This is a genomic window from Vibrio sp. LB10LO1, from assembly GCF_010092875.1.
Taxonomy (GTDB): domain Bacteria; phylum Pseudomonadota; class Gammaproteobacteria; order Enterobacterales; family Vibrionaceae; genus Vibrio; species Vibrio campbellii.
The window spans coordinates 115343-173013 of record NZ_JAADJW010000006.1 but is presented as its reverse complement, the minus strand read 5'-3'; the positions used below and the strand labels follow the sequence as shown (position 1 = coordinate 173013).

The window sequence follows — 57671 nt, the reverse complement described above, 5'->3', positions numbered from 1 at the left end:
CTTTGAAGCCTTTATTCTGGCTCTGATTCAGGGTCTGACAGAGTTTTTGCCAATTTCCAGCTCTGCTCACTTGATCCTGCCTTCAGCCATTCTTGGTTGGGAAGACCAAGGCTTGGCATTTGATGTTGCCGTTCACGTTGGTACGCTAATGGCAGTGGTGATCTATTTCCGTCAAGAAGTGATCACGCTTTTCCAAGCACTGTTCGCCTCGATCTTTAAAGGTGATCGCAGCAAAGAAGCTAAACTGGCGTGGATGATCGTGATTGCAACGATCCCAGCGTGTGTATTTGGCCTACTGATGAAAGACATCATCGAAGTTTACCTGCGCAGTGCTTACGTGATCGCAACCACGACGATCATCTTTGGTCTGCTGCTTTGGTGGGTAGATAAGAATGCAGAGCTAGTGGCGGATGAGTACCAAACTGGCTGGAAGAAAGCCTTGTTCATTGGTATTGCTCAAGCGTTGGCGATGATTCCTGGTACGTCACGCTCAGGTGCAACCATTACTGCTGCACTTTACCTAGGCTTCACTCGTGAAGCGGCCGCGCGTTTCTCATTCCTAATGTCTATCCCAATCATTACTTTAGCGGGTGGCTACCTAGGTATGAAGTTGGTGACAAGTGGTGAACCAGTACACATTGGCTTCCTGCTAACGGGTATTGTGACGTCATTTGTCAGTGCCTACATCTGTATTCACTTCTTCTTGAAGATGATTTCACGTATGGGTATGACACCATTCGTAATTTACCGTTTGATTCTAGGTTTTGGCCTGTTTGCTTTCTTGCTAATGGCTTAAACCCAATCCGAATGAAAACGCCCGCTTGGTTAAGCGGGCGTTTTTGTTTGTCTCTCTTTTCTTTTGAGTCGCTTACTTACCTAATGCGACTTTAACCGCTTCTGCACGACGTTTCTCTTGTTCATCACGAATTGCAGAGCCTTTGAAACCGTCTTTGATAATGGCTTGCACATCAACCGATGCCGCGGCTTGATAAGCGCGCATAAACAGTTCTGCTTGCGGGTACGGTTGGTCTTCTAGCCCCTTGCGGCCAGCATGATCGGCTTGGCAGCAAATTAAGATATCTTGCAGACGCTCAGCCTTGCGCCACACATCAAACTTGTTGAGGATCTTGATGATGGTTTGTGGTTTAAGCTCGGCTGCTCGATGGATGTTAGAGTGTTGCTCGCACACCATTAATGCCAAGTCGCGGAACTCATTTGGCACTCGTACGCGATCGCACAGCTTCTTGATAAGCTTTAAACCTGTGTGGCAATGCATTTTATGACTTGGCCATTCGCTTTCTGGCGTTACACCTTTACCCAAATCATGCACTTGCGCTGCAAAGCGTACTGGCATTGAATCGCTGAGCTTCGCAGCTTGCTGCGCGACCATTAAGGTGTGGATGCCCGTATCGATCTCTGGATGCCATTTCTCTGGCTGAGGTACACCAAACAGCGCATCAATTTCTGGCAAGACAACGCTTAATGCACCGCAGTCTCTGAGAACAGATAAGAACACATCAGGGCGAGAGGTCGAAAGTGACTTGTGCCATTCTTGCCAAACACGCTCCGGTGTCAGCGTACTTAGCTCGCCGGATTCAGCCATATCGTGCATTAGCTGCATGGTTTCTTCTGCCACACTAAAACCTAAGTGGGCTAACTTTGCCGCGAAGCGCGCAACACGCAGAACGCGAAGTGGGTCTTCAACAAACGCATCGGATACATGTCGCAGCACTTTCTTTTGCAGATCGCTTTGGCCACCATAAGGGTCGTAGAGGTTGCCGTCGTCATCCATTGCCATCGCGTTAATGGTTAAATCACGGCGAATTAGGTCTTCTTCAAGTGTCACGCTTTGGTCAAAGAAACATTCAAAGCCGGTGTAACCCTCACCAGACTTTCTTTCGGTTCGTGCAAGGGCATGTTCTTCTTTGCTTTTCGGGTGCAGGAAGACTGGGAAGTCTTTTCCTACAGCCGTGTAGCCTTGGCTGAGCATGATTTCTGGAGTAGCACCAACCACCACCCAGTCTCTGTCATAAATATCAATACCGAGCAAATGATCTCGAACTGCACCGCCGACTAAATAAACTTGCACGAATAACCTCTTAATTTATTGATATGACGTTGGACATTGTAGCAAGCAATGGTAACTTGCCCATATCCCCAAGTCACCTCAATGTAAGGTGTCCAAAGTTTTCTCCTCAATCAGAGAAAATATAGTCGCTCGCCTAGAGAGAGGAAAAGCTCTCTGGAGCAGGTTTGTTTGGCTAGATGACTTTGTTGCGATGGTGAGTTCAGCTTCTGAAACGCAAAATTGCTGCTGCGTCTTTTAACCAAACCATTCCTGTTGAAACTCGAATTTTGCAGCCACTAAGGGATAAAAAAGAACTAAAATGAAGACTTAGGGTCTTTTTTAGGTCTATTAAGGAATGTCCCGACTTGATTGCGGGTGGGTTTTAGCTGGAGATCCTATGTATAAGGACTTTTTCGGGTTTGTTGAACTGCCATTTTCTATTGTTCCAAACTCGCGTTATCTGTATCTGAGCCAACGTCATAAGGAGGCGATCACACATCTCCAAGCAGGGTTAGGTGATGGTGGTGGTTTTGCCATGCTAACTGGCGAGGTGGGGACAGGTAAAACCACGGTCGCAAAAGCCATGCTGGCGAATTTGGATGAGAACACCAAAGCTGGGTTGATTCTAAACCCAACGTTTTCGAGTCGAGATCTGCTCGAAGCCATCTGTGACGAATTCAAAGTCACTTATCCTCAAGATGCGACACTCAAACAGCTTAACCAAGCGATTCATGATTACCTGCTGCGCAATCATAAATCGGGTTGGACAACCCTGTTGGTGATTGATGAAGCTCAGCACTTGGCAGCCGATGTGCTTGAGCAATTACGCCTGTTAACTAACTTAGAAACGGATACACGTAAGCTGCTCAAAGTATTGTTGGTTGGTCAGCCAGAATTACAGCGTTTGTTGCAAACCACACAACTGCGTCAGCTTGCTCAGCGTATTACCGGCCGTTACCACTTACTGCCACTGGATGACAAAGAAACCGCAGACTACATCACTTTCCGTTTGCATACTGCTGGTGGTGATAAACAGTTGTTTGACCGCAGTTCGACTAAGTTGATTGCCAAATACAGCCACGGTATTCCGCGCTTGATTAACCTGATTTGTGATAAATCACTGAACATGAGTTATCACAAAGGCAATGTGACGGTGGATAAACAAACCGTGCATCAAGCGTGTGAAGAGGTGATGCAGTTCCAAGCCGAGATTTACCAACAAGACAAACCTGTTCGTCGCAGTTTTGAATGGCCGACTTGGGGCTCGGCAGCAATCGGTGTTTGTGCCGCTGTTGGTATTGGTTGGGCTGTGATGCAACAAATGCCTTTAAAGCCGACCGCAAGCACTCAGCCAGTTCAGGTCGCTCAAGTAATGGCACCACAAGCCGTTGCGCCTGTGGTTAATGATCAATTGACGAATGAACAGCGCAATATGCTGCTAGAGCAGACTCAGTCGAATCTAGCGGTGAACGAGCTTTACAAGCTATGGGGGTATCGAGCTTCGGTACGTGACAACTTGTGTTTATCGGAGCCTCAATCGACCATGCGTTGTGAACGTAAAATGGCGACATGGCCATTGCTGGTTCAACAAAACCGTCCGGTGATTTTAGAGCTCAACTACCAAGGCCAAGTGGGCTATGTGATCCTTTACGCGATTGGTGACAACAAAGTCGAAGTACTCAACGGTAGCCAACGTCTTCGTTTGCCTGTGTCATGGATCAAGCCGCTGTGGCAAGGCAACATCATCGAACTTTGGCAAGCTCCGCTTAAAGATACTCTGCGCTTAGATATGGAAGGACCTGCGATTGACGTGCTTGACCAGTTATTAGCACAAGCCGTGAACGAGCAACCGCTTGGCAGTGACATTTACGATGGCGCACTGAAAGAGCGAGTCGAGTTGTTCCAGCGTTGGCAAGGAATCGGTGTTGATGGTATTGCAGGTAAACACACCTTAGAACGTTTGCAGCAGAGCGTTCAAATTGATGCTCCACAGCTAAAACAGATAAATGAGGAGGACGCATAATGTCAGTCATGAAGCATGTTGGACTCTTCCTGTTACCAATCAGTGTTACTGCAGTTGGGGCAGCTTGGTACTTGGATCTGTTTGCTCAAGAGGCACCTGAATCCGTGGTCGTAGAGAAAGCACAAGCGAAGCCAGTAATGCCAATGGTGAAAGCAAAATTTGAAAGTTTGAGTTATCCAGACGAACCACAATTGGCGCAGTTGGAACGAGATTGGCCTACCGCGGAGCTATCGCAAGATTACGGTACTTTTGTCGATCAAAACTATGCGGCTAACAACGCAATTCCTGGGGAGCAGGATCTTTTAGAACCTTCACAACAAACGGTGAAAACCAGCCCGAGCATGCAGAGTCATGATGACCTTGGTTTATCGCTCGATGATCTCGATTTGTCCTCGTTGTCGCCAGATTTGGCGCTGAAAGTTGAAAGTGCTTTATCAAACAATGATCAACCGTCACTGAATAGCTCTTCATCTGTTGGTGATCTGGAGCGTGAAGCTCGCCAGTGGCATGGTCGCTTGCCAGCACTGAACTTACAGACGCACATGTATTCAAGTGATGCAAACCGTCGTTGGGTGAAGATCAACAACGTCGAGTACCATCAAGGTGATGTGGTTGATGGACAAGTCACGCTAAAAGAGATCCAACCGCAAGCAGTGATCGTCGAATTCCAAGGGGAACAAATCCGCATACCTGCGCTGTATGAGTGGAAAGGGTAATAATCCCGCTTGATTCTATTCCAAATCCAATTAGCCAGTGAGCTTTTGCCGCTGGCTTTTTTGTAGCACCAACTTGGATTGGCTTATCGATTCTCATGATGCCAACGGGGTGTTCAAAGAAACAAAATATACCTTATGACTGTCGTTTAAATGACTCCAATATAGAGCGTTTATTGGTGGGCACGCCCCAGTCAGTGTTGTGTAAAAAAGCGTCGTATTGACGAACTTCGCAATAAGCATTGAGTCAACGTTAGACACCTTATAAATACAGGAGTCTAGACACAACACATGCGTATTCTTACTTTTTCTTTAAGCTTGATTGCCGCGGTGAGCCATGCCGCAAAGCCAGAACCTTTCCCGATTACACCAGATAAAACTGGTGAACACTTTATGGTGAGCGCAACCAACCCCTACGTCAGTAGCACGGGCTATTCAGTCTTGAAACAAGGCGGCAACGCGGTGGACGCTATGGTCGCGATGCAAATGGTGATGTCCGTTGTCGAACCCGACATGACCGGTATCGGTGGTGGTACGTTTGCTTTGTTCTACCAGCACGACAAACAGAAATTCCTGGCTCTTGATGGACGTGATGAAGCGCCTTCTAGTGCGAATCCAAACATGTTTATGGAAAACGGGGAAGTGCTCAGCCGAAATGAGATACTTGGCCCTCGCTCTGTAGCCGTTCCGGGAACGCTGCGTTTGCTTTACACCACGCACGAGCAATACGGCAAGCTACCATGGGCTGAGCTCATCAAACCAGCGATAGCATTGGCGAGTGACGGGTACGCGATGAACAGCTACACCTACGACATTGTGGTGAGAGAACAAAGTCGACTTGTTCAGGACCCGGAAGTTAAAGCCTTGTATTGGCAAGGGGATGAAATTAAGCCGACGGGCACCTTGATGAAGAACCCTAAGATGGCCGAAACACTGAGAAAGATAGCCCAACAAGGCGATAGTTACCTTTATGGTGGTGAGTTTGGTAAACACATCGTAGAGACGGTCAATAGCCGCATTGGTGATCAACATGAGAAGTTGTCTTTAGAAGACTTCAAAAACTACCAAGTGAAGCAACGTGACATCATTGAGAGCGACTACCGTGGGAATAAAATCGTTTCGTTTGGCTATCCGGCATCTGGCGGTGTGATGGTGGCGCAGAGCCTTGAGCTTCTAGAGTCTTACGATATTGCTCAGATGGCGGAAACGGACGTGGAACCTTGGCGTCTGATGACTGAAGCCATGCGCATCGCGAAAGCTGACCGTATTGCTTACGCTGGTGACCCTGACTATGTCGAAACGCCGATTAACGAGCTGCTATCTAAAGAGTACTTAGATGAACGCCGAATGCTTATCCCTGACTATGGCGTCGCGAAAGATAACCCGAAAGCAGGGCAGGTTACTCAAACTCAGTATGCGCAATATCAAGGCTTCGAAAGTAAAGATACAGGGCATATCTCTATCGTCGATAGGGAAGGTAATGCCATTGCCATGACCAGCACCGTCGGCACGGGAATGGGTTCTGGTGTGATGGTTGATGGTGTTATCTTGAACGCACAGATGGCAAACTTCTCTCCGCTACCTAGTGTAAATGGCAAACCGACTCAAAACTCGATTGAAGCAGGCAAGCGCCCACGTTCCGCGATTACTCCGCTGATGGTGATGGACGGTGACGATAACCTGCGCTTGGTGGTTGGTTCTCCGGGCAGTTCGCAAATCCCAGGTTATGTACTTAAAACCGTGGTTGGTGTGTTGGACTGGAACTTATCTGCGCAAGAGGCCATCGATCTGCCGAACATTCAGTACGGTACCAAAATAGACCGTACTAAGTCTTATGACCCAACAGGTTTGCTGGTGGAGAAGAAAACGTTCGCTGAAATTCTGGTACCAGAGTTTATGGAGCTTGGTTACCCAGTGCACGTGATTCCAGTAGTGAGTGGCTTGAATGCTATTGAGCTAAAAGATGGCAAAATTTATGGGGCAACGGACAGACGCCGTGCATCCAGCTCAATGGGAGAGTAACGAGAGCATCGTTGAACCAAACCAACAAAAAAGCCAGTCGAGTACGACTGGCTTTTCTTTATCGATTCAATTGGGAGCTATTATGCCCAACCTGCTGGCGATTTCTTTCTGCGAGGAATCAGGTGTGGCAGTACCAAACCAAATAGCAGACCAAGACCTGCAACACCACCACCGTAAGTGAAGTACTTCAGTAGCATGTCATCTTTTTGCGTGTCTAGCTTCGCGCGAAGTTCGCGGTTTTCTGTTTCAACAGAAGTAAGCTGGTCGCTGATTTCAGAGTATTTCTTCTCTAGGTCAGAAATCTGTTGGTTGCGCGTTTCTAGTGATGTCACTAGACCCGCTTTTTCGGTGTCTGAGTTCTGGCGTGCGTTTGCTAGTTGCTCTTTCACTTCTTTCAGCTCTTTCTCTACGCGAGGAAGGCGAATTGCCATGCTTTCTTGGTTCGTAACAAACTTGCTTTGCACCCAGCCTGTACGGCCACGAGCGTCACGGATTTGTGTGTAACCCGTGTCTTTGTTTGTTTGAAGAAGTTGTACTTTAGAGCCTGCGTTAACACTGCCCATAATGCGGTAAGTGTTGTTTGGACCAGAGTGCATAAAAGTGAATAGGTCATCAGAAATATAACGGTCTGCCGCTAGTGCCGCTGGCGCTGCTAGCAAAGTAAACAAAACCGTGATGATTAGTTTTTTCACAGTAAATCCCTTAACGATTTTCTTGGATACAGCTTTGGCACCGAATTATTGGAGCCGGAAATAGACGAATATTATGCAGTTTCAAACTTCGGTGCAACAAAGAAGGGAGGCAAAGCCTCCCTTTCTGTGCGTTTGAGTCAATAATGACAAAGCGCTTACATTGTATTGACGGTGTTTACTCTTACGAGAACATCGCTTGGATGCCGTAGAAGAATACTACTGCCAATAGTGCGCCTGCTGGTAGCGTAACGATCCAAGATGCAACGATGTTACGAACCACGCCTAGGTTAAGTGCTGCGATACCGCGAGCGAAACCTACACCTAGAACCGCACCTACTAGAGTTTGAGTAGTAGAGATAGGTAGACCAGTACCTGATGCGAGAACTACCGTACATGCTGTTGCTAGCTGAGCAGCAAAGCCACGGCTTGGTGTTAGTTCAGTAATACCAGTACCAACGGTAGCCATTACTTTATGACCTAGCGTTGCTAGACCAACTACGATACCAAAACCACCTAGAGGAAGAATCCACCATGCGATTGTGCTTTTCGCTGTAACTTCACCCATGTGTTCAACCGTTGAAACAACGGCAGACAGTGGACCGATCGCGTTAGCTACGTCGTTTGAACCGTGTGCGAATGCCATTGCACACGCTGTGATAACCATTAGTACGCTGAAGATGCCTTCTACGCCAGCAAAGCTGCGGTCTTCTTCGCGGTTCGCGAATTTCTTCTGAATGTAGAAGTAACCGCCTGCCATTACTGCAGCAGAGACGATTGCTGCCCACATCCACGCTTCACCATTACTTAGGTGAAGGCCAACGTGTTTCAGACCTTTCTTAATCGTTACAAGCGCAATCACCATAGTCGTGATGAACATGTACACTGGAACGAAACGTTTCGCGTTGAATAGTGGGTTCTCAGTATCAAAGATCAGACGCTGTGCGCTGACAAAGATAACGTAAGCAAAGAAGCCTGAGATAACCGGAGTAATAATCCAGCTACCGACAATACCTTGAACACTGCTCCAGTCAACTGCTTCTGTACCTACAGACACACACGCAAAACCGATGATTGCACCGATGATTGAGTGAGTCGTTGATACAGGCCAGCCCATGTAAGAAGCAAGTAGAAGCCAAGTACCAGCCGCAAGAAGCGCTGACATCATGCCGTAGACAAGAATGTCAGGTTGGCTAGCAAATAGAGATGTTTCGATAACACCTTTACGGATAGTGTCGGTTACTTCACCGCCTGCAAGATATGCACCCGCAAATTCAAAGATCATTGCAATAATGATCGCTTGTTTAACGGTAAGCGCTTTTGAGCCAACAGATGTACCCATAGCATTAGCAACGTCGTTCGCGCCAATACCAATCGCCATCATGAAACCAAAAATCGCTGCAACAATAATCAGGACAGTGCCGTAGTTCGCAAGGATATCCATCGTAATACCTAGTTGTTTTATAACAAGCGGAGCAAAATTTTGCGCGCGTCAGCCCATAAGACGGTGAAAATAGTCATCGTCCATCTGACACGCGTTAGTAATGCTCTTCGTTATGTCGTTAACTTATGTTTTAAGATCGAGATAGCATGACTTCCAAACGAGCACCTACGCGCTGCGCTTGGTCGGCAATACCACCTACCCATTCAAGAATCTTGTACAAGAACATGACATCGATAGGATTCATGTCAGCTTCAATCGCCATCAGTTGTTGGCGAAGTTCAATCTGCATTGCATCGGTGTCATCTTCAATTACGTCCAACTGATGAATCATTTCAGCAACGAGCGTTACTTCACGGCCTTTGAAGCCGGTCTCTAGGAGTTCATCAAGTTCGTTGATAACTTTTTGCGCCTGATCAGCCGCATCAAGACAACGTTGAACGTATGCGAGGAAGTTTGGTTGGAGAGCCTCAGGAATGACAAGTTGACGACCATATACACGGCCAGCAATGTCTTTTGCCAGGTTAGCAAGCTTGTCTTGTTGAGTCAGAAGCTCAAGCATGTCAGTACGATCGACTGGCATAAACAAACCGCGAGGCAGTTTTAGACGGATTTCACGTTTCAGCACGTCCGCTTCTTTCTCTAAGTGAGAAATTTGAGCACGGATTTCAGCTGCTTTTTCCCAGTCACCCTTTGAAGAAACTTCAAAGAACTTAACCAGGTGTGAACAACATTCGTTGACACACACAACGTGGCGCTGCAAAGGCTTAATTGGGGACTTTGCAAATAACCCCATAATTGTATTTACTGGCATGGTCATTCAACCTAATAACTATAACCTTAAAAAAACATACACCATTTCTTGGCGAAATGTTGAACGATGGCTATAAAGGCGCGCATGTTAACGCATTAAATCGCTCATTAAAACTGTTTTAGATCATCATTCGGGCGATATTTCTTTCTTGCCGTGTGAGAAATTAGGCAATATCCTGTTTCTATCTGCTTTGAAAGGTATAGCTATGGAAACCGAGATAGAACTGAAGTTTTTTGTTTCTCCTGAATTTTCAGAAACTTTAAGAGCTAAAATTTCCGAAACAAAAGTACTTCAGCACAGTAGTCGTGACTTAGGTAACACCTACTTTGATACCGCTGATAAATGGTTAAGAAAGCACGACATTGGTTTAAGAATTCGCCGTTTTGATGATGTTTTTGTCCAAACCGTAAAAACAGCAGGACGCGTTGTTGCGGGCCTTCATCAAAGACCAGAATACAACGCTGAGCACACCAGTAATGAGCCAGACCTCACGCTTCACCCTTCTGACATTTGGCCAACAGGTAAAGATGTCGAAACACTGCAAGCGGAGCTGACGCCTCTATTCTCTACTAACTTCACTCGCGAACAGTGGCTGATTGGTATGCCTGATGGCAGCCAAATTGAAGTCGCTTTCGACCAAGGCGCAGTGATTGCCCAAGGTGAAGATGGCGAAGAGAAACAAGATCCTATCTGTGAAGTTGAGCTAGAACTTAAATCTGGTCAAACAGAAGCGCTGTTCACGCTTGCTCGCAGCTTGTGTGACGCAGGCGGTATGCGTTTGGGTAACTTAAGCAAAGCGGCTAAAGGCTACCGTTTGGCAAGTGGCTACGTTGGTGATGAAGTCAAACCACTAGCATTGGTCGACAGCAGCAAAAACGACACCGTTGAATACTGCCTAATTAACTCACTAGAGCATGCGTTATCCCATTGGCACTACCACGAGCAAATCTACGCTGAGCGTGATTGTGTTGAATCACTGCGTGAAATCGTCAATGCGATTCGCTTTATCCGCCAAACTTTCACAATTTTTGGCAGTATGGTGCCGCGCCGAGCAAGTGCTATTCTGCGCCAAGAAATGAAGTGGCTCGAAGAAGAGCTAGAGTGGCTGGATGAACACGCGCACTTGGAAGAGCTGCTGGATGACAAAGGCAACGTGCTGCGTAAGCTTGATGCACGTAAGTTCTTAGTGTCTGAGCTGACTCAACAATTAGGTGAGCTCCCAAGTCGCGAAGCAGTGCTAGAACTACTGAGTTCGGCACGTTACACCAGTTTACTGCTGGATTTGAGCCGTTGGATCTTAACGCGCGGCTGGCAGCCATTCCTTGATGACAAGGCGCGCGAAAGGATGTCGAGCAACATCCAAGCCTTCTCTGTGAAGCAATTGGATCGCACTTGGGCTGAGCTGATGGAAGCCTTCCCTGCTGAGCGCGACTTATCAGCACAAGAATATGTGGATCAACGTTACCGCTTGCTGCGTAACCTTTACACAGGTATTGGGTTTGCGAGTTTGTACGATGCCGAGGAGCGTACCAGCTTCCGTCTGCCGTGGGCGGATCTAGTGCACGGCATTGATGACCTACTGATGCTTAACCATCTGTTGCCATTAGTCGGCATGTTAGAAGGGGAAGAGCAAGAGCAACTTGAGCGTTGGTTACATCGCCAAGAGCGTTCCATTCTGCATGCGATGGATCAGACTCGAGCCATCAGTGTTGAAGTCGAACCCTACTGGCAAGAATAAAAACGAAAATAGGACCGCAAGGTCCTATTTTTTTGTCTGTTGTTTTTGCTCATGCAGTTCATCTTCGATCGATTGTAATCGATTTAAGATCTGTTCCTGCCTATCTAGCACTTGTTCCAACAGTTTCTCTTTGTTCTTTGAACGATTGTCTTGCTGGCGAGTTGGTGCTGTGAGAATCGACGTAATCAAACCTGAAATCATACCGAAGATACCCACGCCACAAATGATGATAAGCACCGCTAACAATTTGCCAGCCGTCGTGACTGGATAATGATCGCCATAACCCACGGTTGATATGGTGACAAAAGCCCACCACAAAGCATCTGTACCCGTCTGAATGTTTGCCTCGGGGTTTTGCCCTTCGATAAATAGCATCGCGCTCGAACCAAGCGTAATGAGCACTACCATCAACAACAAGATTGAGGCTAATGTGGTTTCACGACGGTTTTGCTTGAGCTGGAAAAGAATGAATTTAGAAGAGCGTAAGACCAAGATGACGCGCAAGATGTGAAATAAGCGTGCGTAGCGCAATGGCTCGATCATTGGGATGCTCGCCACAAAATCGATCCAGTGATGTTTGAGAAATGACCAACGATCTGCGGCTCGGATCAAATCTACGATGAGCTGAAGTAGAAAAATACTACAGATTATAAAATCCAGACCGATAAGTACTTGTCGGGTTTCGTGATCAAGCGGGAAAAACAACAGGCCAGAGATCACAAATAGCGCCATGAAGGACAAGATTAGTGATAGCAACCCCATCGGTTTAGTGCTGTCTTTGATATCATAGTTTTTCATACGAAGCTCGAAATAAATCGCGCAATCAGAGCCAAGTGCGCGCATAACTATAAGTAATACAAAGACTATATAAGACTCGGTGGAGAACTGACAATGGAAAAGCTGGCATTTAAGCCGTGGGAAAGGGTGATATCCGACATCAAGCTCGTTCCGAAAATGGTCATGTTGATGGTATTCAGTACCATCCTGATTGTGGCAAAACAACTTTGGGACGCTAATACGTTCTACAACTCATTACTTGCGGCGACACAGAATGAACAAGTCGCCCAACAACATTATGAAGCTTATCTCACTCAAGTTGCATGGCAAACGGCATTATTGATCGTTGTTTTTGTCGTGCTGTTGCTGGCGGCGGCACGCGTAATGCTGCGTCAAACGCAGTACTTGAATGATGCGATCAAGCTAATGGCGAGTAAAAACCTATCTGTGCCTTTCGGTATGGATTGTAAAGACGAATACGGTGACGTAGCACGCGAGCTAGAGAAAACACGTCGTCAGTTGCACGATGTGATTCAAATGCAGATCAACGCCTCTGATGAACTGGCGACACTGACAGAAGTAATGACACTCAGCATGTCGGAAACCAAAGAGTCAGCGCAAGAAGAGTTCAATGAGATCGACCAACTTGCAACAGCTATGAGCGAGATGTCCTCGACGGTTCAAACGGTTGCAGACCATGCTCAAACTGCCTCGAGCTTAACTGAGCAAGCTTCAACACAAGCGGTGACAGGTCAGCAATTCCTACAGAAAACCGTGTCTAAGATGAGCGAACTGTCATCGGATATCGCTTCTTCGGCAAGTGCTGTTAACCAAGTAGAAGAACGTGTTGATGCCATCGGCAGCGTAGTTGGCACCATCCAAGGCATTTCTGAGCAAACTAACTTGCTCGCTCTAAATGCCGCAATTGAAGCAGCGCGGGCGGGTGAAGCAGGTCGTGGCTTTGCGGTGGTTGCAGATGAAGTTCGCAACCTTGCACAACGCACTCAGCAAGCGACAGTGGAAATTCAAGAGATGATCACCCAGCTTCAATCAAGCGCAACCTCAGCGGTTGAGTTGATGGAGAAGAGTGTGGTTGAAGCGGCAGAAGGTGTAGAACTGGTTTCGAATGCGGGCTGCGAGCTTGACGGTATTGTTGGTCAAGTGACGCAAATCAACGACATGAATTTCCAGATCGCAACGGCGTCAGGTCAGCAAAGTAGCGTCGCAGAAGAAATGAGCCAGAACCTAACAAACGTCCGTGAGTTGGTAGAGGCATCGGTAGTGGTTGTCACCGAGCTATTGGAAACTTCTGAGATGATGCAAAACAATGCCGAAGAGCTAGACAAGAAGATTAAATCTTTTGAAGTCTAGTTTCAGCAAGCTTTGATAAAACGCCCACAAACCTTTTGTGGGCGTTTTTATTTGTGCCAACTCTGGTATAAAAGAATGTATACCTCTCAAACCACAGTGCTTTTCACACAAGGAAGAAAAATGCAGCTGCCTTCGTCACTGATTTCTGTCGCGGATTCTGCGGTTCAAAACGCCGAGCAAGCGGGATACTTTCAACAATGGCCAACCGAGATTGCTGAGCAATTTCGTTTTGTCTCTGGCCTTAGCAAGTTCATTACCGAAGCGATTCATCGTGATGAGACACTCGCACAAAACTTGCCAAGCATGCTGGCAGAAAGCAGTCGACAACAAGCTTATCGTACACGCCTCGCCGATCTCTTAGCTGAATGCCAAGATGAAATGGCAGGCCACCGTGTGCTGCGTCAGTTCCGTAACCGCGAAATGGTCTACATTGCGTGGAAAGACTTTACCCACACTTGGACACTAGAAGAGTCGCTCAGTCATTTGTCTCAATTGGCTGAGGCGATGATCTTCGAAACATACCAATGGCAGCACAAGATTTGCTGCAACGAGTGGGGCACGCCAACCAATGCGGAAGGTGAAGCGCAACCTATGCTGATCATCGGCATGGGCAAGCTTGGTGGCGGTGAGCTGAACTTCTCTTCTGATATCGACCTGATTTTCACTTATCCAGAAAACGGTGAGACCCAAGGCGCGCGCCGCAGTATTGCTAATGCGCAGTTCTTTACTCGCTTAGGCCAACGCATCATTAAAGCACTCGACCAACAAACCTTTGATGGCTTCTGTTACCGCGTGGACATGCGTTTGCGCCCGTTCGGTGAAAGTGGCCCGTTGGTGATGAGCTATGCGGCACTCGAAGACTATTACCAAGAACAGGGAAGGGATTGGGAACGCTACGCTATGATCAAAGCGCGCGTGATGGGCAGCGAGATGTATCCGCAATATCAAGAGTTGCGCCAGATGCTGCGTCCGTTTGTTTTCCGCCGTTATATCGACTTCAGTGCGATCCAATCTCTGCGCCGCATGAAATCCATGATCAGCAGCGAAGTGCGCCGTCGTGGTTTGAGCAATAACATCAAATTGGGCGCGGGCGGCATTCGTGAAATTGAGTTTATCGCTCAAGTGTTCCAGTTAATCCGTGGTGGTCGTGAACCTTCTTTACGTGGTCGTGGTTTGCTCGAAACCTTGAATGCCATTGGTGAGCTAGGTCAGCTTACGCAACCAGAGGTCGATAACCTGGAAGCGGCTTATAAGTACCTGCGCCAGTTAGAAAACCTGCTACAAGCAATGGCGGACAAGCAAACGCAAACCTTGCCAGATTGCGAAGACGAGCAGCTAAAGCTTGCTACTGCAATGCGCTTTGATAGTTGGGATGCACTGATTGCTCAAACCCAGCAGCATATGGCAAACGTGCACAAGGTGTTTGAAAGCTTGATTGGTGATGATGAAGAGGACGAAGCGGAAGCCGTCGCTCGTCATTTCCACGAATTGTGGGACATGGCGACCAAGCAAGACGTGCTCGAACACGTTCTACAAGAGGACATCAAAGCCGAGAACCCAGAACAGCTGGCGAAAACCATTATGCAGTTCAAAGCGGACTTGGCGAAGAAGACGCTTGGACCACGTGGGCGAGAAGTGCTGACCAAATTGATGCCAAAAGTGTTTGATGCAGTATTTGCCCACCCAGATGCGCAATTTGGTTTGCCGCGAGTTTTGCACTTGCTGCACAACATCTGTACTCGAACAACGTACCTTGAGTTGTTGGATGAGCATCCGGCGGCGTTAGTGCAATTGGTTCGCCTGTGTACCGCTAGCCCGATGATTTCTGAGCAGCTATCGCGTTACCCGATTCTGCTCGATGAGTTGATCGATCCTCAGCATCTGTACAACCCAATTCCACTTGATAGCTACCGAACAGAGCTACGTGACTTCCTTGCTCGCATTCCAGAGGATGATATGGAACAGCAGATGGAAGCGCTGCGTCAGTTTAAGCAAATCTGCATCCTCCGCATTGCGGCTGCCGATATTGCTGGCGTTTTGCCTGTAATGAAAGTAAGTGATCACTTAACCTACTTGGCAGAAGCGATTGTCGAAGCGGTAGTGAACCAAGCGTGGTTACAAGTGTCGGAAAAATATGGCGAACCGACGCATGTCAAAGATCGTGAAGGGAAGGGCTTTGCTGTCATTGGTTACGGGAAAGTTGGCGGCTGGGAGCTGGGCTATAACTCAGACCTTGATATCGTCTTCATGCACGATTGCCCAGTGAACGTCTATACCGATGGTAAGAAAGAAATCGATGGTCGCCAGTTCTATCTTCGTTTAGCGCAGCGCATCATTCATATTTTCTCAACCCGCACTGCATCAGGCATTCTGTACGAAGTGGATACTCGCTTACGTCCATCTGGCGCTTCAGGCTTGTTAGTAAGCCCAACCGATGCATTTGACGACTACCAACATAAAGACGCTTGGACGTGGGAGCATCAAGCCCTAGTGCGTGCGCGCATGATTTATGGTGATGAGCCTTTGGCGATTGCCTTCCACAACACGCGTCATGACGTGCTGTGTAAACAGCGTGACCAAGACACGCTAAAGAAAGACGTGGTCGATATGCGTGAGAAAATGCGTGACCACTTGGGCGGGAAAAAGTCCGGTCGTTTTATGCTTAAGCAAGATAACGGCGGCATTACCGATATTGAATTTCTCGCTCAATACCTTGTGCTCAACTACAGTCACAGTAAGCCGAAGCTGATTCGCTGGTGCGATAATGTACGTATTTTTGAAACCCTGATTGCACAAGGTGTCATGGAAGAAGATCAAGCGATGCAACTGACGCGCGCATACACATCAATGCGTGACGAGATTCATCGTCGAAACTTGCTTAACTTGGATGCCGATGTGGCGGAAGAGAAATTTGTTGCTGAGCGAGAGTGGGTGAAGCAAGCATGGAATCAATGGTTTGCCTAAGCAGAAGTCGTGCACAAGGTTCAGCCTAGAAAAAGGCTGTGTTAAACTCACCGTGATTTAATTTTTGGAGACCAATAATGAAACCAATTCTACCTGATTACAACAGCGCTGGTGTGCTTATCATCGGCGATGTCATGCTAGATCGTTACTGGTATGGCCCGACTGGACGTATTTCTCCTGAAGCGCCAGTACCTGTTGTGAAAGTAGAAAACAATGAAGAGCGTCCGGGTGGTGCTGCGAACGTAGCAATGAACATTGCTTCACTCGGCGGTCACGCTCACATTGTTGGTCTAACGGGTATGGATGAGCCAGCGAAAGTACTGACGGAAACACTGAACTCGCTAAAAGTGAAATGCGATTTCGTTGCGCTGCCAGAGTACCCAACTATCACTAAGCTTCGCGTGATGAGCCGTGGTCAGCAATTGATTCGTCTGGACTTCGAAGACAAGTTCGAGAACACAGACGCTGAGCCAGTGCTGTCTCGCATGGAAACCGCCCTACCAAGTGTGAAAGCGGTGATCATGTCTGACTACGCTAAAGGTTCTCTAGAGCACGTTCAGGCTTATATCCAGAAAGCGCGCGCAGCAAACATCCCAGTCTTCATTGACCCGAAAGGTGCGGACTTTGAACGCTACCGCGGAGCAACACTTCTTACTCCAAACATGAAAGAGTTCGAAGACGTTGTGGGTAAAGTGAAATCTGACCAAGAGCTAGTAGAGAAAGCACTGGCTTTGGTGGAAGAGTTCGAATTTGAAGCGCTATTGGTAACACGCAGCGAAAACGGTATGACCTTGATTCGCCGTGGCCAAGAGCCATTCCATTTGCCGACCCAAGCGAAAGAAGTGTACGACGTGACTGGTGCGGGTGATACGGTTATTTCTGTATTAGCTGCTTCTGTTGCTGCGGGTAAATCGTTTGAGGAAGCGTGTGCACTAGCAAACGCAGCCGCAGGTGTTGTGGTTGGCAAACTGGGTACATCAACGCTTTCTGAGATTGAGTTAGCAGAAGCGATTCACGGTAGCCAAGACACAGACTACGGTGTGATTTCAGAACAAGCACTGATTGAAGCAGTGAAGAAAGCACGTGCGAAAGGCGAGAAGGTTGTAATGACTAATGGTTGTTTCGACATTCTACACGCGGGTCATGTGTCTTACTTAAATCATGCTGCGGAACTGGGCGATCGCCTAATCGTTGCGGTTAATACCGATGAATCAGTGAAACGCCTTAAAGGTCCTGGTCGTCCAGTAAACCCAACTGATCGCCGTATGGCGGTATTGGCAGGCCTTGGCGCAGTAGATTGGGTTGTGCCTTTCAGTGAAGACACACCGCAACGTTTGATCTCTGAAGTGTTGCCAAGCTTGCTAGTGAAAGGCGGCGACTACAAACCAGAAGAGATTGCTGGTGGTAAAGAAGTGATTGCCGCAGGCGGTGAAGTCCGCGTACTGAACTTCGAAGATGGTTGCTCAACCAGTGAAATCATCAATGCCATCAAAGGCGGTAAAGGCTAATTCGTTTCTCGCCAAATTGATTATTAAAGGTCGCTTTCGAGCGGCCTTTGTTGTTTTTGGAGGAGTGAGCCCAACCATAAACGCATTCCAGTCCTCCTCCTTTTCAAGGGGGAGTTAGAGGGGTTAATGCTCGATGATTGAAGCCAGTGCAGTCAATTAGATCGAGAAGCAGCCCTTACCGAACCCTCCCCTTCGAAAGAGGAGGGGATCTAAAGCGCACTTGGCTTGGTTACTTACCCCAACAAAAAACGCCAGTTGAAAAATCAACTGGCGTTTTGCGTGTTACTTAAATACCGATGCTTATTTTGCTGGCTTAAGGCCTGCATCTACATCTAGGATATCTTGCTCGCTCAATGTACCCACCGCTTGACGAAGCTGTAGGCCTGCAAGAATGTAGTTGTAACGTGCGTCTGATAGGTTCTTGTTCGCATCGTATAGACGACGAGTTGCGTCTAGTACATCAACGATAGTACGAGTACCTACATCGAAACCTGCTTCTGTTGCTTCAAGCGCAGATTGTGCTGACACTACAGATTGCTCGTACGCTTTTAGTGCGCCGATAGAAGCGTTGATGTTGTTGTTCTGTGCACGCACTTCTTTCACAACACCACGGTATTCTTTCTCTAGTTCTTCACTTGCTGACACATAGCCGTATTCTGCTTGTTTCACTTCAGACGTTGTACGACCACCTGTGTATAGCGGCACTGCTAGGTTCACGCCAACATTGAAGCCGTCGGTTGTGTTATCTGCTGTACTTTCTGCTGTGTCGGAGTAGTTGTAACCACCGTCTAGAGATAGCGTCGGTAGGTGACCAGAGCTCGCTAGCGAAATGTTATCGCGAGCGATGTCTTGTGCGATACGCGCAGACAGTAGACTCAGGTTGGTTGTCTTCGCTTCTTCAATCAATGTTTCTGCTGATTCAGAAGAGCGGCTTGCAGAGAAACGCGCTGTATCCAGAACGTTTAGGTTCTTGTGCTCTTGGCCTGTGATTTCACGTAGCGATTCGTAGCTGTTGATCAGATCGTTTTCTGCCAATACTTCATCGGCTAGTACTGCATCGTACTGTGCTTGCGCATCGTGTACGTCAGTGATGGCTGATAGACCTACTTCAAAACGTTGCTTAGTTTGTTCAAGCTGACGGCCAACCGCTGCTTTTTCTGCACGAACAAATACTAAGTTATCTTGTGCACGTAGTACTTCAAAGTAAGCTTGAGAAACTCGAAGGATCAAACCTTGTTGTGTTGCGGCGTATGTTGCATCCGCACGACGAGCCGTTTTCTCTGCGGTATCTAGAGTGATCCAAGATGCACGGTTGTATAGCTCTTGCGAGAATCCAACACCAGCAGAAAGAACATTTTGGTCGTTATCACGGTCTTCTCTGATGCCAGGGATGTTTTTGTCGTAGTCAGTCTCACCACGAGCGATGTCGTAACCCGCAGTTAAGTTGATTTGTGGTAGTAGGGCACTGCGGCTAGAGTTGATTGCTTCAAAAGCTTGATCACGCTGCGCTGCTACACTGAGCAATTGAGGGTCGTTTTGTTTTGCTAAGTCATAGATTTCAGCAAGAGAGTCTGCCCATGCAGATGTGCTCATACTGCCTAGCGCTGCACTGATAAATAGTGGAAGCAGTTTTTTCATTTTCTATTCCCGCGGTCTATAGATTGGTTAATTCTCAGTAGTTTAACTCAATTTGGACGATATTTACTCGAAACTTTGCACTTTTTTACACGTAATTATCCACTTGTGCAATAAGTAATTGGCAAAGGCTTAAAATAATTTATAACTATTGTACAAAAAGTTGAGCCAAGTCCTTTGAGCAAGCGAATAACAATGAGTAAACTACAAGATTCACTCAGAGAGGTGCTGAATGCAACAGTGTGACAAGCAACAGAACGATCTTACTTCCCAAGATGTGGAAATAATCTCGAAAGAAACCGTGTTTAAAGGTTTCTTTAAAATGGTGAAATACCGTTTTAAGCATAGGTTATTCGCCGGTGGTTGGAGTGGGATTGTCGAACGAGAAATGTTCGAACGTGGTCATGCTGCCGCCATGCTCCCGTATGATCCTGTGACTGATCAGGTTGTGATCATTGAACAGATCAGAGTGGGAGCTTTAGAACATTCACACCCATGGCAGTACGAGATTGTCGCTGGCATGATTGATCGTGACGAATCTGCTGAAGAGGTGATTCGTCGAGAAGCGGAAGAGGAAGCGGGTATTCAAGTCGGACGTGTGGCTTCGGTAACCTCTTATTATCCTTCTTCTGGCGGTTGTTCTGAAAAGCTGGATGTATTCATTGGCGAAGTGGATGCAACTAAAGCGCATGGCATTCATGGTTTAGACTATGAGAATGAAGATATTCGAGTCCATGTCATGAGTCGTGAAACCGCGTATCAGTGGGTGAAAGATGGAAAATTCGAAAACGGTGCCTCAATCATTGCGCTTCAATGGTTGCAGTTAAATCACCAAGAATTGACATCGCAATGGGAAGTTTCCCCGAAAGTGGAGAGTAAGTAATGGCACAAGTAGCTGAAAAACAGCGATACCATGTCGACTTAGCCGGTCTAATGAGAACTTATGAGACCAACTACGCTAAGTTGAACGCCTTGTTGCCTGCCTCTGCTGAAGTTGGTGATGTTCGCTGCTATCAAGCTGCAAACATGGTTTACCAACTGACCGTGAATGAAATCACAAAATACACCACAGTTGTTGAGATATGTCAGAGTGATGAAACACCAGTGTTTCCTTTACCGACGATGTCTGTCAGGCTTTATCACGATGCGAGAGTTGCTGAAGTATGCTCAAGCGGAGAGTTTTCTCGCATCAAAGCTAAATATGATTATCCCAACGACCAGTTGATGCAGAAAGATGAAAAGCATCAACTTAATACGTTCCTTGGTGAATGGCTGACATTCTGTTTACGAAGTGGCATTAGTAGAACGCCACTTGCCTTCAATTGATTGTCATGCCACTAAAGGAAAATAACTAAAAACTATATAGTGGACGAATCAGGTTTTCATTTTGCAATCATCTAGTGACAGCATAAAGCTATTACAAATCACGGATACTCACCTGTTTGAGGCAGATGAGGGCAGTTTGCTGAGCGTAAGAACCGCTGACAGCTTCGCAGCCGTGGTACAAGAGATTCTTAATCACCAAGTGCAGTATGAATACATTTTGGCAACGGGTGATATTTCACAAGACCATAGTGCCGAGTCTTACCAGCGTTTTGCTGAGGGTATCGCGCCGCTGAAAAAAGATTGTTTCTGGCTTCCAGGCAACCACGACTACAAGCCAAATATGGGCAGTGTACTGCCATCTCCTCAAATTCAAGCTGCTGAGCATGTGATGCTTGGTGAGCATTGGCAGTTAGTCTTATTGGATTCACAAGTGGTGGGTGTACCCCACGGACGTTTGAGTGACCAACAGTTAGCACTGTTAGAAGAAAAACTGGAAGAAAACCCGCAAAGACATACCTTGGTGCTATTACACCACCACCCATTGTTGGTAGGAAGTGCTTGGTTAGATCAACATGCATTAAAAGATGCGGATGCTTTCTGGCAAGTGGTGGACCGTTTTGAGAACGTAAAAGGCATTTTATGTGGTCATGTGCACCAAGACATGAATGTTCTTTATAATGGCATCCGCGTGATGGCAACGCCGTCGACTTGTGTGCAATTCAAACCGGACTCCGATGATTTTGCACTTGATACAGAATCACCGGGTTGGCGAGAACTTGAGTTGCACAGTAATGGTGACATTACCACAGAAGTCAACCGACTACCCGATGGCCAATTCCAGCCAGACTTTAATTCAAACGGATACTAATCATTATCACGCCCGAACCTTATGTTCGGGCTTACTTTTTTAACGTGAGGCGATCATGAGCAAACCTTCTTTGCTGCTTTATATCCATGGCTTTAACAGCTCGCCGCTTTCCATGAAAGCGAACCTAATGAAAGCGTACTGTGAACAGCAGCGACCGGATATCAAGGTTGTCGTACCTCAACTTCCTTGTTTCCCTGAACTGGCTGCTCAATGTTTGCTTGAGATTGTTGAGCAACATCAAGACGACTACAACATTGGCCTTGTCGGCAGTTCGCTAGGCGGTTACATGTCAACGTGGCTAAATTCGCAGTTTGGTTTTCGAGCCGTCGTCGTAAACCCAGCAGTAAAGCCTTATGAATTGCTGGTGGATTACCTTGGTGAGCAAACCAACCCGTATACGCACGAAACCTATACACTTGAAGCTTGTCATATTGACGAGCTAAAAGCACTTGATGTACAAAGCATCGCGTCGCCTGAGTCTTTCTGGTTGTTACAGCAAACGGAAGACGAGGTTTTGGACTATCGCCAGGCCGTAGAAAAGTTCGCGCGAGCGAAACAAACGGTAGAAGAAGGTGGTGATCACAGTTTTATCGGCTTTGAGCGTTATCCTGCTCAAATCATTGAATTCCTAAAACTGTAATACTATCGAGACGATTGGAATAGGCTCATAGTTTTAATTGCCATATCCAACCGTTTCTTGACATAGTTGGCAGGCTTTCCGACTATGTTTTGCCAAAAAAGATCTTAAGGGTATGAAGCCCTGACTACTTTGTTATGCATGACCTTATTTTTGATAAGCACGCAGACGGGGTAGCTTTTTCGTTTCTCGAGTACGCCTGCACATTCGCGGGGCTCGGGTTACAAGTAAACTTTGAGAACAATTCCGTATTATGACTGAACAATATAATGCTGGTGCCATTGAAGTACTGAATGGCTTAGAGCCAGTACGTCGCCGACCAGGGATGTATACGGATACAGCGCGCCCAAACCACTTGGGCCAAGAAGTTATCGATAACAGTGTCGATGAAGCGCTAGCCGGACATGCCTCAAAAGTACAAGTCATCCTACATGCTGACCAATCACTAGAAGTGATCGATGATGGTCGAGGCATGCCTGTTGATATCCACCCAGAAGAGAAGGTATCAGGTGTTGAACTGATCCTATGTAAGCTTCACGCAGGTGGTAAATTCTCTAATAAGAACTACCAATTCTCTGGTGGTCTACACGGTGTAGGTATCTCAGTAGTAAACGCGTTGTCCAAGCGCGTTGAAGTGACGGTCCGTCGTGACGGTCAAGTGTATGAGATTGCTTTTGAACACGGTGATAAGGTTTCTGACCTAACGGTTACGGGCACATGTGGCCGTCGCAACCGTGGTACCAGTGTACACTTCTGGCCAGATGCAAAGTACTTTGATTCTGCAAACTTCTCGGTAACACGTTTGGTGAATAACCTACGTGCGAAAGCAGTACTTTGCCCGGGTCTAGAGATTACGTTTACCGATAAAGTAAACAACAAAGACTACAAATGGCACTACGAAGATGGTCTTAAAGACTATCTAGCGGAAGGTGTGAAAGGTTATCCAGTTCTCCCTGAAGAACCATTTACTGGTGAGTTCTCAGCAGAAACTGAAGCAGCAAACTGGGCGGTGATCTGGCAGCCAGAAGGCGGCGAGATGATCACGGAAAGTTACGTGAACCTTATCCCAACCGCACAGGGTGGTACGCACGTTAATGGCCTGCGCCAAGGTTTGCTCGATGCAATGCGTGAGTTCTGTGAATTCCGTAACTTATTGCCTCGTGGCGTGAAGCTAACGGGTGATGACGTTTTCGACCGTTGTTCTTACGTTCTGTCAGTTAAGATTCAAGATCCGCAATTTGCCGGTCAGACCAAAGAGCGTCTGTCTTCTCGTCAGACGGCTGCCTTTGTCTCTGGTGTCGTAAAAGACGCATTCAGCCTATGGTTGAACGAAAAGCCGCAGCTGGCTGAACAGTTAGCGGAAGTGTGTATCGCTAACGCACACCGTCGTATGCGCGCGAGCAAAAAGGTTGTACGTAAGAAGGTCGCATCAGGTCCTGCACTACCAGGCAAACTGACCGACTGTTCTGTACAGGACCTTAACCGCACCGAAATCTTCTTCGTAGAGGGTGACTCGGCGGGTGGTTCTGCTAAACAAGCACGTGATCGTGAGTTCCAAGCGGTGATGCCACTGCGCGGTAAGATCCTGAATACGTGGGAGGTCTCTGCAGACCAAGTGCTTGCATCTCAAGAGGTGCACGACATCTCAGTTGCTTTGGGTATTGACCCAGACAGCGATAACCTAGATAGCCTGCGTTACGGTAAGATCTGTATCCTTGCCGATGCGGACTCGGATGGTCTACACATCGCAACACTATTGTGTGCTCTGTTTACTCGTCACTTCCGTGCGCTGGTTGAAGCTGGCCATATCTACGTAGCGATGCCGCCTCTGTACCGTATCGACTGTGGCAAAGAAGTATTCTATGCCCTAGACGATGACGAAAAAGATGGCGTACTAGAGCGCTTGTCGAAGAAGAAAGCCAAAATCAACGTGCAACGATTCAAAGGTCTGGGTGAGATGAACCCACTTCAGTTGCGCGAAACAACCATGGATCCAAACACGCGTCGCCTGGTTCAGTTAACTATTGATGACTCGGCGGCGACCATGGAAATGATGGACATGCTGCTTGGTAAGAAACGAGCAGATGATCGTCGTTCTTGGCTACAAAACAACGGCGATATGGCAGAGGTTTAACGGATGTCTACAGAAATTACTTACGATGGCGTTGAACAGTTGCCAATGCGCAAGTTCACCGAAGACGCTTATCTGAACTACTCGATGTACGTAATCATGGACCGCGCATTGCCATACATTGGCGATGGTTTGAAACCGGTTCAACGACGCATCATTTACGCAATGTCGGAACTTGGTCTTTCGGCATCAGCAAAATACAAAAAATCTGCACGTACCGTTGGTGACGTGTTGGGTAAATACCACCCGCACGGTGACTCTGCATGTTACGAAGCGATGGTATTGATGGCACAGCCATTCTCTTACCGTTACCCATTGGTTGACGGTCAAGGTAACTGGGGTGCGCCAGATGATCCGAAATCATTCGCGGCAATGCGTTATACCGAAGCAAAACTGTCTAAGTTTGCCGAAGTACTGCTGGGCGAATTAGGTCAGGGTACGGTTGAATGGCAACCTAACTTTGATGGCACAATGAAAGAGCCACAAATGTTGCCAGCACGTCTGCCTCATATCCTGCTAAACGGTGTTACTGGTATCGCGGTTGGTATGGCGACAGATATTCCGCCTCACAACGTTCGTGAAGTGGCGGATGCAACCATTCATTTGATCGACAACCCGAAAGCGGAACTGCCAGATGTGATGCAGTTCGTTAAAGGCCCAGACTACCCGACAGAAGCAGAAATCATTTCGCCGCAAGCGGATATCGAGAAGATTTACCGTAACGGTCGCGGCAGCATCAAGATGCGCGCGGTATGGCACAAAGAAGGCTCAGATATCGTTATCACTTCTCTGCCACACCAAGTATCAGGTGCGAAACTGCTTGAGCAAATCGCAAACCAAATGCGCGCTAAGAAGCTGCCAATGGTTGACGACCTTCGCGATGAATCGGATCACGAGAACCCAACGCGTATCGTTGTGGTTCCTAAGTCAAATCGCGTAGATTGCGATCTGTTGATGAATCACTTGTTCGCTTCAACGGATCTTGAGCGCAGCTACCGTGTTAACTTGAACATGATTGGTTTGGATAACCGTCCTCAAGTTAAAGGTCTGGTTCAAATTCTGTCTGAGTGGATCGAGTTCCGTCGCACGACTGTACGTCGCCGTCTACAACACCGCCTAGACAAAGTCATGGCTCGTCTACACATCTTGGAAGGTTTGTTGGTTGCTTACCTAAACCTAGATGAAGTGATTGAGATCATTCGTACTGAAGACGATCCAAAAGCGGTGCTGATGGAACGCTTTGGCATTACCGATATCCAAGCGGATGCGATTCTAGATACTAAACTTCGTCACCTAGCCAAACTAGAAGAGATGAAGATCCGTGGTGAGCAAGACGAGCTAGAAAAAGAGCGTGAGAAGCTAGAACAGCTGCTAGGTTCTGAGCGTCGTCTGAACACTCTACTGAAGAAAGAAATCAAAGCAGACGCAGAGAAATACGGCGATGATCGTCGTTCTCCAATGGTTGAACGTGCAGAAGCAAAAGCGCTGACTGAACGCGACCTAGTACCAAGCGAGCCAATCACGGTTGTGCTTTCTGAGAAAGGTTGGATTCGTCATGCGAAAGGTCACGATGTGGATGCAGAAGGCTTGAGCTACAAGTCTGGCGATAAATACCTAGCGCACGCGCGCGGTAAGAGTAACCAGCAAGCGGTATTCTTTGGCAGTGATGGCCGAAGCTACTCACTTGAGTCGCATTCACTACCGTCAGCACGAAGCCAAGGTGAACCGATTACTGGTCGCTTGAATATCACTGCGGGCAGCAATATTCGCCAAGTGATCATGGGTGAAGAAGAGCAATTATGGCTGGTGGGTTCTGATGCGGGTTACGGCTTTGTATGTAAAGGCTCAGACTTGTTATCGAAGAACCGTAGCGGTAAAGCATTGGTGACGTTACCGGCCAACTCTGAGGTGATGACACCGAAGACGATTGCTGATTTGGATTCGGATGAAATTTTAGCGATTACCAACCAAGGTCGTATGTTGTTGTTCCCAATTAAAGACCTACCGCAATTGGCGAAAGGTAAGGGTAACAAGATCATCAACATTCCTGCGGCGAAGGCGAAAGAGCGTGAAGAGGTGCTTTCTCACTTGATGGCTCTGCCACAAGGCGCGTCTCTAACCTTGTATGCAGGTAAGCGTAAACTAGGCTTGAAACCTGCTGACCTTGAGAACTTCCGTGGTGAACGCGGACGTCGAGGCAGCTTACTGCCACGTGGTTTACAACGCGTAACACGAATTGAAATTGAGATGGGCGGAAGTCCTGAGGTTTCAGAAGAGCCAAGCGATAACGAATAACGCACAAATAAAAATCCCAGCCAATGGCTGGGATTTTTTTATGCTTCTTGTTTGTCTTCGGCGATGGTGACTTTTAAGTTCATTTCTTTACCCTTGCGGATAATGCCAACATCGACGGAGGTGCCCGGACGTAGGTCAGTGACGATGTCCATCACGCTTTGCCTTCCTTGAACTTTCGTACCGTTAATACTGATGATGATGTCTTGTTTCTCAAAACCAGCATCACTCGCAGGACCATTCGGGTCAATGCCTAACACAACGATGCCACCAATGTGTTCGTTACCTAATAAGCGAGCAGTTACTGCATTAATATCTTGGCCATCAATGCCAATATAGCCTCGGATTACGCGGCCATCAGCAATGATCTTCTGCATGATCTTGTTTGCCAGAGGGGCTGGGATAGCAAAAGAAATACCGTAGGTCTCAAGATCGGTTGCTTGCTGAAAAGAAGCGGTGTTGATACCAACCAATTCACCTTGCGTGTTGACCAAAGCCCCACCGGAGTTACCTTCGTTGATTGCTGCATCGGTTTGGATAAAGGCTTGACGACCGTCACTGATAGACGAACGACCAGTTGCGGAGATAATTCCGAAGGTGGTGGTTTGACCTAAGTTGTACGGGTTGCCAATTGCTAGGACGACATCACCAACTCGAGGTTTGTATTCTGGATTTAGTGGGATAACAGGAAGGTTAGAACCTTCGACACGTAGGATCGCAATGTCCGTACGCTTATCAGTACCAACCAATTGAGCTGCAGCGACGCGGCCATCTTGTAGCGCAACCACGATTTGGTCAGCTTGAGCCACTACGTGGTAGTTAGTAATGATGTAGCCTTTTTCGCTAACAATAACGCCAGAGCCCAAGCCTTGAGTTGAAAGCTTGCTGCGGTCATTTTCCACATACTTACGGCTGTAGATATTCACTACCGCGGGCGCTGCCTTTCTTACCGCTTGGTTAAAAGACACCTCGAGTGACGCGATGTTGCTTGGTTGTGGATCAACAAGCGCGGTTGGGATGACATTGCTGCGCAAAGATGGAACGGCGAGTAATACAATGACGGCAGTTGCTAAGCCTAAAAAGACAGAACGTAACAAAAAGCTAAGCATAACCTCTCCATGATTGAGCGCCCAATTGGCATAGAAAACTGAAGGATAGCATTACATTTAAAAATAACAAAAGGGCAAGACGTGATCGTCCTGCCCTTTTAAAAAACCATGACATAAGCAAAGCATTCGAGTGTCATCACGAATTAAATGACGGACGCCATTCCTTCGCTTCTATTTGTGTGATTGGTTTATCACTTAGCCTAGTTAACGGATCACCAAGTAAACCGTGCGGTCACCACGTTGAACATTGATTGCCAGCACACCTTTGTGCTTTTCAACAATCGCACGCAGTTCTGCTAGGTTCTTCACGCGTTTACGGTTCACACCAATAATGATGTCATCTTGTGCTAGCTGGTATTGAGCTGCAGGAGAGTTCTCCGCAACGCTAGTGACCTTCACACCTTGGATCTTGTCACTTGGCGTGGTGTTACTTAGCTCTGCACCTTTTAGGCCTTCATGCAGTGTTTCCGCTTTCGCTTTCACATTCGTTGATTCACCTAACGTTACATCGAAAGATTTTTGCTTACCATCGCGGATCACTCCAAGTGTGATTTTTTTACCAGCACCAAGCGTTGCGACTTTTGCACGAAGCTCAGAGAAGGTATCAATCGCTTTACCGTTCACAGAAACAATCACGTCACCTGCTTTCAGGCCTGCTTTATCTGCCGCGCTGTCGGGTACCACTTGGCTGACGAAAGCGCCTTTACTTGACTCATAACCCAGTGCTTCAGCAAGCTCTGAGGTCACTTCGCCCCCTTGAACACCGAGCATGCCGCGTTTCACTTCACCAAACTCTAAGATCTGATCGGTTAAGTTCTTCATCATGTTGGACGGAATTGCAAAACCAATACCCACGTTACCGCCATTTGGACCAAGAATTGCCGTGTTGATGCCGATCAGTTCACCGTTGAGGTTAACCAAAGCGCCGCCTGAGTTACCGCTGTTAATTGCGGCATCGGTCTGGATGAAGTTTTCAAAGTTCTCGACGTTCAAGCCGCTTCGACCAAGTGCCGATACAATACCGGATGTGACCGTTTGGCCTAAACCAAATGGGTTACCGATCGCCACAGTAAAGTCACCGACACGAAGAGAGTCTGAATCAGCGACTTTAATTTGTGTTAGGTCTTTGGCTTTTTCGAGTTTAAGCAGCGCGATATCTGACATCTCATCGCCACCGACTAATTCAGCGTCATACTCACGACCATCGTACAAGCGGACACGAATTTCATCCGCGCCTTTAATCACGTGGTAGTTTGTGACGATTTGGCCTTTTTTCGCATCAATGATGACACCAGAACCTAAACCTCTAAATGGGCGCTCTCGGGTCTGCTCTGTTGGGAATTCAGGGCCAAAGAAGAACTGAAACTGCTCCGGGATACGGCTGGTTTGCACTTGTTTCCCTTCCACCGCAATGCTCACAACTGCAGGGGTGACTTTTTCGAGCATAGGGGCAAGACTAGGTAACTGCTCCCCATCCACACTAAGTGGAAGTGCCGCGGTTGCGGTAACTGGGGTGATGATTGAACCCAAGCTTAAAGAAAGAACGGTTAACGCAAGCAATGGCTTTTTCATCCAATAACTCCTCTTGAAAAACAGGTCTGCCAAAAAGAAACATCCTAACCATTAATTATGTATGTATTAATTAGGACAATCGAAACGGGGTGGCAGGTCACTGAAAGTTAGAGATGAGTTGCTTAAGAAAAGTTCAAAAAGGGTCAATACAAATTGATAAGAAATGCGTATGTATTGACCCAGTTAGGTAGGAAAGGGGGGGGGGATTAAGACGCTTTAGCCGTGACAGCTTCTGGTGCGTCGATGATTTCTTTTTCCTGATCCTTCAAAAGACCGGTTGCGCCGTTGGCATAGTCTTTCGGTTGTTCGCTGACGTCTGATTGGTCTTCTTCGATTGATTCAGTCGACATTGCTGTCTTCTTATCAAACGGATTATCTTGCTCAGGCAAGTTGGGTAGAAGTTCTGAAGACGTTTTCGCCATATGTTGGTATAGCTTAGTGTAATCTTTACCTAAGGTATCCAACATTTCTGCAGTTTGTGCAAAGTGATCGACGAGCTCTTGACGTTGTTGCTCTAGTTCAAACTTGGCTGCTTCGAGTTCTTTTTGCACAGACTTTTGTTTTTTGTATTCGGGGGTGGTTAGTCGACTAATGACTACGCCAACGATTGTACCGACCAGCAAACCCACAATGGCATAAATCCAAGGCATAACTGCTCCTTATAGTTGTTTTAACAAGTCTTTTACTACTTAGTTACACGCGGTGCTTGTCCATGTTACTATGGCTTGAACAGCCGATAAAGAAAAATAGCGGTATGTTTTCGGGGACTGATATCCACTTCTCTCTATTCTCAAAGCTGTCCCCGAGGTGACAAATTTTCTCTGTACCTCTGATACGACTCAATGCCATGACACCATTACAACGATACCAACAAGACATAGCAGAGCATGGATTCCAGCGTGATGAAGCCCAATATAACGCTGTCGTTGCTTTAGATAAACTCTACCATGCGATTGCAGAATTTCAGTCTGCACCTATTCCACAGCTTAGCACTTGGCAGAAACTTCTCGGTAAAAAGCCAGAAATGCCAGAGCCGCCAAAAGGGTTATATTTTTGGGGCGGAGTAGGGCGAGGTAAAACCTATTTAATGGATGCGTTTTTTGATGCTTTGCCGACGGAAAGAAAGATGCGAGTGCATTTTCACCGTTTTATGTATCGTGTGCACGATGAGCTCAAACGCCTTGGAGAAGTGGAAAATCCGCTCTCGAAAGTCGCTGATTTATTCAAAAAAGAGGCGGATATTGTCTGTTTCGACGAGTTCTTTGTCTCGGATATTACCGATGCGATGATCTTGGCGACTTTGCTACAAGAGATGTTTAAGCGCCAAATGATTTTGGTCGCAACCTCGAACATTGAGCCAGAAAACCTGTACCGTAATGGCTTGCAACGAGCCCGTTTTTTACCTGCGATAAATATGATCGTTCAGCGCTGTGATGTGCTCAATGTCGACAGTGGGGTGGATTACCGTTTACGCACTCTACAACAAGCGGAAATCTACCATTACCCGCTGGATGAACAGGCCTCCGTCAACCTTAATAAGTATTACCACCAACTGATTGGTGAAAGAAAAGTTGCAGCAAACAGCATTGAAATTAACCATCGCGAAGTGGCGGTGATTGAAGCTAGTGATGGCGTGCTACATGCTTCTTTTGAGCAACTATGCCAAACGCCCCGTAGTCAGAATGACTATATTGAATTATCTCGTATCTACCACACGGTATTGCTGGCAGACGTAAAGCAGATGGATCGTAAGATAGATGATGCCGCGCGACGCTTTATTGCGTTGGTGGACGAGTTCTACGAGCGTAACGTCAAACTGATTATTTCTGCAGAAGTGGCGATGGAATCCCTTTATACGCAAGGGCAGTTGGAATTTGAGTTTAAACGTTGTCTGTCTCGATTGACCGAGATGCAAAGCCACGAATACCTCGCTAGAGAGCATCTGGCGTAAAAATCAGCAACTCATCTTAAAAAAGTGAAGAAAAAATTCGTGATTTAACGCAAAAAAAGGTGATTTTTTCTTCGCTCTTCTCTATAATCCTGCGACCCACCGTTACTGCAGACCTGATTATCGAAGTTATTTCGACATAGAAGGTCGAGAGAACCAACGACTCGAAGGGGTGATGACTGGGCTCTTAGACAGTGTGGGAGCACTATTGGGTGTTCCTTAAAGTTTAAATTTTAATTAACGGGTTATTATTAGCATGAAAACTTTCGTTGCTAAACCAGAAACTGTAAAACGCGACTGGTACGTTGTAGACGCAGAGGGTAAAACTCTTGGTCGTCTAGCAAGTGAAATTGCATCTCGCCTACGTGGCAAACACAAAGCTGAATACACTCCTCACGTTGACACTGGTGATTACATCATCGTTATCAACGCTGAGAAAGTTGCTGTAACTGGTAACAAAGCTAAGAACAAAGTGTACTACCGTCACTCTGAATTCCCAGGTGGTCTAAAATCTATCACTTTTGAAAAGCTGATCGATCGTAAACCTGAGATGGCTCTTGAGCTTGCAGTTAAAGGCATGCTTCCACGTGGTCCTCTAGGCCGTGCTATGTACCGTAAGCTTAAAGTTTACGCGGGCGCTGAGCACAACCATGTTGCTCAACAACCACAAGTACTAGACATCTAATTGGGGATTTCGAAAATGGCAGAGAATCAATACTACGGCACTGGCCGTCGCAAAAGCTCAGCTGCGCGTGTTTTCATCAAACCAGGCAGCGGCAACATCGTAATCAACAAGCGTAGCCTTGATGAGTACTTCGGTCGTCCAACTTCTCGCATGGTTGTTAAACAACCTCTTGAGCTAGTTGAACTAACTGAGAAGCTAGACCTATACGTTACTGTTAAAGGTGGCGGTATTTCTGGTCAAGCAGGTGCTATCCGTCACGGTATCACTCGCGCTCTTATGGAATACGATGAGTCTCTACGTCCTACTCTACGTGCAGCTGGTTACGTTACTCGTGACGCTCGTTGCGTTGAACGTAAGAAAGTTGGTCTACGTAAAGCACGTCGTCGTCCACAGTTCTCTAAGCGTTAATTTCCTCTTATCGGAAATTATGCTGGTCCAGAGTTACTCTGGATACTGTGTACCAAAGCTCGGCTATATGCCGAGCTTTTTGTTTTTCTAAAGCTTGAAAAAGTCCGTTTTTCTTCTCGAGTTTGCTTTCACTTTCTTACTTAATATCCTCGCAACATTTGATCGCTTTATCTGCATGTTTTCTGGTTTTCTTCGTGCTACAAAACTGAGATAACAAAAGTGGAGAGTACCTTCACATTCTTGAAAGATCTTTCTACGTAATTGACTGAAAACAGCCGGAATACAAGGCTTTTTATCCTATTTCTAGCCATTCTTCGTTTCGCTTTCTTGTTACAAATCACATCTATTTTTTATAATTTTGCCGCTTTTGTGACGGCGTGAGCGATTTGCCTCACAATTGTTACAAAAAGGTAGCTTTATCTTGTCAAAAAGTAGGGTTTTCTTTATCATTTCCCCCCAATAAATAGAACTAAATTCATTATTTGTTAGCCATGCTCTTATAAGCGGAATAATAACGATCCAAAGGGAGCAAATGGGAGAATGTTTGGATGAGCAACGCGCCTTTAAATAACGGTCGCAGGCGTTTTCTAACCGCTACAACGGCAGTTGTTGGTGGATTAGGGGCAGCTGCCGTCGCCGTGCCTTTTATCAAATCATGGAATCCGAGTGCCAAAGCAAAAGCTGCGGGTGCACCGGTGGAAGTGGATATCAGTAAAATCGAAGCCGGTCAGATGGTTCGTGTTGAGTGGCAAGGTAAGCCTGTATGGGTTGTACGTCGCACTCAAGAAGTGGTGGATAACCTAAAGAACATCGACGGACAGCTTCGTGACCCACAATCGGAAATGGAACAACAGCCAGTTTATGCTCAGAACGCGCATCGTTCGATCAAACCTGAGTATTTCGTGGCAGTTGGCTTCTGTACTCACTTAGGTTGTTCACCAACCTATCTACCTGACACCTTCTCAGAGCAAGTACAAGGCGTTAAGTCTGGCTTCTTCTGCCCATGTCACGGCTCTAAGTTTGATATGGCTGGTCGAGTGTTCCAGGGGGTTCCTGCACCTCTGAACCTTGTGGTTCCTAAGCACATGTACTTGAGTGATACGAAGCTCATGATCGGTGTTGATGAGGGAGACGCATAATGCAAGCACTACTAGACTGGGTTGAAAAACGAATTCCCGCGATGAATGCTTACAAAAAGCATTTGTCTGAATACCCAATGCCTAAGAACTTCAACTTTTGGTACCTTTTCGGTTCTCTGGCAATGTTGGTACTGGTTAACCAAATCCTAACGGGTATTTGGCTAACGATGAACTACGTTCCTTCTGGTGATGGCGCGTTTGCTTCTATCGAATACATCATGCGTGACGTTGATTACGGTTGGTTGCTGCGCTACATGCACTCAACTGGCGCGTCAGCGTTTTTCGTCGTTGTTTACCTGCATATGTTCCGCGGTCTGATCTACGGTTCATACCAAAAGCCTCGCGAGCTACTTTGGATCTTCGGTATGTTGATCTTCTTGGTTCTGATGGCAGAAGCATTTATGGGCTACCTACTACCATGGGGCCAGATGTCCTACTGGGGTGCTCAGGTAATCATTTCTCTGTTTGGTGCGATTCCTGTTATTGGCGACGACCTAACGCTTTGGATCCGTGGTGACTACATCATCTCTGGTGCAACGTTGAACCGTTTCTTCGCACTACACGTTATTGCATTGCCTATCGTGCTACTTCTTCTTGTCGTGCTACACGTATTGGCGCTGCACGAAGTTGGTTCTAACAACCCAGATGGTATCGAGACTAAGCTACCAAAAGGTTCGATGGGCGACGATTACGAAACGCAATTCAAGTTCCACGATTACTACACGAAGAAATACGACATCATCGACTCTATTCCTTTCCACCCTTACGGTACGGTTAAGGACTTGGTTGGTGTCGCTGGCTTCTTGTTCTTCTTCTGTTACGTGCTGTTCTTTAACCCAGAGATGGGTGGATACTTCCTTGAGCCGCCTAACTTTGAAGCTGCAAACCCGCTGAAGACACCTGAGCACATCGCTCCTGTATGGTACTTCACGCCGTTCTATGCAATCTTGCGTGCGGTTCCAGACAAGCTATTGGGTGTAATCCTAATGGGTGCGTCAATCGCAGTACTGTTTGTTCTACCTTGGTTGGACCGTTGTAAAGTACGTTCATACCGTTACCGTAGCAAACTTCACCTGTTGAATATTGTTCAGTTCACTATCGCCTTTATCGCTCTGGGTATTTTGGGTGCACTGCCGGCAACGCCGCTGTACACAATTCTGTCTCAGATCTTTAGCTTGTGTTACTTCATGTTCTTTGTACTGCTGTTCTTCTACAGCAAAAATGAAGCAACCAAACCATTACCAGAGAGGGTGACATTCAAATGAAGAAGTGGATTGTAATTCTATTTGCTATGTTGCCATCTCTAGCGATGGCAGCGGGTGCCAACGTACCGCTAGACAAAGCGAACGTGGACCTATCGGATAAAGCTTCGCTGCAAAACGGCGCGAAGCTATTCATGAACTACTGTTTTGCTTGTCACTCAACGCAATACCAGCGTTACGAGCGAGTAGCGACAGACTTGGATATTCCTGCAGACTTAATGAAGGAAAATCTGATTTTTGACCCTGAAGCGAAAATCGGTGACCTAATGGTGAACGCGATGCCTGCGAAGCAAGCGGGCGATTGGTTTGGTGCTCCGCCACCGGATCTAACACTGGTTGCTCGAGTTCGTGGTGCAGATTGGCTGTACACTTACCTGCGCTCTTTCTATGTTGACCCATCTCGCCCATTCGGCGTGAACAACATTGTTTTCCCAAGTGTTGGTATGCCACACGTTCTTGAAGAGCTTCAAGGCATCCCGACGCCAGTTTACGGCACAAAAGTTGTGGACGGTGAAGAAGTACAAGTGGTTGTTGGTACTGAAACTAACGGTACGGGTGAGCTAAGCTCCGGCGAATACGACAAAGCCGTTGGTGACCTAGTGAACTTCCTAGTCTACTCAGGTGACCCAGTTCAACTTGAACGTCATGCGCTTGGTTGGTGGGTAATGGGCTTCCTAGTTCTATTAACTATCGTTGTCGTGATGCTCAAGAAAGAGTATTGGCGTGATGTGCATTAATTGTGCTATCATACCGTGCTAATTCCCAATTTTAATTGATGGATAATGGAGGCTTAGCCTCCATTATTTTTATTTGTAAGTGTACTGGAGGGCTCCATGGCTGTAGCTGCCAATAAACGTTCTGTGATGACTCTTTTCTCAAGTGCATCAGATTTGTATAGCCATCAGGTTCGCATCGTACTAGCTGAAAAAGGCGTAAGTGTTGAAGTTGAGCTTGTTGATGAAGCTAACCTTCCTGCTGAGCTTGTTGAATTAAACCCATACAAATCAGTGCCAACTCTTGTTGACCGTGAGCTAGCTCTTTACGATTCAAAAATCATCATGGAGTACCTGGACGAGCGTTTCCCTCATCCACCTCTAATGCCTGTTTACCCAGTTGCTCGTGGTAACAGCCGTCTGATGATGTACCGTATTGAACGCAACTGGTACTCACTCGCTGAAAAAGTTGTTAAGGGTAACGCTGAAGAATCAGAAAAAGCACGTACTAAACTACGTAATGATCTTCTGACTCTTGCACCAATCTTTGCTGAGTACGAGTACTTCATGAGCGAAGAGTTCAGCCTAATCGATTGTTACCTAGCTCCACTATTGTGGCGTCTGCCTCAACTAGGTATCGAGCTTGTAGGCCCTGGTTCAAAAGAGATCAAAGTTTACATGAACCGCGTATTTGAACGTGATTCATTCCTTGCATCTCTAACTGAAGCTGAACGTGAAATGCGCCTAGTTCGCTAAGCGGCTCAGATAACACGTTATGGATATTGCAAAAATGACTGCTCGCCGCCCGTACATGCTTCGCGCATTTTACGATTGGCTAGTAGACAACGACTTAACTCCGCACTTGGTTGTAGATGCAACTATGCCAGGTGTGCGTGTACCAGTTGAGTTTATTCAAGATGGTCAAATCATTCTGAATATTGCTCCACGTGCTGTTGGTCAACTTGAGTTGGGTAATGATGCGATTACCTTCCATGCCCGTTTCAGTGGTCGCCCACATTCAGTGATCGTGCCTGTGTACGCTGTACAAGCGATTTACGCACGTGAGAATGGCGCAGGCACCATGTTTGAACCGGAAGAAGCGTACACTCACATTGAAGAAGAAGGCATTGTTGAAGAAGAACAATCGCCGACTTTCACTACAGTGAGTGACGAATCAGAAAGCGTGGACTCGGAGTCTGAAGAGGAAGAAGCGCCTCGTCCGAAAGGCAGACCAAGCTTACGAGTTATCAAATAAAAAAAAGCAGCGTGAATACGCTGCTTTTTTCTTACCTATTTTTTCGATTCAAGCAATGAAACGGTTAGCCACTGAAGTTGTTGCCGTCACCTGATGCCAATGGCTTAGTTTGCTTGTCCATCTATTTCTTTCACAGTGACTTCTTCTGCCACTGCCGTCTCAGAGTTCGCTGCTTCTGGCTCTTCTACTTCTAACGGTTTTTCATCGCCATACTGGAAGCCCTTGACGACCTGCTTCACGCCAGAAATATTACGTGCAACCTCCGTTGCTCTCTCGCTTTGTTCTGGTGTTACGTAACCAAATAGGAACACGTCGCTGTCTTCGGTGATGACTTTCACTTTCACACCGTTGAGCTCACTGTCCGTCAGCAGCGCAGACTTCACTTTGGTGGTGATCCAACTGTCGTTGCTGATTTGTGTGACGCTGAGAGGCTCTTTCTGTTTGATTTGGTTGTGAATGTTCTTCACACCTTTCACTTCACGGGCTTTGTTTTCAAACTCGTTAATCAAGTCTTGAGTAGGAGCTTGGCCCATTAGGACTACGGTGCCATTGTATGAGCTAGCCACGACGCGGGCTTTTCCTTTAAAAGGTGCTTTATTCCCGATCGCTGCGACTTCGAATTCAATGTTGTTGTCTTGCCAAATTTCTTTGGTGGTACGGGTATCCGTGACGATATTAGCCGTAGTGGCTGCACCTGCAATAAACAAACCTGCACAGCCGCTCATGCTGAGCGCGGCACATAAAATGACAAGACTACGTATCATAATTCTAAACTCTCAATTCAGTTATTCTTCGTGAGCTGGGAAAAGTACTTGGTCGATTAGATCACACAGGCAGTGAAGTGTCACCATGTGTACTTCGTGAATGCGCGCTGTGCGATGGGATGGGATTCGAATTTCAACATCATTCTCGCCAAGTAGGCCGGCCATCTCACCGCCATCCTTACCTGTTAGAGCAATGATGGTCATGTCACGTGTTACCGCTGCTTCCATTGCTTTGGTGACGTTCTTGCTGTTACCGCTGGTCGAAATTGCCAGAAGGATGTCGCCAGGTTGGCCAAATGCGCGTACTTGCTTAGAGAAGATCTCTTGGTAGTGGTAATCGTTCGCTACCGCAGTTAATGTTGTATTGTCTGCTGTCAAAGCCATTGCTGGAAGGCTAGGGCGTTCAGTTTCGAATCGGTTCAAAAGGCAAGAGACAAACTGTTGCGAGTTCGAGGCACTGCCACCGTTGCCACAGCATAGGATTTTATTACCATTGAGTAGGCTCGACACCATTGCTTGAGCGGCGTGAGTGATAGCATCTGGCAGCGCTTCTGCTGCCGCAATTTGAATTTGAATACTTTCTGTAAAACTGTCTTTAATGCTGTCTAGCATCGTTTATCCTTCAGAGATTGCATTTTGTATCCAGTTAATGTCTCGACCATTGTCGTGAATGGCGACCACATCAAACCGATAATCGATATTGTACGCCGAGCGTTTTTGCTGGCTTAGCCAAATTTGGGCTGTTTTGACTAGTTTACGCTTTTTTGCGCGGGTGACCATTTCTGCTGCTGAGCCAAAGCTATCATTCTTACGATATTTGACCTCAACAAAGACGATAGTTTCACCTTGTTGGAAGATTAAATCAATTTCGCCGACTTTAGTCAGAAAATTTTGATCTAAAAAGCGCAAACCCTGGCGCTGCAAATACTGCTTCGCCAGGGTTTCATATTGGTTGCCGATTTGTCTCTTACTAAAGAGCCCCACGCTCAGCCCAGTCTAGCTCACGTTCTACAACACAGTTGTTGTCGATGCTAAGCACGCCCGTTTGACCGCTTACCGAGTAACCCGGCAGAAGCTTCATTTGTGGCAATTCGCCAATCAGTTTGTACGCGTCCATACCCAGCGCTTCCAAGCGTTTTTCCATGTTAGATTGATCTGCCCATAGCTCATTCATCTCTGCTTCGATGGTTGGATCTGGATTGATCAGCATTGGAATGTCACTGTAAGCCACGCCTGATAGATCTTCGTATGTTGCACCACCGCTGTTACTGCGTGAGTTTGAGAACAACTTAGGTGGTTTAGCGTCTGGGTTAATCGCCACTTCAATAAATGGCTTGATAAGCGTAAGTTCAGAGCTGCGAGCAACAATATAAACCGCATCCACATCACGACGGCTGCGTGGTGGGCTCTCTAATGAGATGCGCAGCAGAGATTGCATTTGTGCGATACGCTGTTGGCTCTCTTGTAGGCCAAATACGTTGTTAATGTTCTTCTGAAGCTGACGCTTGTCACCAAAATAGCTTGAAGCCACTTTGTTTGAGCTGTACTTACGCCATTCTTCATTAAACGCTTCAACCACGCGCTGACCGTAAGCGCCATTCGGTGCCAAGATCATTGGGAATTGGTAGCCTTGCTTGAACAAGTACTTCGCCGCTTGCGCCACTTCTTGCTCTGGCGACAGTGCTAAGTAACACATGTCCGTACCCGGTTGAACGTCTTCGGGAATGTTCAATGCAAGAGCTGGAATTTTTACGCCAGTTTCAGAACCATCCAAGGTCGCTTGTAGTTTCTCTACGTTTTCTTTTTGCAGAGGACCCACAACAAAGTCGATGTTCTCGTTGATCAGGCGTTGCTTGATTTGATCCGCACTGTAAGCGTGGGTATCAATGACTGTTAAGGTTGCGCTTGGCTCGCGCATGTCATCGTTCATCATCGCAAAAATGAAGCCATCACGGATCAACTGAGCTTGCGGAGCAAACTTACCTGTTAGAGGCAACAGTAGCGCCGTGTTGTTTGGCTTAACGATTTCTAACGACAAGATGTTTTGGATTTCAGCGGGTGTGTAAACGGCTGCTGGGTGTGAAGGGTTTTCACTTAGCCAGCGCTCAAGGGTGTTTTTCAGCTGAGGAATATTACTTGAAAGCGTCTTTGCATAAATAGCTAGCTGTAACCAGCCATCAAGCACATCTTCGTTTGGTTCGGTTTGCAGTGATGTCAGCTCGCTCTCGGAGTAGCTGCCAAAGTTCATCCAAATACGGCTAGAGATTTCACGTTGCTCGGCAGACGAAGCATATTGACCTTGTGCGACTAGCTGGCGGTTTGCTTCGAATGGTTGGTTCAAGCTTTGGTAAGCATCCGCACGCAGCTCGTAATAGTCTTTCCACTGTTCGCTCGGTAGTTTCCACCAAGGTTTAAAGTTCAGTGTTTGTAGCAATTGAGAGTAATTGCCTTGCTTTTGCTGTATGGTCGCACGAGCTAATTGCCACTCGGCTTGTTGAACTTCGGTCAATTGTTGACGAGAAAGACGTTTGATCAGCAGCTCAGCTTGATCCAATTCGTTTGCTTGGATGGCTGCTTTGGTTGCCATGATCAACCAGTCGTTTTGCAAGCTGCCTTCGGTGCTATCCGCTTGAATCATGTAGTTCTGAACAGACTGTGTCGGCTCAAGTGTAATGTCTACGCTGTCTGGTTGTCGCGGGCCTGAAGAACAGGCTGCGAGCGTAATTGCCAGTGCAACAGGAGTGAGTAAGCGTGGTACACTGAGTCTCTTATGGTTCATCATTGCCGTGAGTTCTCTATAATTTTGTACAAAATTGTCTCTATATTAATCGTTGAAGTGATGGTAAACAAATGACAGATAAAAATAAGTTGCCGAATGAGGGGCCAACTCTCTACATCGTACCGACTCCAATCGGAAATTTAGCGGATATCACACAACGTGCTATCGAAGTTCTGTCGAATGTGGACATCATTGCCGCTGAGGATACTCGACATACGGGCAAATTACTGTCTCACTTCAATATTCAAACCAAAACTTTCGCGCTACACGATCATAATGAGCAGCAAAAGGCGCAAGTTTTAGTTGAAAAGCTACTATCAGGTCAGTCAATTGCGTTGGTCTCTGACGCTGGTACGCCGCTAATAAGCGATCCAGGATACCACTTGGTAACAAAATGTCGTCAAGCGGGCGTAAGAGTTGTGCCTCTTCCTGGTGCGTGTGCGGTCATCACAGCGTTAAGTGCATCGGGCTTACCTTCTGATCGCTTCAGTTTCGAAGGCTTTCTACCACCGAAAAGCAAAGGCCGTAAAGATAAGTTCTTGGAAATTGCGTCAGTGGAACGCACTTGTATCTTCTATGAATCACCGCATCGCATTTTAGACTCTCTACAAGATATGTTAGACGTTCTTGGTCCAGAACGAGAAGTTGTCTTGGCGCGAGAGCTAACCAAAACCTTTGAAACCATTCAGGGAATGCCGTTAGGCGAACTGATTGAGTGGGTAAAAAGCGATGATAACCAACAGCGCGGTGAGATGGTTCTGCTTATCCACGGCCACCGTGACTCCACAGACGACACTCTGCCAGACGAAGCAACCCGTACTTTGGGTATTCTGACTAAAGAGCTTCCATTGAAGAAAGCTGCGGCACTTGCTGCAGAAATCTACAGCCTAAAGAAAAATGCACTGTACAAGTGGGGCTTGGAGAATCTGGGCTAGAAGTTTGCAGAGCGCTGACGCTTCGGGAACGCTTCGCTTCGAGATGCGGGAATCGAGAAGTGCGGCTTGGTCGTTTCCTGCAAGAGCCGTTAGCTTTTAGATTTATCTAGATAAGATAGAGAAGGGAGTCGTTAACGCTACTCCCTTTTAGTTTCTGCGTGCTGGCGCTTCGGGAACGCTTCGCTTCGAGATGCGAGAATTGAGAAGTGCACTTTAGTCGTTACGTGCAAGAGACGTTAGCTTTTAGATTTATCTAGATAAGATTGAGAAGGGAGTTGTTAACGCGACTCCCTTTTTGTTTGCGAGCGCTTCGCTTTGAAAGGCGGAAACCGGGAAGTGCGCTTTAGTCGTTTCGTGCAAGAGTTGTTAGTTTTGAGGTTTACATAGATAAGGCTAAGAAAGTGCGTTGCTAATACAGGCGTCCGTTCGTTTTTCAACTTTACTTTCAAAACTATCCCTCGGAGCATCATGTTCCCGATTCCCGATTCCCGATTCCCGATTCCCGATTCCCGATTCCGAGTTCTTTCTCTCGGAGCGAAGCGTTCTCGCCTCCCGAAACGAAGTGCCTCTATGTATCGCTGTCTTTTTGACCACTTAACCAACCGTTTTCAGCATTTCTGTGATCTCACTAGACTCTGGGGGGATAACTCTATACAATCCGCCCTCGGAGCTGACTGGGTAGTCGCTGCTTTGTTGATGTCCTTCGGGAGACTGACGTCGAAGTCCCTTTGGGAGACTGACGTTGACGTCCTTCGGGAGACTGACAAAGGGGAGGAAAGTCCGGGCTTCATAGAGCAAGGTGCCAGGTAACGCCTGGGGGGCGCAAGCCTACGACAAGTGCAGCAGAGAGAAGACCGCCGATGGCCCTAGGGCACAGGTAAGGGTGAAAGGGTGCGGTAAGAGCGCACCGGACGACTAGTAATAGTTCGTAGCAGGGTAAACTCCACCTGAAGCAAGACCAAATAGGCCTCCACATTGCGTTGCTCGCGTAAGGAGGCGGGTAGGTTGCTCGAGCCAGTGAGTGATTGCTGGCCTAGACGAATGGCTACCGCCGCGCAAGCGGAACAGAACCCGGCTTATGTGTCGGCTCCACCTATTCGAGACCCATCTCTACTTCGGTAGTGATGGGTTTTTTGCATTTAATTGACGCAAACTATGTCATTACCAATAAACTTGGCGCTGAATCACGTCTAACTTTAGACTTGAGGTGGCGATGATGTGGGAAATCAGTACACTAAAGAATCGCTTCAAGATCATTCAACGAGACAGCTATGACCGAAACATTTCAACATATCTCCGTGTTATTAAATGAATCCATTGATGGCTTGGCTATCAAACCCGATGGTATCTATATCGATGGAACATTTGGCCGTGGCGGTCACAGCCGAACTATCTTGTCGAAACTGGGTGAAAATGGTCGACTGTATAGCATCGACCGAGACCCACAAGCCATCGCAGAAGCCGCTAAAATCGATGACCCGCGCTTCACTATCATTCATGGTCCGTTCTCAGGTATGGCGAAATACGCAGAAGAGTATGGCCTAGTTGGTAAAGTTGACGGTGTATTGCTAGACCTAGGCGTGTCGTCTCCGCAGCTTGATGACGCTGAACGCGGCTTTAGTTTTATGAAAGACGGCCCATTAGACATGCGTATGGACCCAACATCGGGTATTCCTGTGTCTCAATGGCTGATGGAAGCCGACCTTGATGACATTACTTGGGTTATTCGTGAGTTTGGTGAAGACAAACACGCCCGCCGCATTGCCAAAGCGATCGTAGCTTACCGCGAAGATGAAGAAAACGAGCCAATGGTTCGTACTGGTCAGTTAGCAAAATTGATCTCAGATGCGGCACCAAAGAGCTTTAAAGAGAAAAAACACCCAGCGACTCGCGCTTTTCAGGCTTTTCGCATTTACATCAACAGTGAATTAGAAGAAATTGATACGGCACTAAAAGGTGCGGCAAGTATTTTGGCTCCTGAAGGCCGTTTGTCTGTGATCAGTTTCCACTCATTGGAAGATCGCATGGTGAAACGTTTCATCCGTAAAGAGAGCAAAGGCCCAGAAGTGCCACACGGTATTCCGATGACGGAAGAACAAATCCGTGCGCTTGGTAGTGCGAACATGAAGCCGATTGGTAAAGCGAACAAGCCAACGAAACAAGAAATTGACATGAACCCGCGCTCTCGAAGCTCAGTGCTAAGAATTGCAGAAAAGCTTTAATTATTATGACGAAAACCACTCCTAACCTTGCTAAGTTGATTGCGACGGACTTAATTACCGTCGGTCGCTGGTCGTTGTTGCTGATGATTTTGATTTTCGCAACGGCAATGGGAGTGGTGTTTGCCACCCACCATGCGCGTCAGGCGATCACTGAAAAAGATCATACATTGGTTGAGCGAGAGCGATTGGATAGCGAATGGCGCAACCTAATGTTGGAAGAAACAGCCCTCGCGGAACACAGTCGCGTTCAAGACTTGGCAAAGAAGGACCTTGAAATGAAACGACCAGATGGCGATAAAGAAGTGGTTATCACGCTAAAATGATTGGAAAGAAAGCCAAATCTAAACAAGGAAATACGCGCAAGTCTGCTGCGAAAGAAAAAAAAGTAGCTGCTACAAAGCCGCAACCTACCAAAGAAACGAAACAAGCAGAAGTGGTTGAAGAGCCAGAATCGTTTTTGATTCGTTGGCGTTTTCAGTTACTGCTGTTTTTTGTCTTCTGTGCCTTCGCTCTTCTCGTTGGGCGAGTGGCCTATATTCAAGTTATAGAGCCTGACAACCTGATCAAACAAGGTGACCTTCGCTCTGTCCGTGTTAAAGCCATTCCTTCGGCGCGCGGTATTATCTCCGATCGCAATGGCGAACCGCTTGCGGTGAGTGTTCCTGTTGAAGCCGTGTGGGCTGATCCTAAAACTATCTTCAAAGAAGGCGCTCTGCAGCAAACGAAGAGTTGGTATGCACTTGCAGACGTACTTGGCTTAGATCGCCAAGGCCTGATCAACAAAATTAAGAAAAACGAAAAGCGCCGCTTTATCTATCTACAACGCCAAGTTAGCCCGGCAATGGCGAACTACATTCGTGAGCTCAAACTACCTGGTGTCGGTTTGAAGTCGGAATCTCGCCGCTACTATCCTGCTGGTGAGGTTAGTGCTCACTTAGTCGGTGTAACTGGCATTGATGGCCACGGCCTAGAAGGTGTGGAACGAAGCTATGACGAGTGGTTAACTGGTGCTGCAGGCAAGAAAACCATCCGTAAAGACCGTTATGGTCGCGTGGTAGAGAACATTGCTCTTGAAGAGAAGCAAGAAGGTAAACCGCTACAGCTGACGATCGACCAACGCATTCAAGCCGTCGCTTATCGAGCGATCAAGCAAGCCGTAGCGGATCACCGTGCAACATCTGGATCCGTTGTTATCCTAGACGTTAAAACGGGTGCGGTACTGGCGATGGTCAACGCACCTTCTTACAACCCAAACAACCGCAGTGATTGGCAAAGTTACAAAATGCGTAACCGCGTGATTACTGACTCACTAGAGCCGGGCTCAACCATTAAGCCATTCGTTGTTTTGGCCGCCTTAGAAAACGGGGTGGCGGATAAAGACACGATCGTTGATACGGGTAATGGCATTCTGCAGCTTGGTGGTAGCCGTGTTCGTGATGCGCCAAAAGTCGGCAAAGCAACCCTAACTACGATTCTAAAGAAATCGAGTAACATCGGTGTGACCAAGCTGGCGATGCGAATGCCTGTTGAGGCGCTACTTGGTTTGTACAGTTCGGTTGGCCTTGGTGAATTATCCGGTCTTAACTTGGTTGGTGAAGTGGTGGGTATCTTCCCAAGCCGCTCTCGCTGGTCTCCAATTGAGCGCGCAACCATCTCGTTTGGTTATGGTTTATCGGTTACCCCAATCCAGCTAGCGCATGCCTATGCGACGCTAGGTAACTTGGGTAAATATGAGCCGATCCATATTATCGAAAGTAACGATAATGACATGGCACGCCAAGTTGTGAGCAAAGAGAACGCTCGTCTCGTCTTAGATATGCTTGAAACGGTAACGCAGAAAGGCGGTTCTGCTCGTCGTGCGGCGGTTCCAGGTTACCGAGTCGGCGCAAAAACTGGTACTGCGCGAAAGGCAAGCGCAGGTGGTTATAGTGATGAGTACATCAACTACACGGCTGGTGTTGCGCCAGTGAGTGACCCACGTTTAGCGCTCGTGGTTGTGGTTAATGAACCACAAGGTGATGATTACTACGGTGGTTCGGTAGCTTCACCTGTTTTCTCTGAAATCATGAAAGGCGCGCTGCAAATTCTGAACGTTGCCCCTGACGAAAATAAATTCCAACAGTAGGCTTATAAGCGTACTGAGAAACAAAATGAAGAAAGCTGAGCTAATGCTCGGAGAATAAATATGACTAAAGCCATCAGTATGGACACGCTGCTTTCCACCTGGGTCGATTGCCCGAGTTTGTCGTCCATTCTTGTTTCTGAATTGGAACTCGACAGTCGACGAGTTCAATCTGGAACAACCTTTGTAGCTATTATTGGCCATGTTGTGGATGGGCGTAAATTTATCCCAACCGCAATTCAGCAAGGTGCGAATGCGGTGATTGCTCAAGCTTGTGAGCAAAAAGCGCATGGCACGATTGAGATTGTTGATGATGTTCCAGTGATTTACCTTGATGCGCTGGATAAGTGCCTATCTGAAATTGCAGGTCACTTGTATACCTACCCAACGATGGATTTGATTGGTGTCACTGGCACCAACGGCAAAACCACCATCACTCAACTGATTGCTCAATGGATTGATTTGGTTGGTTCAAAAGCAGCGGTCATGGGTACCACAGGGAATGGCTTTCTAGATAATCTACAAGAAGCTGCGAATACCACAGGCAACGCCGTTGAAATCCCAAAAACACTGTCTTCGCTCGCTGAGCAAAAAGCGCAATACACAGCGCTTGAAGTGTCTTCTCATGGTTTGATTCAAGGTCGCGTTAAAGCGCTGTCTTTTGCTGCTGGCGTGTTTACTAACCTGAGTCGTGATCATCTCGATTACCATGGCACGATGGAAGAATACGCCAACGCTAAGTTAACCCTGTTTACTGAACATCAATGTGGTCACGCTGTTATCAATGTCGATGATGTTGTGGGCGCAGCGTGGGCGAAGCAGTTGAACAACGCGCTTGCCGTGTCACTCAAACCAACAACAGAATTTTCTCAAAGCGTATATGCAAACCACATCGCTTATGCTGAATCTGGTATCACGATTGAGTTTGATGGCAAGTTTGGTGAAGGTACTTTGCATGCACCACTTATCGGTGAGTTCAATGCCGCGAACCTCATGTTGGCATTCACAACGTTACTTAGTCTCGGCTTTAGCAAGCAAGATTTGCTGGCGACGGCAGGCCAATTACAGCCCGTCCTTGGTCGTATGGAACTGTTCCAAGCTGACGGCAATGCCAAAGTAGTGGTGGATTACGCTCACACGCCTGACGCGCTAGAAAAAGCGCTGCAAGCATTGCGTGTACATTGCCACGGTGAGCTTTGGGCTATCTTCGGCTGCGGTGGTGATCGCGATGCTGGTAAGCGCCCAATGATGGCGGAAATCGCTGAACGTTTGGGTGACAAAGTGGTACTTACCGATGACAACCCTCGTAGCGAAGATCCAGCGTTGATCATGAAAGACATGTTGGCTGGTTTAACCAAACCAGTTGAGGCGATTGTGCAACATGACCGCTTCAAAGCGCTGTCTTACGCACTTGAGCATGCTTCTTCGCAAGACATTATCCTTCTGGCCGGTAAAGGTCATGAGGACTACCAAATTCTAAATTCTGGAACCATCCATTACTCTGACCGCGAGTCAGCCATGACACTATTGGGGCTTTCATCATGATCACAGTAACGCTTTCTCAAATTGCCGACATTACTGGCGGTGAACTGGTTGGTAACGATCTTTCTATTGAATCTGTTTCGACCGACACTCGATCTATCGAACAAGGCGCTCTATTTGTTGCTTTGGTTGGAGAGCGTTTTGATGCTCACGACTTCTGCCAACAAGCAGCAGAGTCGGGCGCAGGCGCACTATTGGTACAAAAACGCGTTAATGTGAATGTGCCTCAAGTCGTTGTCGGCGATAGTAAGGTAGCATTGGGTCAAGTGGCAGCTTGGGTTCACCAAACATGCCAAACACCGACGGTCGCTATTACAGGTAGCTGTGGTAAAACCACGGTGAAAGAGATGGTTGCCAGTATTTTGCAGTTGAAAGGTAAAGTGCTGTTTACTGCGGGCAACTTCAACAACGACATTGGTGTGCCATTGACCTTGCTGCGTTCGCAACAAGACGATGACTACGCGGTGATCGAGTTGGGTGCGAACCACATTGGTGAAATTGAGTACACCACGAAATTGGTTAAGCCAGACATTGCCATGGTAAACAACGTGGCTGCTGCTCACCTTGAAGGTTTCGGGTCTATTGATGGCGTGAAACAAGCTAAAGGTGAAATCTATCAAGGGCTAGCGGCTGGCGGTATTGCGATCGTAAACCTAGATAGCAATGGCGGAGCGAAGTGGGATGAAGTATTAGCAGATAAGAATGTGATTACTTTTTCACAAAGTAACGCGGATGCTGACTTTTTTGCTTCCAACATCGTGATGAGCGCCGCAGGTGAGGCAAGCTTTGACTTACATATCGCTGCAACTTCACAAGAAATTGAACTGTCTCTGGGTATTATTGGTCAACACAACGTGCCTAACGCAATTGCCGCTTCTATCATTGCCTTGAAAATGGGGGCAACATTAGAAGAGATTCAAGCGGGGCTAAAACATCTTAATAAGGTGAAAGGTCGTGTTGAAGTGGAAGAGCTGAGCGATAAAATCAAGCTTATCGATGACAGCTACAACGCTAGTGTTCCTGCCATGAAGGCGGCGGTCGATTTACTGGCGGCATTCCAAGGTCAACGTTGGTTGATTTTAGGTAATATGGCGGAGTTGGGTGAGGAAAGTCTTGCACTTCACCGTCAAGTCGGGGAACATGCTGCCCCACAAAAATTTGAACATGTTCTCACGTATGGTGCGGATGCAAAGGTCATTAGCGAGCTTTGCGATGGCATCCATTTCGAGACACATCAAGAGATGATTGACTACATCAAGCAGCATCTAGACCAAGCGGTTCCTGAACACCACACGATATTGGTGAAAGGCGCGAACGGTGCACGTATGTTTGAAGTCGCTGCTGCTTTGAAGGAGTATTATTAATGATTATTTGGCTTGCCGAGCTGCTACAGCCATACCTATCTTTTTTCCGATTGTTTGAATACCTGTCTTTTCGAGCAATCCTCAGCGTTCTAACCGCTCTAGGTCTGTCTCTTTGGATGGGACCGATTATGATCAAGCGTCTACAGATGCTACAAATTGGTCAGGTTGTTCGTAACGAAGGTCCAGAATCCCACTTTAGCAAGCGTGGTACCCCAACAATGGGCGGTATCATGATTTTGGCTGCTATCTCTATCACTATCCTGTTATGGACTGACTTGTCGAACCCGTACGTTTGGGCGGTACTGACCGTTCTTCTTGGTTATGGTGCGATCGGTTTTGTCGATGACTATCGTAAGGTCGTGCGCAAGAACACTGACGGTCTGATTGCTCGTTGGAAATACTTCTGGCAATCATTAATTGCGTTTGTGGTGGCTTTTGCTCTGTACGCTTACGGCAAGGATACTGCAGCAACTCAGCTTGTGGTGCCATTTTTCAAAGACATCATGCCGCAACTTGGTTTGATGTACATTATCCTGACTTACTTTGTAATCGTGGGTACCAGTAACGCGGTAAACCTAACCGATGGTTTAGATGGTTTAGCTATCATGCCAACGGTTCTCGTTGCGGCTGGTTTTGCGGTGATCGCATGGGCGACGGGTAACGTTAACTTCTCTGAATACCTTCACATCCCTTACCTACCGCATGCTTCTGAATTGGTTGTGGTATGTACGGCAATTGTTGGTGCAGGTCTTGGTTTCTTGTGGTTTAACACTTACCCAGCACAAGTATTCATGGGCGATGTGGGTTCACTAGCACTTGGTGGTGCGCTTGGCACAATTGCAGTATTGGTTCGTCAAGAGTTGGTACTGGTGATCATGGGCGGTGTGTTTGTAATGGAAACGCTATCGGTAATTCTTCAGGTAGGTTCTTACAAACTGCGCGGCCAGCGTATTTTCCGCATGGCACCGATTCACCACCACTACGAATTAAAAGGTTGGCCGGAGCCTCGCGTAATCGTGCGCTTCTGGATTATTTCTATGGTTCTTGTTCTTATTGGTCTAGCGACACTGAAAGTGCGTTAATCGCACTTTCCAAGAACAAGACAAATTGCGTGATCAAATATGGAACGTTGGCAAAACATACATAAGGTCGTCGTTGTAGGGCTCGGTATTACCGGGCTCTCTGTCGTTAAACACCTAACAAAAACACAGCCGCAACTGACGGTTAAAGTCATCGATACACGTGCGACTCCTCCGGGAGCTGAGCGCTTACCAGAGCAAGTTGAACTGCACAGCGGTGGTTGGAATACTGAGTGGCTTGCAGAGGCCGACTTAGTGGTGACTAACCCGGGTATTGCCTTAGCGACACCAGAGATACAAGAGGTTCTTGCGAAAGGAACGCCAGTTGTTGGTGATATCGAACTCTTCGCGTGGGTAGTCGATAAGCCAGTTATTGCGATTACCGGTTCTAATGGTAAAAGCACAGTTACTGACTTAACGGGTGTAATGGCGAAGGCTGCAGGCTTAACAGTGGGTGTTGGTGGCAATATCGGTGTTCCTGCTCTCGATTTGCTAGAGCAAGATGCAGACTTGTATGTGCTTGAGTTGTCCAGTTTCCAGCTCGAAACCACTTCAAGTCTGAAGCTTAAAGCGGCGGCGTTTCTGAACCTTTCCGAAGATCACATGGATCGCTATGAGGGCATGTCGGACTACCGACAAGCTAAACTGCGCATTTTTGATAACGCGGAGCTGGCAGTAGTTAACCGTGATGATCAAGAAACCTTCCCTGATACTGAAACACCGTTGGTGACGTTCGGAAGTGATGAGCAAGCTTACGGCCTTGAAGCTGATGGTAACCGTACTTGGTTGCTTGATCATGGTCAGCGTGTGATTGCCAGTGATGAATTAAAGCTGGTTGGTAAGCACAATCTAGCTAACGCCCTTGTGGTACTTGCTCTGCTTAAAGCGGCGGATGTGGACTATCACAAATCATTGAATGCACTGAAAACTTACACGGGTTTGACACATCGATGCCAAGTGGTTGCGGATAATCGTGGCGTAAAATGGGTGAATGACTCTAAAGCGACCAATATTGCAAGCACTATGGCTGCACTCTCTGGATTAGAGTCGACAGGCAAGCTGTACTTGCTTGTTGGTGGTGTTGGCAAAGGCGCTGACTTCACTCCACTAAAACCGATCTTCGCAACACTGAACCTACAACTTTGCTGCTTTGGTGCAGATGGTGATGAATTTATGCCACTGCATGAATCAGCAACTCGTTTCGACACCATGGAAGATGTGATTCAACAGATATCTTCGCAGTTAAAAACGGGTGATATGGTGATGCTGTCTCCGGCATGTGCTAGCTTTGATCAATTCGACAACTTTATGGCAAGAGGTGACGCATTCGCAGCTCTTGCTAAGAAATATGCATAATTAAAGGTCACACACTTCGTGGGTTTAGGTAACGTTAAACGCAGCATTGGCACTTGGCTTAAGCATCCTGCACCAGAGGCGCTCTTTGATCGTCAACTTGTCTGGATTGCGCTGGGTTTGATGTTAACTGGCTTGGTGATGGTGACATCAGCATCATTTCCTATCAGCTCACGTTTGACGGATCAGCCGTTTCACTTCATGTTCCGTCATGCCACCTTCCTAGTTCTCGCGATTGGTGTTTCCTCCGTTATTCTCCAAGTGCCTTTGCAGGAGTGGTTCAAGAAGAGCCACTACCTACTGTGGCTTGCTTTTGGCTTGCTCATCATCGTATTAGTCGCTGGTAAGTCGGTGAACGGTGCCTCACGTTGGATCCCGCTGGGTCTGTTCAACTTGCAGCCTGCCGAAGTCGCCAAGCTCTCGCTATTTGTCTTCATGTCCGGTTATCTGGTGCGTAAGCAAGACGAAGTTCGCCAAACTTTCTTTGGCGGTTTCATGAAGCCGATTATGGTGTTTGCCTTCTTCGCGGTCTTGCTGCTTGGTCAGCCCGACTTAGGTACTGTGGTCGTAATGCTGGTGACCTTGTTTGGCATGTTGTTCATTGCAGGCGCTAAGCTCACGCAGTTCTTAGCTTTGATGATTGCCGGTATCGCTGCGGTCGTTGGTTTGATTTTGGTTGAGCCGTACCGTATTCGCCGTGTTACGTCATTCTTAGACCCTTGGGAAGATCCATTCGGTAGCGGTTATCAGCTCACACAATCACTCATGGCGTTTGGTCGTGGTGAGTGGTTTGGTCAAGGCCTCGGTAACTCAATTCAAAAACTCGAATACCTACCAGAAGCGCATACCGACTTCGTTTTTGCAGTATTGGCAGAAGAGCTCGGGTTTGTTGGTGTGGTATTAGTACTCATGCTGATTTTTAGCTTGGTATTAAAAGCGGTCTACATTGGTAAGCGCGCTTTTGATGAAGGCGAAATGTTTGGTGGTTACCTCGCATTTGGCATCGGTATTTGGTTTGCTTTTCAGACGTTGGTTAACGTTGGCGCAGCAGCAGGTATCGTTCCAACCAAAGGTCTTACTCTTCCACTAATCAGTTATGGTGGTTCGAGTCTTATTATCATGTCCGTGGCAGTATCTATCTTGCTGCGAATCGATCACGAATGCCGCTTGAAGCGCGGCCAGAAAGAATCAGAACAACAAGTCGATGAAGAAAAATAAACGTTTGATGGTGATGGCTGGTGGTACTGGCGGTCACGTGTTCCCGGGTCTTGCGGTAGCGAAGCAGCTACAAGAACAAGGTTGGGAGATTCGTTGGTTAGGCACCGCGGATAGAATGGAAGCCGATCTAGTGCCAAAACATGGCATTGAAATCGACTTTATCAAAGTAAAAGGTCTACGAGGTCAAGGCGTTAAGCGTCTTTTTGCGGCACCATTTCAAATTATCAATGCCATCATGCAAGCTCGAGCTCACATGAAACGCTGGCAGCCAGACGCAGTGCTTGGCATGGGCGGCTATGTTAGCGGTCCTGGTGGTATTGCCGCTTGGATGAGTGGTATTCCTGTAGTGCTGCACGAGCAGAATGCAGTCGCAGGCCTGACGAACCAATGGTTATCGAAAATCGCGAAGAAGGTATTTCAAGCTTTCCCAGGTGCGTTTCCAAATGCTGAAGTGGTTGGCAACCCCGTTCGTGAAGACGTGACTCAATTGGCCGCGCCAACTGAGCGCATGCAAGAACGTCAAGGTCCAATTCGTATTTTGGTGATGGGCGGCAGCCAAGGCGCACGCATTCTTAACCAAACTCTGCCAGAAGTGATGGCAAAATTGGGCGATGATTACTGTATTCGTCATCAAGCGGGCAAAGGCTCCGCTGAAGAGGTGAACGCAGCATACCAAGCAAATGGTGTTGCGCATGCAGACGTTACAGAGTTCATTGACGACGTGGCAGAAGCGTATGCATGGGCTGACCTTTTAGTTTGTCGTTCAGGAGCGTTAACCGTTTCGGAAGTCTCGGCGGCAGGTGTGGGGGCTATTTTTGTTCCGTTTATGCACAAAGACCGTCAGCAAGCACTGAATGCAGACCACTTAGTGGATTGCGGTGCGGCGAAAATGATTGAACAACCAGATTTAACCGTTGAGTCATTGACTCAGCAGATCCAACAATTGGATCGACAAGCTTTACTTACAATGGCTGAGCAAGCGCGTGGCGCTGCAAAATTGAATGCTGACCGAGTTGTCGCACAAGCCATTGTCGCTTTGACCGAAAAGCGTTAACCGAATTATTGAGAATAGAATTGATGACAATCCAACATACACAAGACTTAGCTCAGATTCGCGCAATGGTGCCAGAGATGCGCCGCGTGAAATCCATCCACTTCATCGGTATTGGTGGTGCGGGCATGAGCGGCATTGCAGAAGTGCTATTGAACGAAGGCTACCAAATCACAGGTTCTGATCTATCAGAGAACCCAGTGACAGAGCGTTTAGTATCAAAGGGTGCAACCGTATTTATCGGCCACCAAGCGAGCAATGTAGAAAAAGCCAGTGTTGTTGTGGTTTCAACGGCGATTAACGAAGAAAACCCAGAAGTGATGGCAGCGCGTGAGTTGCGTATTCCTATCGTACGCCGCGCAGAGATGTTGGCTGAATTGATGCGCTTCCGTCATGGGATTGCTGTTGCGGGTACGCACGGCAAAACAACGACCACGGCGCTTGTGACGCAAATCTATTCTGAAGCGGGCTTGGATCCAACCTTTGTTAACGGTGGTTTGGTTAAGAGCGCGGGTACGAACGCACGCTTGGGCTCTAGCCGAATCTTGATTGCTGAAGCAGACGAAAGTGACGCTTCATTCTTGCATTTGCAACCTATGGTGAGCATCGTAACGAACATCGAAGCTGACCACATGGATACATACGGTGGTGACTTCGAAACCTTGAAGCAAACCTTCATTGACTTCCTTCACAACCTACCGTTTTACGGCCAAGCAATTGTATGTATCGACGATCCTGTGATTCGTGAATTGATTCCTCGAATTAGCCGTCAAGTGATCACTTATGGTTTCTCTGAAGATGCGGATGTTCGTATCGAGGATTATCACCAAGAAGGTCAGCAAGGCAAATTCACCGTAGTACGCGAAGGTCGTGCGAATCTTGATATCACACTAAATATTCCTGGCCGCCATAATGCCTTGAACGCATCAGCAGCAATTGCGGTTGCCACAGAAGATGACATTAGCGATGAAGCGATTTTAAAAGCAATGGCAGGTACTCAAGGTACAGGTCGTCGTTTTGACCATTTGGGTGAGTTTGATACGGGCAACGGCCATGCCATGCTTGTCGACGATTACGGTCACCACCCAACAGAAGTGGACGTAACGATCCATGCCGCGCGAAGTGGTTGGCAAGATAAGCGCTTGGTGATGATTTTCCAACCGCACCGTTACAGCCGAACTCGTGATTTATACGATGATTTTGCAAACGTACTTGAACAAGTTGATGTGCTAATCATGTTGGATGTATACGCCGCAGGTGAAAAGCCAATAGCAGGTGCAGATGGTCGAGCATTGTGCCGTACCATTCGCAGTCGTGGGAAGGTAGATCCAATTTTTGTCCCAGAAATCGAGCAATTACCTTCAGTTTTGGCTAACGTTATACAAGACGGCGACCTGATTTTGACTCAAGGCGCGGGTGATGTTGGTAAAGTGGCGAAGCAATTAGCAGCACTTGAATTGAACATTAGCAAGATGCTCTGTTAGCGACCAAGGTTGACGCAAGGTACAGAGAAAGACCTAGATCTCGATTTTGCGTCAAGAACGTTGTGATTTATCGCTATCAGTGTTTGATAGTTTACAAGAGCTCAGTATAATCCCAAGGTTAAAGTCAATGCTTTTGCCAATGTGTGCTAACACGGTGAAAAGTACAGGACAAAAGTCAGGAAACGAAGACGTTGTTGAATATTGCACTTAATGAAGAGCGACTTAACACGGACAATAACCGTGGTCGCCAAGATAAAATCTTAGGTGCGCTATTTTTCGTTGTTGTGGTGACCTTAATTAGTTCTGTTTTGTACTCAGCGATCAGTTGGATGTGGGATGACCAAAGGTTACCTCTCTCCAAAATAGTACTTCAGGGAAAACTGGAGTATGTCACTGCAGACGATGTTCAAGCTGCGTTTAGCCAGATTGATCATATTGGCACCTTCATGTCACAAGACATTGATGTGTTGCAACATAGTGTTGAAGCCATTCCTTGGGTTGCGCATGCCGCGATCCGCAAACAATGGCCTGACACAGTAAAAGTATTTTTGACAGAACATCGCCCAGTCGCCATCTGGAATGGCAACGAGTTATTAGATAATAATGGCTTGGTATTTGGAGGCGATGTCGGCCTGCTAAAGGAAGAGAAAGTTAAGTTATATGGACCCAATGAAACCGGGCCGGAAGTCTTGCAAACCTATCGCGAACTCCGACCTAAGTTCCAAACACTGGGTCTTGCTATATCGTCTCTTGTATTAAACGAGCGACGAGCTTGGCAAATCATCCTTGATAACGGTATTCGACTAGAGCTCGGTAAAGAGTCTCTGGATGAGCGAATAGAGCGTTTCTTCTTGCTCTACAACAAGCTTGGCAGTGACACACAAAGAATCAGTTATATCGATCTTAGGTACGATACGGGAGCCGCGGTTGGTTGGTTTCCTGAACATGAGTTAGAACAAGAGAGTACGAATGACTAAGGCCGCTGATGACAACATTATTGTTGGTCTTGATATAGGCACTGCAACCGTATCAGCTCTAGTGGGTGAGATTCTACCGGATGGCCAAATAAATATTATTGGTTCGGGTAGTAGCCCTTCACGTGGCATGGATAAAGGCGGCGTGAATGATTTGGAGTCGGTTGTAAAATCAGTACAACGCGCAATTGATCAAGCTGAGTTAATGGCGGAATGCCAAATCAGCCGAGTATTTATTTCGTTGTCTGGTAAGCATATCGCAAGCCGAATTGAAAAAGGCATGGGCACTATATCGGACGAGGAAGTTTCTCAAGAAGATATGGATCGCGCTATCCATACCGCAAAATCGATTAAAATCGGTGATGAACAACGAATCCTTCACGTGATTCCGCAAGAGTTCACCATCGACTACCAAGAGGGTATCAAAAATCCGCTTGGTTTATCTGGAGTGAGAATGGAAGTGAGTGTCCATTTGATCTCATGCCATAATGATATGGCACGCAATATTATTAAGGCGGTAGAACGCTGCGGCCTTAAAGTAGAGCAACTTGTTTTTTCTGGGCTTGCTGCGAGTAACGCGGTAATTACCGAGGATGAAAGAGAGCTTGGGGTTTGTGTGGTCGATATTGGCGCTGGCACGATGGATGTTTCTATCTGGACTGGTGGTGCGTTACGTCACACAGAGGTGTTTTCTTACGCAGGAAATGCTGTAACTAGCGATATTGCCTTTGCTTTTGGTACGCCTGTGAGCGATGCTGAAGAAATAAAGGTCAAATATGGTTGTGCCTTGAGTGAACTGGTCAGTAAGGATGACACGGTTAACGTTCCAAGCGTAGGTGGTCGACCTTCACGTAGTCTGCAGCGTCAGACTTTGTCAGAAGTGATTGAACCACGCTACTCTGAGCTTATGGGACTGGTTAACCAAACTATCGACTCTGTACAAGCGAAATTGCGCGAAGAGGGCATTAAGCACCATCTCGCCGCGGGTGTAGTTCTTACCGGCGGTGCAGCGCAAATCGAGGGAGTGGTAGAATGTGCGGAACGCGTATTCCGCAACCAAGTAAGGGTCGGCAAACCGCTCGAAGTCAGCGGATTAACTGACTATGTAAAAGAGCCGTACCATTCTACGGCAGTTGGATTACTTCATTACGCAAGAGACATGCAGTCTAGCGACGATAGCGATTATAATGAACCTAAGCGCTCATCTGTTACTGGCTTTTTCGGTAAATTGCGTAATTGGATACAAAAAGAGTTTTAACCTGAGTTGCAGGATAAACGGAGACAACACATGTTTGAACCGATGATGGAAATGTCTGACGATGCAGTAATCAAGGTCGTTGGGGTTGGTGGCGGCGGTGGTAACGCTGTTGAACACATGGTGCGTGAATCCATCGAAGGTGTGGAATTCATCAGCGTCAACACTGATGCGCAAGCACTTCGTAAGACAAGCGTTGGCAATGTCATTCAGATTGGTGGTGATATCACTAAAGGTCTGGGTGCAGGTGCGAATCCACAGGTTGGCCGTGAGGCAGCTCTCGAAGACAGAGATAGACTTAAAGATTCCCTAACTGGTGCCGATATGGTGTTTATCGCAGCTGGTATGGGCGGTGGTACTGGTACTGGTGCAGCACCTGTTATCGCTGAAGTAGCAAAAGAGCTGGGTATTCTTACCGTTG

At 47.2% G+C, this 57671-nt stretch carries 49 protein-coding genes and 1 other RNA gene (2 of these 50 running past the window's edge); 37 read left to right on the top strand and 13 right to left on the bottom strand.

The genetic code is table 11. The features are described 5' to 3' along the window. Positions 1-796, top strand: partial view of an undecaprenyl-diphosphate phosphatase gene (locus tag GXP65_RS06555; RefSeq protein ID WP_086369719.1) — the 3' portion only. 8 nt of this gene lie to the left of the window's left edge; 796 of the gene's 804 nt are visible here — the last part of the coding sequence; its start codon lies beyond the left edge, outside the window; its stop codon occupies positions 794-796. A gap of 72 nt (positions 797-868) precedes the next feature. Here GXP65_RS06555 and GXP65_RS06550 read toward each other — a convergent pair whose 3' ends face one another. Next, positions 869-2089 (bottom strand): multifunctional CCA addition/repair protein, encoded by a 1221-nt coding sequence (locus GXP65_RS06550; protein ID WP_086369718.1) that lies wholly within the window; start codon positions 2087-2089, stop codon positions 869-871. Between the two features lie 376 nt (positions 2090-2465). Here GXP65_RS06550 and GXP65_RS06545 point away from each other — a divergent pair, with 376 nt between their 5' ends. The 3 genes from GXP65_RS06545 (at position 2466) to ggt (ending at position 6826) form a co-directional block, all read left to right on the top strand. Further along, entirely contained in the window at positions 2466-4091 is a 1626-nt protein-coding gene (locus tag GXP65_RS06545; RefSeq protein WP_050914527.1) for an ExeA family protein, read from the top strand. Continuing rightward, entirely contained in the window at positions 4091-4807 is a 717-nt protein-coding gene (locus GXP65_RS06540; RefSeq protein ID WP_162092331.1) for a general secretion pathway protein GspB, read from the top strand. The genes GXP65_RS06545 and GXP65_RS06540 overlap by 1 nt, the downstream gene beginning before the upstream one ends. A gap of 288 nt (positions 4808-5095) precedes the next feature. Next, entirely contained in the window at positions 5096-6826 is a 1731-nt protein-coding gene (gene ggt, locus GXP65_RS06535; protein WP_162092330.1) for a gamma-glutamyltransferase, read from the top strand. Positions 6827-6906: 80 nt separating this feature from the next. Here the strand turns inward: ggt and GXP65_RS06530 are convergent, their stop codons facing one another. The 3 genes from GXP65_RS06530 to GXP65_RS06520 form a co-directional block, all read right to left on the bottom strand. Beyond that, complete coding sequence (locus GXP65_RS06530) at positions 6907-7518, bottom strand: TIGR04211 family SH3 domain-containing protein (RefSeq protein WP_005528771.1); 612 nt, start codon at positions 7516-7518, stop codon at positions 6907-6909. Positions 7519-7699: 181 nt separating this feature from the next. Further along, positions 7700-8959 carry an inorganic phosphate transporter gene (locus GXP65_RS06525; protein ID WP_005431976.1) on the bottom strand — a complete coding sequence of 420 codons (1260 nt, stop codon included), beginning with the start codon at positions 8957-8959 and terminating at the stop codon, positions 7700-7702. A gap of 130 nt (positions 8960-9089) precedes the next feature. Further along, positions 9090-9770, bottom strand: a complete 681-nt coding sequence (locus GXP65_RS06520) for a TIGR00153 family protein (protein WP_005431974.1) — start codon at positions 9768-9770, stop codon at positions 9090-9092. 205 nt (positions 9771-9975) lie between these two features. Between GXP65_RS06520 and GXP65_RS06515 the strand changes: the two genes are divergently transcribed. Then, a complete protein-coding gene (locus tag GXP65_RS06515; RefSeq protein ID WP_162092329.1) occupies positions 9976-11508 on the top strand; it encodes an inorganic triphosphatase in 1533 nt (510 codons plus the stop codon). A gap of 24 nt (positions 11509-11532) precedes the next feature. Here the strand turns inward: GXP65_RS06515 and GXP65_RS06510 are convergent, their stop codons facing one another. Further along, positions 11533-12351: an ion transporter gene (locus GXP65_RS06510; protein ID WP_162092328.1), complete on the bottom strand. Its 819-nt coding sequence runs from the start codon at positions 12349-12351 to the stop codon at positions 11533-11535. A gap of 48 nt (positions 12352-12399) precedes the next feature. Here GXP65_RS06510 and GXP65_RS06505 point away from each other — a divergent pair, with 48 nt between their 5' ends. The 3 genes from GXP65_RS06505 to hldE all read left to right on the top strand — a co-directional run bounded on the left by GXP65_RS06505 (position 12400) and on the right by hldE (position 18128). Continuing rightward, entirely contained in the window at positions 12400-13656 is a 1257-nt protein-coding gene (locus tag GXP65_RS06505) for a methyl-accepting chemotaxis protein (protein ID WP_162092327.1), read from the top strand. Positions 13657-13776: 120 nt separating this feature from the next. Next, positions 13777-16620, top strand: coding sequence for a bifunctional [glutamate--ammonia ligase]-adenylyl-L-tyrosine phosphorylase/[glutamate--ammonia-ligase] adenylyltransferase (glnE, locus tag GXP65_RS06500; RefSeq protein WP_162092326.1), 2844 nt, complete (start codon positions 13777-13779; stop codon positions 16618-16620). A gap of 77 nt (positions 16621-16697) precedes the next feature. Beyond that, the gene (gene hldE, locus GXP65_RS06495) at positions 16698-18128 is read left to right on the top strand and encodes a bifunctional D-glycero-beta-D-manno-heptose-7-phosphate kinase/D-glycero-beta-D-manno-heptose 1-phosphate adenylyltransferase HldE (RefSeq protein ID WP_005528761.1); all 1431 of its coding nucleotides are present in this window, start codon (positions 16698-16700) and stop codon (positions 18126-18128) included. A gap of 300 nt (positions 18129-18428) precedes the next feature. On the opposite strand, the gene tolC is transcribed toward hldE, so the two are convergent. Then, complete coding sequence (gene tolC / locus GXP65_RS06490; RefSeq protein WP_038890841.1) at positions 18429-19766, bottom strand: outer membrane channel protein TolC; 1338 nt, start codon at positions 19764-19766, stop codon at positions 18429-18431. A 229-nt stretch (positions 19767-19995) separates the two neighbouring features. Between tolC and nudF the strand changes: the two genes are divergently transcribed. The 6 genes from nudF (at position 19996) to parC (ending at position 27020) form a co-directional block, all read left to right on the top strand. Then, on the top strand, positions 19996-20646 hold the full coding sequence (nudF, locus tag GXP65_RS06485) for an ADP-ribose diphosphatase (RefSeq protein ID WP_038890840.1): 651 nt from the start codon (positions 19996-19998) through the stop codon (positions 20644-20646). Next, positions 20646-21089, top strand: coding sequence for a DUF1249 family protein (locus GXP65_RS06480; protein ID WP_005395930.1), 444 nt, complete (start codon positions 20646-20648; stop codon positions 21087-21089). Before nudF ends, GXP65_RS06480 begins: the two co-directional genes overlap by 1 nt. Positions 21090-21150: 61 nt before the next feature. Then, positions 21151-21957, top strand: a complete 807-nt coding sequence (cpdA, locus tag GXP65_RS06475; protein ID WP_045370024.1) for a 3',5'-cyclic-AMP phosphodiesterase — start codon at positions 21151-21153, stop codon at positions 21955-21957. Positions 21958-22012: 55 nt separating this feature from the next. Beyond that, on the top strand, positions 22013-22597 hold the full coding sequence (yqiA, locus tag GXP65_RS06470; protein WP_050918877.1) for an esterase YqiA: 585 nt from the start codon (positions 22013-22015) through the stop codon (positions 22595-22597). 250 nt (positions 22598-22847) lie between these two features. Beyond that, positions 22848-24728 (top strand): DNA topoisomerase IV subunit B, encoded by a 1881-nt coding sequence (gene parE, locus GXP65_RS06465; RefSeq protein ID WP_010445819.1) that lies wholly within the window; start codon positions 22848-22850, stop codon positions 24726-24728. A 3-nt stretch (positions 24729-24731) separates the two neighbouring features. Continuing rightward, positions 24732-27020 carry a DNA topoisomerase IV subunit A gene (gene parC, locus GXP65_RS06460; RefSeq protein WP_050909355.1) on the top strand — a complete coding sequence of 763 codons (2289 nt, stop codon included), beginning with the start codon at positions 24732-24734 and terminating at the stop codon, positions 27018-27020. 38 nt (positions 27021-27058) lie between these two features. Here the strand turns inward: parC and degS are convergent, their stop codons facing one another. From degS to zapG, 3 genes are all read right to left on the bottom strand, one after another. Beyond that, positions 27059-28126 (bottom strand): outer membrane-stress sensor serine endopeptidase DegS, encoded by a 1068-nt coding sequence (gene degS, locus GXP65_RS06455; protein ID WP_005528745.1) that lies wholly within the window; start codon positions 28124-28126, stop codon positions 27059-27061. A gap of 204 nt (positions 28127-28330) precedes the next feature. Beyond that, positions 28331-29698: a Do family serine endopeptidase gene (locus tag GXP65_RS06450; protein ID WP_005528743.1), complete on the bottom strand. Its 1368-nt coding sequence runs from the start codon at positions 29696-29698 to the stop codon at positions 28331-28333. A 206-nt stretch (positions 29699-29904) separates the two neighbouring features. Next, positions 29905-30348, bottom strand: coding sequence for a Z-ring associated protein ZapG (gene zapG, locus GXP65_RS06445; RefSeq protein WP_005528741.1), 444 nt, complete (start codon positions 30346-30348; stop codon positions 29905-29907). 197 nt (positions 30349-30545) lie between these two features. Here zapG and zapE point away from each other — a divergent pair, with 197 nt between their 5' ends. From zapE to sspB, 8 genes are all read left to right on the top strand, one after another. Continuing rightward, positions 30546-31649, top strand: a complete 1104-nt coding sequence (gene zapE, locus GXP65_RS06440) for a cell division protein ZapE (RefSeq protein WP_038890835.1) — start codon at positions 30546-30548, stop codon at positions 31647-31649. A gap of 253 nt (positions 31650-31902) precedes the next feature. Beyond that, entirely contained in the window at positions 31903-32331 is a 429-nt protein-coding gene (gene rplM / locus GXP65_RS06435) for a 50S ribosomal protein L13 (protein WP_005372872.1), read from the top strand. Positions 32332-32346: 15 nt separating this feature from the next. After that, positions 32347-32739, top strand: a complete 393-nt coding sequence (gene rpsI, locus GXP65_RS06430) for a 30S ribosomal protein S9 (protein WP_005436094.1) — start codon at positions 32347-32349, stop codon at positions 32737-32739. A gap of 548 nt (positions 32740-33287) precedes the next feature. Further along, entirely contained in the window at positions 33288-33878 is a 591-nt protein-coding gene (petA, locus tag GXP65_RS06425; protein WP_005436095.1) for a ubiquinol-cytochrome c reductase iron-sulfur subunit, read from the top strand. After that, the gene (locus tag GXP65_RS06420) at positions 33878-35143 is read left to right on the top strand and encodes a cytochrome bc complex cytochrome b subunit (protein WP_005436097.1); all 1266 of its coding nucleotides are present in this window, start codon (positions 33878-33880) and stop codon (positions 35141-35143) included. The genes petA and GXP65_RS06420 overlap by 1 nt, the downstream gene beginning before the upstream one ends. Continuing rightward, positions 35140-35877 (top strand): cytochrome c1, encoded by a 738-nt coding sequence (locus GXP65_RS06415; protein WP_005436103.1) that lies wholly within the window; start codon positions 35140-35142, stop codon positions 35875-35877. The genes GXP65_RS06420 and GXP65_RS06415 overlap by 4 nt, the downstream gene beginning before the upstream one ends. 96 nt (positions 35878-35973) lie before the next feature. Further along, entirely contained in the window at positions 35974-36609 is a 636-nt protein-coding gene (sspA, locus tag GXP65_RS06410; RefSeq protein ID WP_005428584.1) for a stringent starvation protein SspA, read from the top strand. 19 nt (positions 36610-36628) lie between these two features. Beyond that, on the top strand, positions 36629-37108 hold the full coding sequence (gene sspB / locus GXP65_RS06405; RefSeq protein WP_005528731.1) for a ClpXP protease specificity-enhancing factor: 480 nt from the start codon (positions 36629-36631) through the stop codon (positions 37106-37108). A gap of 104 nt (positions 37109-37212) precedes the next feature. Here the strand turns inward: sspB and GXP65_RS06400 are convergent, their stop codons facing one another. The 4 genes from GXP65_RS06400 to GXP65_RS06385 are packed head-to-tail and all read right to left on the bottom strand — an operon-like array spanning position 37213 to position 40654. Further along, the gene (locus GXP65_RS06400) at positions 37213-37872 is read right to left on the bottom strand and encodes a BON domain-containing protein (RefSeq protein WP_162092325.1); all 660 of its coding nucleotides are present in this window, start codon (positions 37870-37872) and stop codon (positions 37213-37215) included. A gap of 21 nt (positions 37873-37893) precedes the next feature. Beyond that, on the bottom strand, positions 37894-38484 hold the full coding sequence (locus tag GXP65_RS06395; RefSeq protein WP_005428581.1) for a phosphoheptose isomerase: 591 nt from the start codon (positions 38482-38484) through the stop codon (positions 37894-37896). Positions 38485-38487: 3 nt separating this feature from the next. Next, positions 38488-38856: a YraN family protein gene (locus GXP65_RS06390; protein ID WP_050917887.1), complete on the bottom strand. Its 369-nt coding sequence runs from the start codon at positions 38854-38856 to the stop codon at positions 38488-38490. Continuing rightward, positions 38843-40654 carry a penicillin-binding protein activator gene (locus tag GXP65_RS06385; protein ID WP_081234261.1) on the bottom strand — a complete coding sequence of 604 codons (1812 nt, stop codon included), beginning with the start codon at positions 40652-40654 and terminating at the stop codon, positions 38843-38845. Before GXP65_RS06385 ends, GXP65_RS06390 begins: the two co-directional genes overlap by 14 nt. 68 nt (positions 40655-40722) lie before the next feature. Here GXP65_RS06385 and rsmI point away from each other — a divergent pair, with 68 nt between their 5' ends. The 15 genes from rsmI to ftsZ all read left to right on the top strand — a co-directional run. Next, entirely contained in the window at positions 40723-41586 is an 864-nt protein-coding gene (rsmI, locus tag GXP65_RS06380; RefSeq protein WP_162092324.1) for a 16S rRNA (cytidine(1402)-2'-O)-methyltransferase, read from the top strand. Between the two features lie 666 nt (positions 41587-42252). Then, an RNA gene (gene rnpB, locus GXP65_RS06375) (RNase P RNA component class A) lies at positions 42253-42681 on the top strand. A 176-nt stretch (positions 42682-42857) separates the two neighbouring features. Next, positions 42858-43808, top strand: a complete 951-nt coding sequence (gene rsmH / locus GXP65_RS06370; protein ID WP_005528721.1) for a 16S rRNA (cytosine(1402)-N(4))-methyltransferase RsmH — start codon at positions 42858-42860, stop codon at positions 43806-43808. 5 nt (positions 43809-43813) lie between these two features. Then, positions 43814-44131 carry a cell division protein FtsL gene (gene ftsL, locus GXP65_RS06365; RefSeq protein WP_005428577.1) on the top strand — a complete coding sequence of 106 codons (318 nt, stop codon included), beginning with the start codon at positions 43814-43816 and terminating at the stop codon, positions 44129-44131. Beyond that, positions 44128-45933, top strand: coding sequence for a penicillin-binding transpeptidase domain-containing protein (locus GXP65_RS06360; RefSeq protein WP_038888951.1), 1806 nt, complete (start codon positions 44128-44130; stop codon positions 45931-45933). Before ftsL ends, GXP65_RS06360 begins: the two co-directional genes overlap by 4 nt. Before the next feature lie 60 nt (positions 45934-45993). Beyond that, positions 45994-47475 carry a UDP-N-acetylmuramoyl-L-alanyl-D-glutamate--2,6-diaminopimelate ligase gene (gene murE / locus GXP65_RS06355; RefSeq protein WP_162092323.1) on the top strand — a complete coding sequence of 494 codons (1482 nt, stop codon included), beginning with the start codon at positions 45994-45996 and terminating at the stop codon, positions 47473-47475. After that, complete coding sequence (murF, locus tag GXP65_RS06350) at positions 47472-48836, top strand: UDP-N-acetylmuramoyl-tripeptide--D-alanyl-D-alanine ligase (protein ID WP_162092322.1); 1365 nt, start codon at positions 47472-47474, stop codon at positions 48834-48836. The genes murE and murF overlap by 4 nt, the downstream gene beginning before the upstream one ends. Continuing rightward, positions 48836-49918: a phospho-N-acetylmuramoyl-pentapeptide-transferase gene (gene mraY / locus GXP65_RS06345; RefSeq protein ID WP_005428568.1), complete on the top strand. Its 1083-nt coding sequence runs from the start codon at positions 48836-48838 to the stop codon at positions 49916-49918. Before murF ends, mraY begins: the two co-directional genes overlap by 1 nt. Before the next feature lie 39 nt (positions 49919-49957). Then, positions 49958-51271, top strand: coding sequence for a UDP-N-acetylmuramoyl-L-alanine--D-glutamate ligase (gene murD, locus GXP65_RS06340; protein ID WP_162092321.1), 1314 nt, complete (start codon positions 49958-49960; stop codon positions 51269-51271). Between the two features lie 18 nt (positions 51272-51289). After that, positions 51290-52486 (top strand): cell division protein FtsW, encoded by a 1197-nt coding sequence (ftsW, locus tag GXP65_RS06335; protein ID WP_038888955.1) that lies wholly within the window; start codon positions 51290-51292, stop codon positions 52484-52486. Further along, the gene (murG, locus tag GXP65_RS06330; protein ID WP_162092320.1) at positions 52473-53540 is read left to right on the top strand and encodes an undecaprenyldiphospho-muramoylpentapeptide beta-N-acetylglucosaminyltransferase; all 1068 of its coding nucleotides are present in this window, start codon (positions 52473-52475) and stop codon (positions 53538-53540) included. Before ftsW ends, murG begins: the two co-directional genes overlap by 14 nt. 23 nt (positions 53541-53563) lie before the next feature. Further along, positions 53564-55021, top strand: a complete 1458-nt coding sequence (gene murC, locus GXP65_RS06325; protein WP_162092319.1) for a UDP-N-acetylmuramate--L-alanine ligase — start codon at positions 53564-53566, stop codon at positions 55019-55021. A gap of 191 nt (positions 55022-55212) precedes the next feature. After that, a complete protein-coding gene (locus GXP65_RS06320; protein WP_005528702.1) occupies positions 55213-55998 on the top strand; it encodes a cell division protein FtsQ/DivIB in 786 nt (261 codons plus the stop codon). Further along, complete coding sequence (ftsA, locus tag GXP65_RS06315; RefSeq protein WP_005528700.1) at positions 55991-57253, top strand: cell division protein FtsA; 1263 nt, start codon at positions 55991-55993, stop codon at positions 57251-57253. The genes GXP65_RS06320 and ftsA overlap by 8 nt, the downstream gene beginning before the upstream one ends. Before the next feature lie 30 nt (positions 57254-57283). Further along, positions 57284-57671: the beginning of a cell division protein FtsZ gene (gene ftsZ, locus GXP65_RS06310; protein WP_005528698.1), read on the top strand. Its footprint extends 860 nt past the window's final position; the window shows 388 of its 1248 coding nt (coding positions 1-388); its start codon is at positions 57284-57286; its stop codon lies off the right edge, out of view.

Bases quoted from the DNA above. Each gene is read 5' to 3' on its own strand.
- GXP65_RS06545 (WP_050914527.1), top strand. From the start codon at position 2,466: ATGTATAAGGACTTTTTCGGGTTTGTTGAACTGCCATTTTCTATTGTT.
- GXP65_RS06540 (WP_162092331.1), top strand. From the start codon at position 4,091: ATGTCAGTCATGAAGCATGTTGGACTCTTCCTGTTACCAATCAGTGTT.
- ggt (WP_162092330.1), top strand. From the start codon at position 5,096: ATGCGTATTCTTACTTTTTCTTTAAGCTTGATTGCCGCGGTGAGCCAT.
- GXP65_RS06525 (WP_005431976.1), bottom strand. From the start codon at position 8,959: ATGGATATCCTTGCGAACTACGGCACTGTCCTGATTATTGTTGCAGCG.
- GXP65_RS06520 (WP_005431974.1), bottom strand. From the start codon at position 9,770: ATGCCAGTAAATACAATTATGGGGTTATTTGCAAAGTCCCCAATTAAG.
- GXP65_RS06515 (WP_162092329.1), top strand. From the start codon at position 9,976: ATGGAAACCGAGATAGAACTGAAGTTTTTTGTTTCTCCTGAATTTTCA.
- GXP65_RS06510 (WP_162092328.1), bottom strand. From the start codon at position 12,351: ATGCGCGCACTTGGCTCTGATTGCGCGATTTATTTCGAGCTTCGTATG.
- GXP65_RS06505 (WP_162092327.1), top strand. From the start codon at position 12,400: ATGGAAAAGCTGGCATTTAAGCCGTGGGAAAGGGTGATATCCGACATC.
- glnE (WP_162092326.1), top strand. From the start codon at position 13,777: ATGCAGCTGCCTTCGTCACTGATTTCTGTCGCGGATTCTGCGGTTCAA.
- hldE (WP_005528761.1), top strand. From the start codon at position 16,698: ATGAAACCAATTCTACCTGATTACAACAGCGCTGGTGTGCTTATCATC.
- tolC (WP_038890841.1), bottom strand. From the start codon at position 19,766: ATGAAAAAACTGCTTCCACTATTTATCAGTGCAGCGCTAGGCAGTATG.
- nudF (WP_038890840.1), top strand. From the start codon at position 19,996: ATGCAACAGTGTGACAAGCAACAGAACGATCTTACTTCCCAAGATGTG.
- GXP65_RS06480 (WP_005395930.1), top strand. From the start codon at position 20,646: ATGGCACAAGTAGCTGAAAAACAGCGATACCATGTCGACTTAGCCGGT.
- yqiA (WP_050918877.1), top strand. From the start codon at position 22,013: ATGAGCAAACCTTCTTTGCTGCTTTATATCCATGGCTTTAACAGCTCG.
- parE (WP_010445819.1), top strand. From the start codon at position 22,848: ATGACTGAACAATATAATGCTGGTGCCATTGAAGTACTGAATGGCTTA.
- parC (WP_050909355.1), top strand. From the start codon at position 24,732: ATGTCTACAGAAATTACTTACGATGGCGTTGAACAGTTGCCAATGCGC.
- degS (WP_005528745.1), bottom strand. From the start codon at position 28,126: ATGCTTAGCTTTTTGTTACGTTCTGTCTTTTTAGGCTTAGCAACTGCC.
- GXP65_RS06450 (WP_005528743.1), bottom strand. From the start codon at position 29,698: ATGAAAAAGCCATTGCTTGCGTTAACCGTTCTTTCTTTAAGCTTGGGT.
- zapG (WP_005528741.1), bottom strand. From the start codon at position 30,348: ATGCCTTGGATTTATGCCATTGTGGGTTTGCTGGTCGGTACAATCGTT.
- zapE (WP_038890835.1), top strand. From the start codon at position 30,546: ATGACACCATTACAACGATACCAACAAGACATAGCAGAGCATGGATTC.
- rplM (WP_005372872.1), top strand. From the start codon at position 31,903: ATGAAAACTTTCGTTGCTAAACCAGAAACTGTAAAACGCGACTGGTAC.
- rpsI (WP_005436094.1), top strand. From the start codon at position 32,347: ATGGCAGAGAATCAATACTACGGCACTGGCCGTCGCAAAAGCTCAGCT.
- petA (WP_005436095.1), top strand. From the start codon at position 33,288: ATGAGCAACGCGCCTTTAAATAACGGTCGCAGGCGTTTTCTAACCGCT.
- GXP65_RS06420 (WP_005436097.1), top strand. From the start codon at position 33,878: ATGCAAGCACTACTAGACTGGGTTGAAAAACGAATTCCCGCGATGAAT.
- GXP65_RS06415 (WP_005436103.1), top strand. From the start codon at position 35,140: ATGAAGAAGTGGATTGTAATTCTATTTGCTATGTTGCCATCTCTAGCG.
- sspA (WP_005428584.1), top strand. From the start codon at position 35,974: ATGGCTGTAGCTGCCAATAAACGTTCTGTGATGACTCTTTTCTCAAGT.
- sspB (WP_005528731.1), top strand. From the start codon at position 36,629: ATGGATATTGCAAAAATGACTGCTCGCCGCCCGTACATGCTTCGCGCA.
- GXP65_RS06400 (WP_162092325.1), bottom strand. From the start codon at position 37,872: ATGATACGTAGTCTTGTCATTTTATGTGCCGCGCTCAGCATGAGCGGC.
- GXP65_RS06395 (WP_005428581.1), bottom strand. From the start codon at position 38,484: ATGCTAGACAGCATTAAAGACAGTTTTACAGAAAGTATTCAAATTCAA.
- GXP65_RS06385 (WP_081234261.1), bottom strand. From the start codon at position 40,654: ATGATGAACCATAAGAGACTCAGTGTACCACGCTTACTCACTCCTGTT.
- rsmI (WP_162092324.1), top strand. From the start codon at position 40,723: ATGACAGATAAAAATAAGTTGCCGAATGAGGGGCCAACTCTCTACATC.
- rsmH (WP_005528721.1), top strand. From the start codon at position 42,858: ATGACCGAAACATTTCAACATATCTCCGTGTTATTAAATGAATCCATT.
- ftsL (WP_005428577.1), top strand. From the start codon at position 43,814: ATGACGAAAACCACTCCTAACCTTGCTAAGTTGATTGCGACGGACTTA.
- GXP65_RS06360 (WP_038888951.1), top strand. From the start codon at position 44,128: ATGATTGGAAAGAAAGCCAAATCTAAACAAGGAAATACGCGCAAGTCT.
- murE (WP_162092323.1), top strand. From the start codon at position 45,994: ATGACTAAAGCCATCAGTATGGACACGCTGCTTTCCACCTGGGTCGAT.
- murF (WP_162092322.1), top strand. From the start codon at position 47,472: ATGATCACAGTAACGCTTTCTCAAATTGCCGACATTACTGGCGGTGAA.
- mraY (WP_005428568.1), top strand. From the start codon at position 48,836: ATGATTATTTGGCTTGCCGAGCTGCTACAGCCATACCTATCTTTTTTC.
- murD (WP_162092321.1), top strand. From the start codon at position 49,958: ATGGAACGTTGGCAAAACATACATAAGGTCGTCGTTGTAGGGCTCGGT.
- murG (WP_162092320.1), top strand. From the start codon at position 52,473: ATGAAGAAAAATAAACGTTTGATGGTGATGGCTGGTGGTACTGGCGGT.
- murC (WP_162092319.1), top strand. From the start codon at position 53,564: ATGACAATCCAACATACACAAGACTTAGCTCAGATTCGCGCAATGGTG.
- ftsA (WP_005528700.1), top strand. From the start codon at position 55,991: ATGACTAAGGCCGCTGATGACAACATTATTGTTGGTCTTGATATAGGC.